The 50260-nt window shown below is 53.7% G+C and carries 42 protein-coding genes; 27 read left to right on the forward strand and 15 right to left on the reverse strand.

Annotated elements, in window-relative coordinates:
• The first annotated feature begins 27 nt into the window (after positions 1 to 27).
• The 5 genes from pseG to QGH09_09385 all read left to right on the forward strand — a co-directional run bounded on the left by pseG (position 28) and on the right by QGH09_09385 (position 5145).
• Entirely contained in the window at positions 28 to 2115 is a 2088-nt protein-coding gene (gene pseG / locus QGH09_09365; protein ID HJO18391.1) for a UDP-2,4-diacetamido-2,4,6-trideoxy-beta-L-altropyranose hydrolase, read from the forward strand.
• A gap of 19 nt (positions 2116 to 2134) precedes the next feature.
• On the forward strand, positions 2135 to 2971 hold the full coding sequence (locus tag QGH09_09370; GenBank protein HJO18392.1) for an inositol monophosphatase family protein: 837 nt from the start codon (positions 2135 to 2137) through the stop codon (positions 2969 to 2971).
• 11 nt (positions 2972 to 2982) lie between these two features.
• Positions 2983 to 3822: a class I SAM-dependent methyltransferase gene (locus QGH09_09375; GenBank protein HJO18393.1), complete on the forward strand. Its 840-nt coding sequence runs from the start codon at positions 2983 to 2985 to the stop codon at positions 3820 to 3822.
• A 65-nt stretch (positions 3823 to 3887) separates the two neighbouring features.
• Positions 3888 to 4133: a glycosyltransferase gene (locus tag QGH09_09380; protein ID HJO18394.1), complete on the forward strand. Its 246-nt coding sequence runs from the start codon at positions 3888 to 3890 to the stop codon at positions 4131 to 4133.
• Positions 4134 to 4152: 19 nt separating this feature from the next.
• Complete coding sequence (locus QGH09_09385) at positions 4153 to 5145, forward strand: glycosyltransferase family 2 protein (GenBank protein ID HJO18395.1); 993 nt, start codon at positions 4153 to 4155, stop codon at positions 5143 to 5145.
• Here the strand turns inward: QGH09_09385 and QGH09_09390 are convergent.
• On the reverse strand, positions 5135 to 6097 hold the full coding sequence (locus tag QGH09_09390) for a hypothetical protein (GenBank protein ID HJO18396.1): 963 nt from the start codon (positions 6095 to 6097) through the stop codon (positions 5135 to 5137). The genes QGH09_09385 and QGH09_09390 overlap by 11 nt on opposite strands.
• Positions 6098 to 6493: 396 nt before the next feature.
• Between QGH09_09390 and QGH09_09395 the strand changes: the two genes are divergently transcribed.
• From QGH09_09395 to QGH09_09440, 10 genes are all read left to right on the forward strand, one after another.
• Entirely contained in the window at positions 6494 to 7453 is a 960-nt protein-coding gene (locus QGH09_09395) for a methyltransferase domain-containing protein (GenBank protein ID HJO18397.1), read from the forward strand.
• A 56-nt stretch (positions 7454 to 7509) separates the two neighbouring features.
• Positions 7510 to 8058, forward strand: a complete 549-nt coding sequence (locus QGH09_09400) for a GNAT family N-acetyltransferase (protein HJO18398.1) — start codon at positions 7510 to 7512, stop codon at positions 8056 to 8058.
• 6 nt (positions 8059 to 8064) lie between these two features.
• Positions 8065 to 9825: an asparagine synthase (glutamine-hydrolyzing) gene (gene asnB / locus QGH09_09405; GenBank protein HJO18399.1), complete on the forward strand. Its 1761-nt coding sequence runs from the start codon at positions 8065 to 8067 to the stop codon at positions 9823 to 9825.
• Between the two features lie 28 nt (positions 9826 to 9853).
• A complete protein-coding gene (locus QGH09_09410) occupies positions 9854 to 11161 on the forward strand; it encodes a glycosyltransferase family 39 protein (protein ID HJO18400.1) in 1308 nt (435 codons plus the stop codon).
• A 38-nt stretch (positions 11162 to 11199) separates the two neighbouring features.
• Positions 11200 to 12396 carry a glycosyltransferase family 4 protein gene (locus QGH09_09415; GenBank protein HJO18401.1) on the forward strand — a complete coding sequence of 399 codons (1197 nt, stop codon included), beginning with the start codon at positions 11200 to 11202 and terminating at the stop codon, positions 12394 to 12396.
• Positions 12384 to 14336 carry an asparagine synthase (glutamine-hydrolyzing) gene (gene asnB, locus QGH09_09420; GenBank protein ID HJO18402.1) on the forward strand — a complete coding sequence of 651 codons (1953 nt, stop codon included), beginning with the start codon at positions 12384 to 12386 and terminating at the stop codon, positions 14334 to 14336. Before QGH09_09415 ends, asnB (QGH09_09420) begins: the two co-directional genes overlap by 13 nt.
• A 134-nt stretch (positions 14337 to 14470) precedes the next feature.
• Complete coding sequence (locus QGH09_09425; protein HJO18403.1) at positions 14471 to 16237, forward strand: ElyC/SanA/YdcF family protein; 1767 nt, start codon at positions 14471 to 14473, stop codon at positions 16235 to 16237.
• A gap of 136 nt (positions 16238 to 16373) precedes the next feature.
• Positions 16374 to 17516, forward strand: coding sequence for a glycosyltransferase family 4 protein (locus QGH09_09430; GenBank protein ID HJO18404.1), 1143 nt, complete (start codon positions 16374 to 16376; stop codon positions 17514 to 17516).
• A complete protein-coding gene (locus QGH09_09435; protein ID HJO18405.1) occupies positions 17513 to 19363 on the forward strand; it encodes a thiamine pyrophosphate-binding protein in 1851 nt (616 codons plus the stop codon). Before QGH09_09430 ends, QGH09_09435 begins: the two co-directional genes overlap by 4 nt.
• Before the next feature lie 270 nt (positions 19364 to 19633).
• Positions 19634 to 21475 (forward strand): hypothetical protein, encoded by a 1842-nt coding sequence (locus QGH09_09440; GenBank protein HJO18406.1) that lies wholly within the window; start codon positions 19634 to 19636, stop codon positions 21473 to 21475.
• Between the two features lie 35 nt (positions 21476 to 21510).
• Here QGH09_09440 and QGH09_09445 read toward each other — a convergent pair whose 3' ends face one another.
• The 5 genes from QGH09_09445 to thiS (QGH09_09465) all read right to left on the reverse strand — a co-directional run bounded on the left by QGH09_09445 (position 21511) and on the right by thiS (QGH09_09465) (position 26654).
• A complete protein-coding gene (locus tag QGH09_09445) occupies positions 21511 to 23751 on the reverse strand; it encodes an O-antigen ligase family protein (GenBank protein ID HJO18407.1) in 2241 nt (746 codons plus the stop codon).
• Between the two features lie 50 nt (positions 23752 to 23801).
• Entirely contained in the window at positions 23802 to 24596 is a 795-nt protein-coding gene (locus QGH09_09450) for a 2OG-Fe(II) oxygenase (GenBank protein HJO18408.1), read from the reverse strand.
• Positions 24583 to 25578, reverse strand: coding sequence for an NAD(P)-dependent oxidoreductase (locus tag QGH09_09455; GenBank protein ID HJO18409.1), 996 nt, complete (start codon positions 25576 to 25578; stop codon positions 24583 to 24585). The genes QGH09_09450 and QGH09_09455 overlap by 14 nt, the downstream gene beginning before the upstream one ends.
• A 69-nt stretch (positions 25579 to 25647) precedes the next feature.
• The gene (locus QGH09_09460; protein HJO18410.1) at positions 25648 to 26427 is read right to left on the reverse strand and encodes a thiazole synthase; all 780 of its coding nucleotides are present in this window, start codon (positions 26425 to 26427) and stop codon (positions 25648 to 25650) included.
• Complete coding sequence (gene thiS / locus QGH09_09465; GenBank protein ID HJO18411.1) at positions 26424 to 26654, reverse strand: sulfur carrier protein ThiS; 231 nt, start codon at positions 26652 to 26654, stop codon at positions 26424 to 26426. The genes QGH09_09460 and thiS (QGH09_09465) overlap by 4 nt, the downstream gene beginning before the upstream one ends.
• A gap of 356 nt (positions 26655 to 27010) precedes the next feature.
• On the opposite strand from thiS (QGH09_09465), the gene QGH09_09470 reads away from it, so the two are divergent.
• The 4 genes from QGH09_09470 to QGH09_09485 all read left to right on the forward strand — a co-directional run bounded on the left by QGH09_09470 (position 27011) and on the right by QGH09_09485 (position 30826).
• Positions 27011 to 27304, forward strand: coding sequence for a hypothetical protein (locus QGH09_09470; protein HJO18412.1), 294 nt, complete (start codon positions 27011 to 27013; stop codon positions 27302 to 27304).
• A gap of 162 nt (positions 27305 to 27466) precedes the next feature.
• Positions 27467 to 28513, forward strand: coding sequence for a glycosyltransferase family 4 protein (locus QGH09_09475; GenBank protein HJO18413.1), 1047 nt, complete (start codon positions 27467 to 27469; stop codon positions 28511 to 28513).
• 109 nt (positions 28514 to 28622) lie between these two features.
• Positions 28623 to 30164, forward strand: a complete 1542-nt coding sequence (locus QGH09_09480) for a radical SAM protein (protein HJO18414.1) — start codon at positions 28623 to 28625, stop codon at positions 30162 to 30164.
• A gap of 269 nt (positions 30165 to 30433) precedes the next feature.
• A complete protein-coding gene (locus tag QGH09_09485) occupies positions 30434 to 30826 on the forward strand; it encodes a tetratricopeptide repeat protein (protein HJO18415.1) in 393 nt (130 codons plus the stop codon).
• Here QGH09_09485 and thiS (QGH09_09490) read toward each other — a convergent pair.
• The 4 genes from thiS (QGH09_09490) to QGH09_09505 form a co-directional block, all read right to left on the reverse strand.
• The gene (gene thiS / locus QGH09_09490; GenBank protein ID HJO18416.1) at positions 30771 to 31001 is read right to left on the reverse strand and encodes a sulfur carrier protein ThiS; all 231 of its coding nucleotides are present in this window, start codon (positions 30999 to 31001) and stop codon (positions 30771 to 30773) included. The genes QGH09_09485 and thiS (QGH09_09490) overlap by 56 nt on opposite strands.
• A gap of 187 nt (positions 31002 to 31188) precedes the next feature.
• Entirely contained in the window at positions 31189 to 32199 is a 1011-nt protein-coding gene (locus tag QGH09_09495; protein HJO18417.1) for a hypothetical protein, read from the reverse strand.
• An 11-nt stretch (positions 32200 to 32210) separates the two neighbouring features.
• Positions 32211 to 33047, reverse strand: coding sequence for a class I SAM-dependent methyltransferase (locus QGH09_09500; GenBank protein HJO18418.1), 837 nt, complete (start codon positions 33045 to 33047; stop codon positions 32211 to 32213).
• 28 nt (positions 33048 to 33075) lie between these two features.
• The gene (locus QGH09_09505) at positions 33076 to 34578 is read right to left on the reverse strand and encodes an oligosaccharide flippase family protein (GenBank protein ID HJO18419.1); all 1503 of its coding nucleotides are present in this window, start codon (positions 34576 to 34578) and stop codon (positions 33076 to 33078) included.
• A 190-nt stretch (positions 34579 to 34768) separates the two neighbouring features.
• Between QGH09_09505 and QGH09_09510 the strand changes: the two genes are divergently transcribed.
• Complete coding sequence (locus QGH09_09510) at positions 34769 to 35914, forward strand: glycosyltransferase (protein ID HJO18420.1); 1146 nt, start codon at positions 34769 to 34771, stop codon at positions 35912 to 35914.
• Positions 35915 to 35919: 5 nt separating this feature from the next.
• Here the strand turns inward: QGH09_09510 and QGH09_09515 are convergent, their stop codons facing one another.
• Positions 35920 to 37290: a hypothetical protein gene (locus QGH09_09515; GenBank protein ID HJO18421.1), complete on the reverse strand. Its 1371-nt coding sequence runs from the start codon at positions 37288 to 37290 to the stop codon at positions 35920 to 35922.
• A gap of 205 nt (positions 37291 to 37495) precedes the next feature.
• Here QGH09_09515 and QGH09_09520 point away from each other — a divergent pair, with 205 nt between their 5' ends.
• Positions 37496 to 39025 (forward strand): hypothetical protein, encoded by a 1530-nt coding sequence (locus QGH09_09520; GenBank protein HJO18422.1) that lies wholly within the window; start codon positions 37496 to 37498, stop codon positions 39023 to 39025.
• Entirely contained in the window at positions 39022 to 40545 is a 1524-nt protein-coding gene (locus QGH09_09525) for a hypothetical protein (protein ID HJO18423.1), read from the forward strand. Before QGH09_09520 ends, QGH09_09525 begins: the two co-directional genes overlap by 4 nt.
• An 89-nt stretch (positions 40546 to 40634) precedes the next feature.
• On the opposite strand, the gene QGH09_09530 is transcribed toward QGH09_09525, so the two are convergent.
• From QGH09_09530 to QGH09_09545, 4 genes are read right to left on the reverse strand one after another with little or no spacing between them, the layout of a single operon-like run.
• Positions 40635 to 41762: a DegT/DnrJ/EryC1/StrS family aminotransferase gene (locus QGH09_09530; protein ID HJO18424.1), complete on the reverse strand. Its 1128-nt coding sequence runs from the start codon at positions 41760 to 41762 to the stop codon at positions 40635 to 40637.
• On the reverse strand, positions 41752 to 42762 hold the full coding sequence (locus QGH09_09535; protein ID HJO18425.1) for an NAD-dependent epimerase/dehydratase family protein: 1011 nt from the start codon (positions 42760 to 42762) through the stop codon (positions 41752 to 41754). Before QGH09_09535 ends, QGH09_09530 begins: the two co-directional genes overlap by 11 nt.
• Positions 42759 to 43547, reverse strand: coding sequence for a glycosyltransferase family 2 protein (locus QGH09_09540; protein ID HJO18426.1), 789 nt, complete (start codon positions 43545 to 43547; stop codon positions 42759 to 42761). The genes QGH09_09535 and QGH09_09540 overlap by 4 nt, the downstream gene beginning before the upstream one ends.
• A complete protein-coding gene (locus QGH09_09545; protein ID HJO18427.1) occupies positions 43544 to 44296 on the reverse strand; it encodes a class I SAM-dependent methyltransferase in 753 nt (250 codons plus the stop codon). The genes QGH09_09540 and QGH09_09545 overlap by 4 nt, the downstream gene beginning before the upstream one ends.
• A gap of 84 nt (positions 44297 to 44380) precedes the next feature.
• Here QGH09_09545 and QGH09_09550 point away from each other — a divergent pair, with 84 nt between their 5' ends.
• From QGH09_09550 to QGH09_09570, 5 genes are all read left to right on the forward strand, one after another.
• Complete coding sequence (locus QGH09_09550; protein HJO18428.1) at positions 44381 to 45823, forward strand: hypothetical protein; 1443 nt, start codon at positions 44381 to 44383, stop codon at positions 45821 to 45823.
• Positions 45824 to 45873: 50 nt separating this feature from the next.
• The gene (locus QGH09_09555) at positions 45874 to 47094 is read left to right on the forward strand and encodes a glycosyltransferase family 4 protein (protein HJO18429.1); all 1221 of its coding nucleotides are present in this window, start codon (positions 45874 to 45876) and stop codon (positions 47092 to 47094) included.
• 128 nt (positions 47095 to 47222) lie between these two features.
• Positions 47223 to 48173: a methyltransferase domain-containing protein gene (locus QGH09_09560; protein HJO18430.1), complete on the forward strand. Its 951-nt coding sequence runs from the start codon at positions 47223 to 47225 to the stop codon at positions 48171 to 48173.
• A complete protein-coding gene (locus QGH09_09565) occupies positions 48173 to 49312 on the forward strand; it encodes a glycosyltransferase family 4 protein (protein ID HJO18431.1) in 1140 nt (379 codons plus the stop codon). The genes QGH09_09560 and QGH09_09565 overlap by 1 nt, the downstream gene beginning before the upstream one ends.
• A gap of 145 nt (positions 49313 to 49457) precedes the next feature.
• Positions 49458 to 50260 (forward strand): tetratricopeptide repeat protein (locus QGH09_09570; GenBank protein ID HJO18432.1); only part of this gene is annotated, 803 nt, incomplete at its 3' end.

Below are 50260 nucleotides of genomic sequence, written 5' to 3' on the forward strand. Positions count from 1 at the left end.
CCTGCAAGTTCAAGAGAAATATCGAGCATGACTGAGTCAACGGTCATTGTTCGGACCGACGCTTCTCTCACAGTCGGAACCGGCCATGTAATGCGCTGCTTGACACTGGCAAGTGCTTTACGAAAGCACGGTGCGGCAGTGTCGTTTATTTGTCGTGATCACGACGGCCACCTTTGCAACCTCATTGAGAAACGTGGCTTCAGTGTTAGTCGGCTGCCCACGCCCAACGCAGTTGCTGACACTAGATACAAGTCTTCTGGCCTGGACCGCCACGTATCTTCTTGGCGGGAGGATGCGACCCAAACCATTGCTGCCATTGACGCTCTAGGGTTAGAGCCCGACTGGCTTATCGTCGATCACTACAACGTCGATGAGAAATGGGAAACCGTTTTGCGCACATCGGTCGACCGCATCATGGTCATTGATGACCTGGCCGACCGGAGGCACGACTGTGACCTACTGCTGGACCAGAACCTGGTGGGGCAGATATCTACCCGCTATGTCAATAAGGTGCCGGAAACGTGTAACGTCTTGCTCGGGCCCAAGTACGCTCTACTACAACCAGTTTATGGGGAAATATGTGAGCGGGTTCCTGCCCGGAGCGGCTCGATACAGCGCATCCTCATTTCTGTGGGCGGCACCGACCCCGATAACCTAACAGGCCGGATTCTCGCTGCCTGCTTGTGTCTTGACAGACCGGATATCGGTGTTGATGTGGTTCTTCCCACCGCTAGTCCTTATGCGAAGAAGCTTCGCGAGCAGGCAGCCAGCCTTGCGCACGTCCATTTGCATCGTAACTTACCAACATTGGCTCCCCTAATGGCCCAGTCTGACTTGGCGATCGGCGCCGCTGGAGCGACCAGTTGGGAACGCCTGTGTCTAGGTCTTCCGGCACTTGTTGTTACCGTGGCAGACCATCAACGTCCTATTGCTGACGAGCAACAGCGGCGTGGGCTTATTCGCTGGCTTGGCCATAAGGATCAGGTAACCGAGTCGAACGTTAAGCAAGCTTTGGAACAATTGTTACTCCAGGGACTGGATGCGGCGTGGTCAAATCGCTGCCGTGCAATGGTTGATGGCCTTGGGGTACAGCGAGTCTGTGAGTCCCTAACTGGTATTACTGAGACCGCCGAGGGATCGATACGGCCAACTCGTAGCCGGAGCAATCAAGTCAGAAAACGACTGTTGTTTACTGGTGGCGGTGGGGCAGGTTCGGAGGCACTCTACCGATTCCTATCCGGCCGGTACGATGTTCATTTTGCTGATGGTGATCCTGAGGCTAAGCCTCACTCTGTGCCGTCTCGCTCTTGGCATCCTATCCCATTGGCATCGGTCCCTACCTTCGTCAAGGAATTGGATCGTCTTTGTCAGGCTCTTGACGTGGACCTTCTGGTTCCAGGAGTTGACGAGGAACTCCTGTCCATCTCGCAGGCTCGGAATACCATGGAATGTGAAGTCTTACTACCGCCAACCGAATTTATCGAGGCCCATCTAGACAAGTTGGCCTCACAATCCTTGCTGAGAACCTTTGGATTGTCGACGCCTGAAACTGAACCGCTCCGAGAGCGCCAAAACGTAGCCTTCCCTTGTATCGTGAAACCGCGTCGGGGCCGGGGATCGCGTGATGTGGCCGTCGTTCACTCAGAGCAAGAATTGCAAGCACATGTCTTGCTTTCTCGCCGCCAACCGGATGACTTCATCGTACAAGCTTTCCTTCAAGGACAAGAATACACAGTCACGGTAGTGGCAGACCGAACGAGTGATCTGGGTGCGATTGTTCCAGTGAAAGTGACTGTGAAGAAGGGAATTACGTTGCGTGCGGAAACCGATTGCGACGAAGAGGTGATCGCTGCTTGCGTGAAGATACATGAAGCACAGCCTGTTGCTGGATGCTTCAACGTTCAGTTAGTGAAGACCCTTGAGGGTGTCGCGAAGCCGTTCGAAATCAATCCACGAATTTCAACCACAACGTGTCTGGCTTTGGCTGCCGGTGTCAATTTTGTCGATGTATATCTGGGTGAAGGAAAGGCAATGACTTCAACAACGGCGGGCCTGCTCCCTTTCCGCGATCATCTTCAGTTGAAAAGATCGTGGCGTAACGAGTTCTTTATTTGATGACACGAGGTATCTGGTTGTGACCGCGCCACACGATCTCGATCCAGGGCACACGATGATCATGGAGGCTGTAGTCAAACTGGTTCAAAGTGTCGGATGTTCGCTTCAGTCTTGGAAAGCATCGGGTGGAGCTGAGGGCACCTGGGAAGGTTCGCAGTTTCACGCCAAGGCGGATCAATGGGCACATCAACTGATCGGTGAAGGCCTTTCAAACCTGAAGACAGAGCTTCCGGTCGTCAGTGAAGAAGATCTATTGCCTGCAACGACCACCGACGTAACCCGATATTGGTTAGTTGACCCCATCGATGGAACGGCCAGTTACGCAGAAGGATTCGCTGGCTATGTAACCCAGGTAGCTTTGATGGAGCGAGAGCATCCAGTGTTGGCCGTCGTGTTCGCCCCGCACTACCAAGAATTGTTTTCGGCGGTGAAGGGAGGGGGAGCGTACCGCAATGGAATCCGTCTCCCTCTGGAATCGTCATCTTCGTTGACCTTAATCGATAACTATCCCTCGCCTCGTGGCGTTGCGGAGGATTTGTACAACGAAATGTCCTTCAGACGTTATACGGAATGTGGCAGTATCGGGCTCAAGATCTGTCGCGTAGCGGAAGGGGCGGCCGATGTATTTTTTAAACCAGGACAGGTTCGAGACTGGGATTTGGCAGCACCCCATTTGATTCTTCAAGAAGCAGGCGGTCACCTACTCGACGCAACTGGCAATGAAATTTCTTACGGAGCTTCACGGAGACATCAAGGTTTGGTCGCAGCGAGAGAAGACGAGCTGGTGCATCACGTAGCGTCTTGGTACCACGATCGCATCTTGGGCAACCAAACGGTCATCAAAGGCCGATGTTGACCGAAGCAGAGATGAAGAACACTAGCCGCCTGTTTGCACGTAGCTTGGATTTCTTGCGTGCAATATTTAGAAAGTGTTCCCGGGGGAAGTACGGTTACGCACCGTTGTGTGAAACTCCACTTGCCCAGCCCTCTGAGTATTATCGGCTGTGGCACGAGGCGAAAAGTCGTACGTATCCATCCGTTGATCGCTACGAACAGGATTGCGAGGCCGCGATTGAGCCAGACTGGTTTCACCAACTCGCGTTGCTGACACAGGTGGTTATCAAGCGGTCAGAACTCTGCTATCAGCACGGACGTCTGTTGTACTCGACTCTCGTCCGTTACGTACGAACGCAAGGTCGTGACCACCTGACTGTTGTTGATACCGGCACCGCAAGGGGCTTTTCTGCTTTATGTTTGGCCAAGGCACTACACGATATGGGCGCAACAGGTAAGGTCGTGACCTTCGACGTGCTTCCTCATGACGTGAAGATTTTTTGGAACTGTGTTCGTGACGCTGACGGTCCTAGGACCAGGGAGTCCTTGCTCAAAGATTACTCTGGACTGATCAAGCGTTACCTCATTTTTCAGAGGGGCGATACGTATCAGGAACTGGCCAAGATGAGCTTTCCACGGGTAAACTTCGCGTTTCTTGACAGCGTGCATTCGTACGATCACGTCATGGCCGAGTTCTCGTCCATCCGTGACCTTCAGAAAACTGGTGACATTATCCTTTTCGATGATTACACACTTGGAGTTTATCCAGGAGTGGTGCGTGCTGCAGATGAAATCTGTTTGACTCATGGATATCTTAAGAACGTTGTAACCGCTAATACCCAGAGACGGTACCTGGTCGCCGAGAAACGGTAGGCTCGGCAGTTAAAAGTTGGAAGACGAGTTATGGGCACTGGGCGTGCTGGCTACTTTACGAGGCGATGGCCTGTGGACTACCGATCATTGGAACTCGCGTTCCAGGGATTCAGCAAGCGCTTATTCACGAGGAAACTGGTTTTCTCTGCGGGACGACACCGTCAGACATCAGGGCCGCTCTACATGAGGTGCTCGAGCGTTCTGAGCTCCGGGAACGCGTGTCGTGTCGTGCTCTGGCATACGCCCAAGAGCGCTTCTCACTTACGCGGATTGCACAGCAGGAACTAGCTGTGTTGACCACTTTGTCCTAAGCCGAGCACGGTCTGTGTGATGGGTCATCCACTAGTCAGCGTCATCATGGCCGTCCACAATGCGGAAGATACGCTGAAGGAATCGCTGGCTAGTGTATTGGGTCAAACATTTGGCAACTTTGAGGTGATCATTGTTAATGATGGTTCAGGTGATCGCACCGGCGACATTCTTCAACTGGCGGCCGCACAGGATTCACGCGTCAATGTATTTACCCAGGGACAGCGCGGACTCACCAACTCACTGAACCGGGCAATTTCTGTCTCCCAAGGCCAGTACCTGGCACGGCAGGACGGTGACGATTTATCGATGCCGGAGCGTTTTGAACAACAAGTGCGTAAGCTCGACGGGGATGAGGGTCTTGCTGCAGTAGGGACGGCCACGGTCATTATTGACAAGCAGGGCAAACCGATGGGCCGCTTTCCAACTGCACACGGGGCCGCTGCTGTCAGAGATGGACTACGTGCACTCAGAACGACACCCGTCCACGGTTCGATGATGCTGCGAAAAAAACATTTTGATGCCGTGGGTGGCTACCGTGAAGCCTTTTCAGCTTCGCAAGACTTTGACCTATGGCTACGGCTGACCGAGCAATTCACCATCGACAATCTTACCCAGCCGTTGTATCAGTGGCGTATCACTCCTGATTCGGTCACGGCAAACCGCCGCCAGCTTCAGCTTCAGTACGGTGGGATAGCTCTTGCCTTTGCACACGAGCGGAGGAAATATGGTGCCGATTCTTATTCCTTATTAGAGCGCTGTGCCGGTGACCTTGAACACTTTGCCGCACAGTACCGTTTTCGCGGTCGTGTGTACGGATCCTGGGGCGACTCGCTATTTCGGGCACTCAATGATCCCCGCACGGCGCGTCTTTATCTCGGCCAGGCGATTCGATGTGGTTCCTTACATCCCTGGACCGTTGGCCTGTTCGCTTGGAGTCTTCTGGGATTGCGCTGGCCGGGACGGAAGCCCCTGCCCAATTCTCCGGCCGGAACGGATCAGTCTACCGAGTAAGGAACTCTTGGAACGAAATCGTGCGAAATCCATCAACTGATGGAGCAGACCACTTGAACGGATCATGAACCCTCGTAAAACTGAGATCAGGGTGAATCGGTAGCCTTTTAATATCGTCGAATTCGTATGGTGGTCTCAGATAGTAAGGTTTGTTTCGGATGTAGTTCGCATTGAAGGCGCGATTTGTCTTCGAAAAATATCTCCGAAAATGCCACATTGTCTTGAAGCTGTAGGGAGCGGCGTATTCAAACGACCCTAGCATCGACATGTCCATGCCGAAGAAAAACACTTCTTTGAAGCCCATGTAGTGCAACAAGGGATAGAGGTTAATCGCCGCCGAGTTAATAAAAGGCATACTCCGAAGTGTCAGGAGGCCGCGCGAGTCATCGGGATGATAATAGCGTTCTGAGTTGAACTCTTCTTGTTCGTGTGACTGTGCAAACAGATGTAAGTTATCGTGCTCAAGCCCTGCTGGGAAGTGTCTCTCGAGCAACTCTTTGTTGGCAATGATCTTGACTTCTTTTCCTAAGCGATGCACGAGATCATACGGGGAGTCTTTAAGAAATGCTCCAGGTTTCCATCGAAACCTCTTGTGTGGTCCTCGATGTGGGCGCCATGATTCGAAGTAGCGGTCAAAATTCGTTTTCATGTCTTGCAGGATTGGTAGATGTATACGCTTTAGCAACCAACGGGACTCGATATCAGCCAGGAAGCCTCGGAAAATGAAATTGTGCAGAGAGTTCCCCTGGCACTTTTCCGGGAACTGCATTAAGTAGTAATCGGGCTTCACCCCACTCGCCAAGAACCATGGTGTTAGTGCCTGTGCTTCAAGAAAGATGACCAATTGTTTGTCCCAAAGTTTCTGGAAGTTGAATTCCTGTTCAAATAGCGAAGGACCTCCAAAAACGATGCCAGCTCGTTCACCTTGGTGAACATTCTTAAGATTCTTCATTGATTGGTCGCCGCGTTTCTTGTGTAGATCACCTCGGATGAGACCTCGGTTGTGGTAGCTGAGCACAATAGCACAGCATCCACCTGACATTGACGCTTAGTGCAGTTCAAATATAGTCTCGACCGCATTTCGAATCTACCATGTTGAGTAAAGGTAAGAGTTACTAAATGTAGTGCACCGATCAATTTGGATGAGCTGGGCGTACAAAGGAGGCGCCTCCAGTAGATCGAAATGAAGCCGCATATCCTTCAATATTTTCGTTGTCCTGAGTGTCTAGCACCACTGAGGCTCGACACGAACGCCATCAACATTGTAGAGCGCGATTCGGCTGCCAGACTAGTTCCGTGCTCTGGGCTGTGTTCCTCTTCAGGCCATGGGCAACATCATCATGGCTGCATGGAATGCACGCAGATCGAAGTGATGAGTGGCACCTTGGCGTGTACTTCCTGTAGTAACCGCTATCCAATCGACCACGGTATTCCCAAGCTTTTGATACGGGATTCCTCGGCCGATGATGTTGTAAAAGCAAGAACTGCTCGTAGTTTTGGTTACCTCTGGGGCCGTGTCGGACCGATCGCTCATGTGACTTCTCGTCCGTATCATTTTGAAAAGATGTCTTCTGCACTTTCCCTGCCAACTTTGACAGGGTTTGTGTTGGATGCGGGGTGCGGAGAGGGCATCGACCTCGCCAATCAGGCAAGAGACCCTGGCGTGGAAGTTGTTGGCGTGGAGCTGAGTGATGGTGGGTGTCATACGAGTTTTGCACGTGTGGAGCAGTTAGTCGGCGCTCACGTCGTTCAGGCTGACCTCTGTCGCTTGCCGTTCGATGAGGCTACGTTTGATGCGATCTACTCTTACGGCGTTCTCCACCACGTCCCCACACCGTTTCGAGCTACAGCCGAGGTTGCGCGTGTTGGTAAAGGCGGTGCACAAGTAGCGGTTTACGTCTATGAAGACTTCAGTGAGCGGTTCGTTGGTTGGCGTTGGTTGCTCCATGCCGTTAACTCCATCCGCGGTCTTACAACGAAGCTGCCGCCACGTCTTTTATTTTGGTTTTGTCGGCTTGCGTCGCCTCTTATTTATTTTCTGTTTACCGTGCCCTACATTGTGTTCAGTCGAGTTCCAGGTTTACGCGCTGTTGCGTTGAGTTTTCCGTTCCGACATGCACGAGGACCGTTCAGTCTCGCAGGCGATCTCTACGACCGTTTCTCAGCTCCGGTGGAGTACCGGTATAGCCGCACAAGTGCAATGGCATTATTGCGCCAGGCGAAGTTGTCTGTAACCGGCGTGGCGTACGACCGTGGCTGGATGGTAAGGGCTACTAGAGACGAACCAGCAAGGAGTGCCAATGGATAAGGTGTCCGAGCACCTGTCGGTGCTGCCGCTGCCTCGGTTGGCGTGAGTGACGACTAGTGACTGAGATTTCGAGAGCTTTGGCTGTTACCAGAGACTACCTTCGCTTAAAGGGCTATCAGGTGAGTTTAGGCGAGGAATTGCGGTTTGATCTTCTGGGGCCGGAACATACTGAATTAATCTTGAAATGGCGAAACGACAAGGAAATTGTTGGTGCATTTGCAACTACAGATGGCCTGAGTCGTGAAGCTCATGAACAGTTTCTCGCTACTTACGAGGTGCAGGACCGAATTGACCTTGTGTTGGTTGATGAGTCCACGAACACGCCCATCGGAATGTTCTATTTGACAGGTGTGTCGTCGACGAATCCGCAGATTGGTAAGTTTATCGGTGAAAAGCACTACCGGGGAAAAGGTCTTGCGAAACTGGCCACACAAGCATTAATTCGATTTGCCTTCGACCATTTACAGCTAGTTGAACTCTACGCTCACACTAGAAAAGACAACCGGAACAACATCCGTCTCAATCAGGCTTTGGGTTTTCACAGTGAGTCGGTAGAGGCAAGAAGTGCTGGGATATTCGTTATTATGAAGTTGCAGAGAAGCTGACCTAATATGTGCGGAATTTTTGGAATCGTCGGGGACAGAGCCAGTCGCCACGCGGGGTCCTCTGGGCGTCGTGCTGTTGAGCATCGGGGTCCTGATGCAGAGGGTCTCTGGACTGATGGCAGGGTGGTCTTCGCGCACTCTCGGTTGAGCATCCTAGATTTGAGTGCGGACGCAAATCAGCCTTTTTTTCAAAATGAGCAGCAGGTAGTTACCTATAACGGCGAGATCTTCAACTTTGAAGAATTACGTCGTGAGTTAACTACAGATTTTCAGTTCAAAACATCGTCTGATACGGAGGTGTTATATCGCTTACTGGAGAAATGGGGGCGCCAGGGCCTCAGGCGTCTGAATGGGATGTTTGCATTCGGATACTACGACCGAACGCAAAAGAAATTACTACTGGTCCGTGATCGGTTCGGCATAAAACCACTTTATTTCTTTCATGATCATAGAGGCCTCATTTTTTCCTCTGAGCAAAAAGCGATTTATCCGTTCATTGAAGAAGGGGTTGATGAGCGGGCGTTAGCCGAGTACCTATCGTTCAAGTGCGTATCGGGGCAGAGGACGTTGGTGCGTGGTGTGTCTGAACTCAATCCTGGGCACTGGCTGGAACTGGACGTGGTAACGAACCGAATGTCGATTGAGCGGTGGTATGAAATGCCTCGTGAGAGAGATCAAGTGACTCCTGATTTAATGGAATCAACTGAATGTCTCCTAGAGGACGCTGTTCGTTTGCGGCTGATCAGCGATGTGCCAGTGGGACTTCAACTTAGCGGCGGAGTGGATTCCTCGATTATCGCTTACCTCGTGTCCACTAAAGCTGGTAAGAAACTGAATTCGTACTCGATCGGATTTCCCGGCGATGCGCAGGACGAATCCAAGTACGCGGAAAAGATATCGGCTCAACTGGGGCTGAATCATCACCCCATTGAGTTCACAGTGCGTGATTTTATGGAGTTATGGGAGCAGGCGACTTATCACAATGATGAACCCATCAACCATCCGCACTCTTTGCCAATCTTCAAACTCAGCCAAGTGGCACGACAGGACGTGAAGGTGCTGCTTTCTGGAGAGGGTGCAGATGAGACCTTCCTCGGATATGAACATCATAGGCGTTACCTGAGTTTGGCCTCGTTGAAGGAAGCGTGTGCCTTTCATCAATTTCTTCCGTTAAAGGTAGTGCAAGAGATGTTGGGGAACTTGGTCCTTACGTTCACCGATCAATTAGGTGGACGTCGGGACTGTGTAAAAGGCTCCGCGACTAAAAGTGGCAACGCTAAGCATATGGTGGAGTTCAGTCTTCATTTGAACTCTTTACTTAATCGAATTGACAAGATGTCCATGGCTCACGCTATGGAAATAAGGACGCCGTTTTTGGATTACAGGATTGTTGAACGAGGTTTAAGGGAAAAGGTGGCCAACCTTGTTGGAGAGGACGGGGATGAAAGAAAGCGCCCCTTGATGAAGTTGTACGAGAAGTTCTTCGGTGACGGTCTGTCGCTGAGAAAGAAAGTAGGTTTCCGAGTCCCATTTGATGAGTGGTTATGTGAGGACTCCAAGTTTCGTGAATATGTTATTCAGAAGATTCTCTTGTCGGAGGGTGCTGATTTATTCGCCTCGGGGTACGTCGAAGGTCTTGTCGGTCGCCTGCACCGAGCAGAGTTTGTGCCATCCACTTTTCGAGAGGCGTGGGTTGTTGCTAATTTCGCCATATGGAACAAGGTGTTCAACGAAGTACGCCATGCGTCTCCATCTCTAACAGAATAGCTGAGACATTAGTGACCGTTACAGCGAGATGATGTCCACTACCTCGGTCGACAGAGGCCGACCGTTCCACTGGTGTTCAGACTGGCTAGGACTAGTTCTACTTGCCTTCGGTCTTCGCCTTGCCGCGGCACTTGTGACCGACTCATTCCATCATCCGCAAGTCTATGAGTATGAGAACCTCGCACGAGCCATGTTGGACGGACGAGGTTTCACCTTCCGTCACCTAGGGATCACGTATCACTCCTATGCGCCACCCCTTTATGCGTGGTTGTGCGCGATGATCTATTCAGCCGGCGGGACTGTAGTGGCGGTGCTAGTTGTTCAGATGTTAGTAAGCGTCGGTCACGTCGTCTTGGTTCAAGTACTTGCCGAGCGTCTTTTCCAGCGACGCGGTGCAGGGCTTATTGCCGGCTTGCTGATGGCCCTGCACCCGGGACTGATTATCTACGCCAGCACGAAGGCACACCCGCTCACTTTTGATGCGTTGTTCTTCACTCTCGTATTGTGGCAGTTTTGGCGGCTCCGCGATCAACCCAGTTTCGGACGAGCCGCAGTAACGGGCGCCGTGATAGGGCTCGGAGTGCTATCGCGGGCGACCATCGGAGTCCTCTTGCCCCTTGGCTGTTTGTGGCTGCTTGCTACTTCAGCGCGACAGGATTGGCCGAAATTATTTGCACGCTGCGTTGCAGTTGGGGTGTGCGCTGTCGCCATTGTTGCGCCGTGGACGATTCGGAATACGCTGATTCATCGCCAGTTTGTGCCGATGGTTACAGTGGACAGCGAGGTATTCTGGCGCGGTAACAACCCGGCGGCGACTGGGCATTCCTATATCGATTCCGGTCGTTTGGTAATCGACGCGATGTCGGCAGAGTCAAGGGCCGAGTTGCGTCAGTTGCCCAATGAGATGGAGCAGTCTAGGTGGTTTCGACGGAGAGCGTTGGAGTTTATTGAAGCTGACCCGGGTGCGTTCGTGCGCCTAACGATACGAAAGCTATTTTATTTCTGGTGGTTCTCGCCACAAACAGGTGTGCTCTATCCAAGGCTGTGGCTATATGGCTATCAGGGCTACTACCTGCTGGTTCTGTTTCTGTCTGGATTCGGCTTATGGAGCATTGCCAGGCAGAGCCGCCGTATGTGCGCGCAACATGGGGCCCTGCTTATCGTCGCATTTCTCGTAGGGCTCTCGGGCTTGCAGAGCTTTTACTATGTCGAGGGCCGGCACCGATGGGCGATCGAGCCGCTGATCATTGTGCTTGCCGGGGGTAGCGTGGCGGGATTGTCCCGTGCCGTTACGACTCGATGGCGTAACCGAGTGGCAGCTAGCAACATCTGTTGAATAAAGTCAGGGTTGCAAGAGACTGTTTCACGGAGAAAATGGAAAAGCCAACACCGAGCGTATTAATGGTCACGGGCGCCTACTTTCCCGAGGTCAGTGGTGCGGGTCTGCAGTGTCGTGAGTTAGTAAAGCAGCTTCATAGGTCGGTTCGGCTTACCATTCTCACGACTACCGCCGACCCAACCGCTCGAATGATTGACACGCAGGATGGTGTGCCGGTGCATCGTGTGTTCATCGACCCTTCAAACCGATGGTCGAAGGTTGTTGGCGCAGTTCGTTTGACTGTGGCAGTATTTCGAAATCGTCATCGCTTCTCAATCCTTCATCTCCATGGTTTTTCCCAAAAGTCCATCTTGCTGAGTTGCTTTGCCGTACTGAGGCGGTGGCCGATTGTCATTAAGATGACGTCGGTAGGGCACGATGACCCCGTGTCGATGAAAGCCCGTGGCGGGCTAGCGTATCGGTGCTACTTGCGTGCCGCACTGCATGTCGGTGTAAGTTCACGGATGACAGTTCTGTATGAGCGCGCTGGACTACCGCTGAAGCGATACCGGATAATTCCGAACGGGGTAGACCTCGTCAGATTCCGACCGTCGGATGAAGCCGAACGCCAAACACTTCGACACCAGTTGAAACTTCCTGCCACAGGCCATGCGGTGCTGTTCGTGGGGTTCTTTTCAGCGGAGAAATGTCCAGACCGCCTGTTTGACGCTTGGGCCAGCCTCGCCCTTGGGTGCCCCGAGATCGGGCCGCTTGTGTTCGTAGGGGCCACGCACTCGAAATACTATGAAGTAGACCCACGGATCGCCGAGAGCATCAAGCTTAGGGCGAACGAGTTAGGTCTCGGAGCTCGTGTGGTTTTTGTTGAGCACACATCGCACATTGAGCAGTACTATCGTGCCGCCGACATTTTTGTCTTGCCGTCACAGAGAGAAGGGCTACCGAATGTGTTATTGGAAGCAATGGCGAGCGGTGTTGCTTGTATCGCCTCTCACCTTGACGGGGTGACCGATGATTTAATCGAGGACGGTGTAAATGGACTACTCGTATCACCCGGTGAAGTGGCTGAATTGAAAACAGCGTTACGGGTCTTCGTTGATTATCCAGAGCGGCTGAGCCTACTGGGTCGTCAAGCGCGTCAGACAATCGAAACACACTTTGCAATCGAGCAGACAGCACAAGAGTATCTCAACGTTTATCGTTCGTTAATGGAGCGACCGGCATGTGCGGCATAGCTGGCATCGTCGATTTTGATGGAGGCGTTGTTGATGAGTCCCTCCTTGGTCGGATGTGTGAAGCCATTAGGCACCGTGGTCCGGATGACAACGGTATCGTTCGACTGGGAGGTAAGACGCTCGACCAGGGAGACGCCTCAGTGGGTCTAGGGAGTCGGCGATTAAGCATTATCGACATCGCCCAGGGCCAACAGCCAATGACCAACGAGAACCGAACTGTGTGGGTCGTGTTCAATGGTGAAATTTATAATTTTGCCGAGCTACGGCAAGTCCTCGAACAGGCCGGCCATACCTTTTCGACTCACTCGGATACTGAAGTTATTGTCCATGCATACGAAGAGTACGGTGATGCTTTTCCCGCTGTGCTTGATGGAATGTTTGGATTTGCTGTGTGGGATGTAAGACGTCAGCGCCTTCTACTCGGTCGGGACCGCTTCGGAAAGAAACCTTTAGTGTATGCAGAGCTCGGGTCGCGCGTCCTGTTTGCATCGGAGTTGCAGTCCCTCTTATCAGCACCTGAAGTCCCTCGCGAGATCGATTTCGAAGCAATGGGCGCCTACCTGGCCTACATGGCGATCCCAGCGCCTCTCACGATTTATCGCCATGTTCGAAAGGTGCCGCCTGGACATGTCCTAATTCACGACCGGCAGGGCACCCGTATAGAACGATATTGGTCCTTGGATTTCCACTCGAAAACGACCGATGATCCACGTGACGCGGTGCAGCGCGTGCGAGAGCTTTTCACTGATGCCGTGCGAAAACGGTTAGTTAGTGAGGTGCCCTTGGGTGCTTTTCTGAGTGGGGGTGTCGATTCCAGTGCGGTCGTGGCCACGATGGCGAACCTTTCTGACACCCCGGTTAAGACATTTTCAATCGGATTTGACGAGCCAGGATACGACGAACTTCCGCATGCTCGTCGAGTTGCCCAGGCGTTTGGGTGTGAGCACCACGAGCTCGTTGTTCGAGCGGACGCGATTGAGATGCTTCCATCATTGGTGCGGCATTTCGGTGAACCCTTTGCCGATTCATCAGCAATTCCAACTTCATACCTTGCAGCTCTTACTCGGGAGCATGTGACCGTGGCCCTTAACGGTGATGGCGGTGACGAACTGTTCGCCGGTTACGGCCGCCACATGGCGAGTAGATGGGTTGAGACCTGGCAGCGTGTGCCAGTGCCGCTTTGGGGATGGCTTGCGAAAGTGGCTGATAGGATGGCTGGTCAAGCGGCCGATGCCCGCCGGCCTTTGGCACGGTTGGCACGCGTTATGCGAGGTGCCGCAGCTGAACGGTCGGTGCGCTACCGCCATTGGGTGGGGGTGTTTGACCCCGAGCTGCTGGCGTGTCTTGGCGGCGATTCGTTGCCTGACATAGACCCTGTGAAGGGCCAGTTTGCAGAGGTGACGGACCTAGATGCGGTGGACGCCATGCTGGCCGTTGACACGGCGTACTATTTGCCGACCGATTTACTGGCGAAGGTGGACATTGCATCTATGATGCACTCACTTGAGGCGCGGTCACCGTTTCTGGACCATAAGTTAGCGGAATACGTGGCCAGTCTACCAAGCAATCTGAAGATTAGAGGATTTTTGTCCAAAGCTATACTCAAGGATGCCCTAAAGGGGCTTGTACCAGCGGAAAATCTGAAGCGCAAAAAACGCGGCTTCGCAGTGCCTGTGGCTCGATGGTTCAAGGCCGACCTGCGTGAGTTTCTCAACGACCATCTTCGACCATCTCGTTTGGCCAGTGCAGGGCTAGTTCGCCAATCAGTCATCGATGAGTTGATCACGAAGCATCAGTCTGGTGCTGCCGACTATGGTCACCACCTATGGAGTTTGTTAATGCTTGAACTCTGGCATCGGGCCTTTATGGGTGGTGATTCTGTAAGGGATAATCAGCCCGGTATGTTCCCTGACACCATCAGGACACCTCAGGTAACATGAGGTTGTGGTGGATTAAACGTTTGTAACCACACAGATCCTGCGATTGGAGTAGCTTACTCTTGCTCACCGGTCACGACATTCTTTGCATTTCCTCAATAGACTGGCGGTTTATCTGGCAAGGTCACCAGGAAATTATGTCGACCTTAGCAGCCAACGGGAATCGTGTGCTCTTTATCGAGAACACCGGTATCCGTACACCTACCATTCGTGACCTGCCGCGCCTACGCCAAAGGTTCCGTAACTGGTGGCGGGGTACCAAAGGTTTCCAGCGGGAAGGGGAAAACCTTTTCATCTATTCTCCGCTTCTCCTACCATTTCCGTACTCATGGATTTCTCGACAGATCAATCGACGACTGGTTACACGTTCTCTGCACCGATGGATGCGGGCCACCGGTTTCCGGCGCCCGTTAGTTTGGACCTTCCTGCCGACGCCATTGGCTCGAGATATCATTCGTAACGTCGATCCTCTACTCACCATCTACTACTGTATCGATGACTTTGCCTCAAGCTCCTCAGGTGCGAGGCGGATCTGGCGTTGGGAGGAGCGGTTGTTTCGGGAGGCCGACCTTGTCTTTGTCACCTCGGCAAAACTGCTTGCTCGAGCGAATAGCTTCCGGAAACAGGTGCATCTGTTTCCGTTCGGTGTCAGCTACCAAAAATTTGCGCAGGTGCGAGATCATGCACCGAATGCCGAAAGTGCTCTTAAACATCTGCAGCGTCCGCTAATTGGTTATGTTGGTGGAATTCATCGATGGGTTGACACCAAACTGCTAAAGTCCCTCGCAGAAGCTATGCCCTATGCCAGCTTCGCACTAGTGGGTCCGGTACAGGCTGATGCTTCCGACCTCGAGGCATGCCCGAATGTGCATTTGCTTGGAGCCAAAGCGCACGAAGACATCCCAAGATATATTGCGAGTTTTGATGTCGGCATTGTGCCCTATCTCCGAAGTGACTACACCGATAACGTGTACCCAACGAAACTAAACGAATATCTCTCGATGGGCATCCCGGTGGTTGCGACTGACCTACCCGAGATTCGTCGATTTAATGCTGCCCATGGAGGCGTGGTTTTCGTAGCAGGGACCGCGAAGGAGTTCACTCAGGTTATCCGAGAAGCCCTAGGGGATACGGCACCAGATGCGGTCACCAGGCGAATCGCTGTTGCAAAGAAAAACAGTTGGGAGTCGCGTCTGGAGAAGATGTCGGATGTGATTGCTGAGGATGTCGAGGCTCGTCGAGTGACAGAAGAACGTTGGGATGAAAGTCTCCGACGGATGTATCGGTCTGCTAGACGGCGCGTTGTGCGAGTGACCGTGGTAGCGGCGGCGATTTATACACTGTTATTCCATACGGGTTTCATATGGTTTGTCGCCGAGCCTCTCAGAGTGGCCGTTCCGGCCAGGCCGGCTGACGCGATCGTAGTTTTTGCTGGCGGGGTGGGAGAATCTGGTCAGGCCGGTGGAGGCTATCAGGAGCGGGTTAAGGAGGCGATCGCCCTTTATAAAGCGGGGAGGGCGGCGCGGGTGATCTTTTCTTCGGGTTATCAGTTCGCCTTCAGAGAGGCTGAGATCATGAAGGACCTCGCCGTTGCCAACGGACTACCCGAATCGGTAATCCATCTGGAGACCCGAGCTTCGAATACTTTCGAGAATGTATCCTTCGTGGATGCAATTCTCAAACGTGAACAATGGCAAAGCGTGCTGCTTATTAGCTCACCCTACCATATGCGTCGTGCACTACTTACATGGAGCAGGGTGGCACCAGAAATAGCTGTGACCGCGACGCCGGTGCCGACAAGTCAGTTCTACACTCATGGCCGTGGGGCCAGCTTCGAGCAAATCAAAGGCATTGTCCACGAGTATGTTGCGATTGTCGTCTACTGGTGGAGAGGGTGGATTTGATCTACGACGCTCCGCCAAGACTAGGGCCGGTAGGTTTAAGGCCGGTTCCCGAATCTCAGTCTTAGCGATGCTCTCGGGTGTTTAACGTTCGTAATTCTGACACCATGTTGCAGTGAATCAGACACGCATCCTTCGAGTGATCGCGAGGCTTAACATTGGTGGGCCAGCCCGTCACGTAATTCTGCTTTCAGCTCGCATTGATCCTGCGCGCTACTCAACGCTGTTAGTGACCGGTCACGAGGCACCCTCGGAAGGGAACATGAGCTCACTCGCAAAGTCGGTGGCGGTTGAGCCGAGGGTTGTTGCGGGTCTGGGTCGAGAAATTTCTTTGTGGCGAGATTTGCTGGCCTGGTTCAGGCTGTACCGCCTGTGTGTTCGCTACCGTCCACACATCGTCCATACCCATACTGCAAAAGCCGGTGTGCTCGGTCGTCTAGCAGCCAGGGCTGCTAAGGTCCCAGTCATCGTCCACACTTATCACGGCCATGTTTTTCAGGGCTATTTCTCTCCTCTTAAGACGCGTCTCTTTCTTGCCATTGAGCGTTGGCTCGGCCGGAGCACGCAGCGGCTTATAGCGGTGAGTGAGGCCGTGTGTCAGGATTTGCTCCAGCTAGGTATTGGCACACCAGAAAGTCTTGTGGTGATTCCGTTAGGACTGAATCTTGATCCGTTTCTGAGGTGCGAGGACCTCCGTGGCCAGCTCAGAGCAGAGCTTGGCCTGCAACCTGACACGCCACTTGTGGGCATCGTGGCTAGGTTGGTTCCAATTAAGGCTCACGAGGTCTTCTTGAAAGCGGCTGCCAAGGTGTGCGCCCGCTTTCCTCAGAGCCGCTTTCTCCTCGTAGGTGACGGAGAACGATTAGCCGAACTCCAGTTGCTCGTCGAGCGTCTCGGTCTACGCGACCGAGTCCTGTTTCTTGGATGGAGACAGGACCTGGACCGTGTACTAGCCGACTTAGACCTGGTGGTCCTGACGTCGCGAAATGAGGGGTCACCAGTCTGTCTCATTGAAGCGATGGCCGCGGCACGACCGGTTGTGGCGACCCGTGTCGGCGGAGTCGCCGATGTTGTCGATGACGGTATTACCGGCTGTCTCGTTGACGCCGACAAGCCGGAAGACGTTGCAAACGCAATTGTAGAACTTCTGGGAGACGAGAATCGGCGCCGAGCAATGGGCGAAGCGGCTCGCCAACGTGTTCCGCGGTTCGGTATCGACCGCCTGGTGTCGGACATGGACCGCCTCTATGGAAATCTACTCACTGAGCGAGAAACACAATGAAACTAGCTGATTTCGTGATCGATTTCTTGGCAAACAAAGGAATAGATAAGGTTTTTGTGGTCTACGGATCTGCAAATGGTGATCTAGTTGACGCATTTACACGAACAGACAAGACCCAATACGTTGCGGTGATGCACGAACAAGCTGGTGGCTTTGCTGCTGAAGGCTACGCCAAAGTTAAAGGAATCCCTGGAGTTGCTTTAGCCACTAGCGGGCCTGGTGGCATGAACCTGGTAACTCCGATAGGTAACTGTTTCTATGATTCGGTTCCTTGTATTTTTATCACGGGTCAAGTGAATTCTAGATTTCTCCGACAGGATGACTCTCTCAGGCAAATTGGATTTCAGGAAACGGACATAGTGTCGATCGTGAAACCAATAACCAAGTACGCAACGATGGTTACCGATCCTAAGTTAATCAAGTTTGAATTGGAAAAAGCGTACCATCTGTGCACTTCGGGTCGCCCAGGTCCTGTCTTAATTGATTTTCCGATGGATGTTCAAAAAGCAGACATTGTGCCAGAGACATTAGACGGCTTTCCGATATCTGAGAGATCAGATTATAGAGAAGGCAATCTAAGGGTGGTCAAAGAGCAAGTAGACCGCTACGTAGACGACCTAGTCCAGTCGGAAAGACCAGTGCTCATGATTGGTGGGGGAGTCAGGATTGCAAATGCGATAGGGGAAGTTAGAGAGCTTGGCAGGCTTCTCAAGATTCCTTGCTTTCCTACATGGAATGCTCTGGACGTTATCACTTCTGATTTCGAGTACTACGGTGGAAGGATTGGTACGTATGGGGGGGCGGGCAGAAACTTCGGTATCCAGAATTCCGACTTACTGTTAGCCATCGGTAGCAGAATTTCAGGTCGTATCACCGGCGGTAACGTAAACTCGTTCGCCCGTGGGGCCAAGAAATACGTGGTCGATGTAGATCTAGGGCTTCTAGAGAAACAAAATCAACAAGTACCATTTGACGAGAATATTCACTGTGACGCTAGGGCATTCATTCGCATGCTGATTGGTAGAGTTAAGGAATTACAGGAACCGGCAGCCAACGATGCGTGGAACTTTAGTCAGTGGACTACTAAAGTTATGGCTTGGAAAGCCAAGTACGACCCGGTCAGGCCAGAATTCTTTGAACAGAAACAAAACGTACATCCATATGTTTTTTTGAGAATGTTATCTCGAGTCTTGGACAGCGACGCTGTCATAATCGGAGACTGTGGAGGCAACATTGTTGTTAGTAACCACTCCTTTGAAACAAAGCACGGTCAAAGATATTTGACCAACAACGGAAATTCGCCGATGGGATTCTCTCATGCAGCTTCCATGGGCTGCTACTTGGCAGATCCAGCTAGGCAGGTTATTTGTGTTATCGGAGATGGTGGATTTAATATGAATATTCAAGAATTACAAACATTCCTAAACTACGATATTAAGGTTAAGACCTTCATACTAAATAATCATATCTACGGTATTACTAAAGCGTACCAAGAAACCAATTTTGAGGGTCGATGCGAGGCTTGTGGACCCATCGGTTATGACCCGCCGGACTTTATAAGAATCTGTAAGGCTTATGATCATAAAACCTTTGTGATTAATTCACATAGCGGCCTAGAGGAAAACATTAAGCATGTGTTAGGACACGATGGGCCCGTTGTGTGTGACGTGAACTGCCACGAACATCATAGCTATGAGCCGAGAATAGTTGGCTGGAAAACGCCAATTGAAGATATGTATCCATACCTACCTCGTAGTGAGTTCAAAGACAATATGTTTATTGCACCCACAGAAACATGGGAGCATCCAGAGTACCCTGACGTGGAAGAAGTGACGGGTGAAGACTAGCCGAGTGGTCTTTTTCGGCACAGTTGAGTCGGCTGTTTCGGATTCGTATTATAACCACCACGAACGTTGATTGTTATAAATAGCCAATAGGTGTGAGCGCGCGCGGTGTTTGGCTCTCTGCCAAGCCGCCGGTGGTTTCGCCCCGAGGGTCCTTAATTCGGATCAGCGGGGTTTTTTTGTTTCTTGCTGAGTTGCAATCTCTTAATCCTCAGTGTTCGGGGTACAATCTATAGTCCGTCCTAGGTTGCACTTTTAGGCTTGAAGTTTCGCATGGCACAGTATTTCTTTCTCGCGCTGTTTTTGTCGCTAGCGTTGGTACCAGTTTGCCGATTCTTGGCGACTCGACGCGGGTTGGTTGCGCTACCACACCGCGATCGCTGGCATGACAAGCCAACAGCTCTCCTTGGGGGCGTTGCGATCGGAGTAGCGACCTTCGCGTCGGTACTGACCTATATTTTTTCGACATCAGGTGGTGAGTTCAGTGTTGGCCGAGGCTACCTGGTCGAACCTACTGGAGATCTTCGCCAAGTTGTTCTACTGGGTTGCGCAGCAGTCATCTTCATTGTTGGTCTAGTCGACGATTTACGTGACCTGAAACCCTTTAGCAAGTTCATCCTACAGATTGTCGTTGCCTCAGTACTTTTGTATTTCGATTACGGTCTAGCTTGGACGGGCCGGCTCACGATTGACAACCTCTTGACGATCGCATGGATCGTTGGCATTACCAACGCGTTTAACCTGCTCGACAACATGGATGGCTTGTGTGCAGGCGTGGCGCTCATCACAGGATTCAGTCTGCTGATTGGCATGGGGCCAGTTTCGGAACTCTCCCTTGAAGTGGTGTTTCTCCTGGCGCTACTCGGTGGAACGGCCGGGTTTCTCGTCTATAACTTTCATCCAGCATCGATCTTTATGGGGGATAGTGGCAGCCTACTCATCGGACTGAGTTTGGCCGTTCTATCCCTCGGTTCTGAGGGTTTGCCCGGGGGAAGCAGCAATCTCCTAACGGTGGTTGGCGCGCCGGTGCTTGTCCTGCTAATACCCATCTTTGATACGACACTTGTGACCCTCTCGCGCATAGTATCGGGTCGAAGTGCGGCGCAGGGTGGCCGCGACCACTCGTCCCATCGGTTAGTAGCAATTGGTCTCTCACAAAGAGCAGCCGTCGGTGTTCTATGGGCCTTGGCGGCCATGGGTAGTGTTGTTGGGATTACGTTGAGCACTCTGAGCCTTGAGTGGTCGGGGTTATTGGCATCAGTATTCATGCTCGGCATCGTGATTTTCGCGGCTTACCTCGCCCAGATCCGAGTCTACGACGATAACGCGGAGCCACTCATCCGTGCCGGAAAGATTACGCCATTCGTTGGCGACATCATTTACAAACGGCGTATTGCTGAAGTTGGGCTGGATGTTGTTCTTATCACGATAGCCTACTACGCGGCATACCAACTTCGTTTCGAAGGGCAAGAGCTCGCGAATTTCTTCGTGCTGTTCTACGAAACCTTGCCGTTTGTCGTAGCCGTTCAGATGATCACGCTGTTCGCTGTTGGTGCCTATCGCGGGGTGTGGCGATACTTTGGCTTAATGGACGCGATTACGTTTACGCAAGGGGTGTTCGCGGGCACGTTCATCACTGTAGGTCTCTTCGTGTATGTGTATCGTTTTGTGTGGTTTTCTCGAAGCGTGTTCCTGATCTACGCGGTGGTGCTTCTTCTACTACTCACTGGTTCGCGGGTGTCATTTCGCGTGATCAGTGAGTGGATTAAACGGGGGAGCCATGCCGGCGATCGGCTCATCATCTACGGCGCTGGAGATGGTGGTTGGGCAGCGGCTAGTGAGTTGTTAGATCGTCAGGACTATTCTTACAAGATGCTCGGTTTTGTCGACGACGATAAGGAGAAACGGCACGATCGGATCCAAGGCTATCCGGTGTTGGGTGATTACGACGCACTAGCATCGCTCATCAAGAAGGGTAAGGTTGATTGTGTCGTAGTGTCGACACAACGAATAGAGGTCGAGCACTTAGGCGAGTTAGAACAACTCTGCACAGAGTACAGGGTGCGATTATCTAGGTTGCAGTTCGACTTGAAACACTTGGTTACCGTTTCTTAATTTTTGCTTGTGTGTTGTTGGTACTCTGTCGAGGTTCATCTTAATGGAATCTCAAGCAGCGTTATTTCGCCCACCTGCACCCCAAGTTCGCGCATGTCCGTGCTTCCTGGTAACTCAGCACTGGGGCGCCAACTGGGGCTGACCACGAGGTCAACCCGTGGGTAATGAATACCATCAACCAGTTTCTTTGCAGTTCCTGTCTCCTTGGCTGTGGTGTGCCCGGAAATCGGTCCGAGCCATGACTCGCCGGGTCTAATAGCTGACTCCATAATGGTCGTGGCCGTGCCGACGGATGTATTGAGTTGGTCGCTTGGTGGAATGTCTAGCATCACGTCGTGCCAAGCCCCACTCTCCAAGGTTAGTCGCTGTGCCAATCGGTTATCCAGTCTGACATCCACTGTGAACACCCATGCTGGCGTGACCTGAACCGCTCGTAGCGGGATGCGAACCTGTCGAACATTCGATTGAACAAAAAACGTTGCATGTCGACCTGTCCATCTAAGTGGGCGCTCATTGCCCTCTAGTTCCCAATCGTAAAAGCCGTATGAAATTCTGGATAAGTTAATATTGCTTCGTTCGTGACCTGCTCGAATGGGAACTGAGCCAACCACTACGATTAGAGTAATCGGGACCAGCCAACGCGTCAGGGCTGAGTGACGAGCCCCATCTGCGGAAACATTATTTGGCGCTGCAATGCTCTCGCCTAGCGCAACAGCCAGTCCAAACACCAGCCAGAATGAATAGGCGACCTCAGCGTAGACGAGGGAATGATTTGCTACGAGGGTTACGCAACATGCAACTAGGCCAATGCCTGCGCCAGTGGCAATAGATTTCGCGCCAAAGGCCTGTACGCCCTGCCAGATGCGCCTTAGACTCGATATCAGCAACCAAGAAAACAGACCAAAACCAATGATTCCGAACTCCGCTACGATGAGAAGAAAATAGTTGTGGGGATTTTCAAGACGACTCGAGAAGGCATCAACCAACAGTTTCTGCAACTCTTGTGAGTTCAATAGCTCGGCTGCCGCACGGTATTGGCCTACCCCGATACCCAGCCAAGGAGAAGAGTTCAGCATGCGAAAGGTTGTTTCAACAAACAGCCAGCGAATTTGCAATGATTCAAGCGAGCTGCTGTCGGCGAAGGCGATAAGACGGTATCCGAGCACGAGGACAACGGAAGCGATTCCAACTGCAATGGCTCCTCGGCGTAATCCACGAAGCGCCGACACTTGTGGGCGAATGATTCCCAGTAACGCGACACCCGCAAGGAGTAGGACTAAGCTTGTAAGGAGTACGGCCCGTGACCCCGAGAGCCAAAGGGCTATACCAATGACTACGCTTGCTCCCAGCCACACTGCGCGGTGTTTGCTATCTGCTGCAAGGCCGAGGGCGATCGGGAGCACGAGAACGAAATAGGAACCAGCTGTATTGACCTTCGAAACAAACACTGCCCACCGTTGCTGTAGCAGTTCTGGCAACGTTACGCTCGGGTTGCCGGTTCCGATCGCAGTAGTGGAGAGTTCTACGATACTGAGTGCAGAGACACCAACGGCGCCTACCACGACCATCCTTCCAAGCCGCCGCGCCAGTCTTGAATCTCCTCGACAGAGCGTGATGACAGCCAGGAATAGTCCTATTCCTTCAAGAATTGTTGCTGCGGAAACGATGAATTCATAGCCTGACAGCGTACCGACCCAGGGCCTGAGATCGGCAATTGGCGCGGTAAGATAAGCCGTTGCTAGGTATTCTGCAAAAAAGTTTATAAATGGCCACGGGTTATCTTTCGAGATCTGCAAGGCAATCAGCTGCACTGCGCAGGAAGCGGCCACGGTCGTGCCAAACAACAACGCGGGTAGGCGAACCGTGGACGGTACTGTTGAGGTTGTTCGGATAAGCTGAAAGCGGCCGAGCAACCAGCCTGCAAGAAAGGCGAGAACGATCGCTTCGGTTGTGCGCGCCGGATACGCGTCCGTCAGGATTCTCGTCCCGAACATTCGCATAATCGGCGCCAGTCCAGCTACGATGAGCAGCGCGTCACTTGGCCGTGCATACGCGAGGCAGCCGACAGCGCCGACGCCAAGTTTTAGTACAAGCGGCACGTGATCAGCCCAAAAGAATGACTGTGCGACGGTAAAGACGAACAATGCCACTAAGGCCTGGCCGATTAGTCCAAGGGCCCACGCCGGACCAGTAGACCAGATATCTTGATTGCGTACACCGGTTGATCCCACTTGCGTGTGCATCGACTGAGTAGGTCTAGACGCGGCCGTGTCCATTTGCGCAATCCTGTGGCTGCTGATGGTCCGCCAGTATCAGGTGCCTTGCCTCACACGGGTACTCCCACGAGCCGTAGAGCCTTAGCAATCGGCCAGGTGTACGGGTAGAGCGGGTGGCTATAAAGCAGTCGTTTGGCGAAGCTTCGGGCTCGACTATCCCTTATGGCCCGGGCGCCTATGAGTACGCTCCACCGACCCTGGGCTGTTGAGATTCCCGGGCCTACTAGTTCAACGCGGTGTTCAAGTGTTTTATCGAACACAAATAAGTCACCTTTCGTTGCACCGATGTCGTCTGCGAGGCTCAAGGTCATGCCGCTTCGAGTGCGCAGGAGGAAATCGCCGCCAGTGTAATCCTGAGGGGTCCGAGATAGGAGCACGAGGCACTGGAGTAAGGGAAACGGAGCTGGCCCATCGTAGTCTCTGTGTGCCGGCAAACGGCCAGTGTCAGTGATGTACTTTGTTGCGATGATGTAGTTTTGCAGTTTCTGCTTTTCCTCGCGGTATTGAGGATTATCCATCCATGCCTGCTCGATATCGTCGCGCAAGCCGAGTGCCTTATTAAAGAATTTTGTCGTTTGTTCGCTGTGCTCGTTGTGCAAGTACTGATAAATGCGGTATGTGCGGCCGACTTTGTCGTGTGAGCGCGGATGCACGTAGTCCCGTACCAAATCTGTGTTGATGCGCGAGACGCAGACCGGCCCTGTTCTGAGAAAGCTTTGGCATTCGCTCCGATATCTATCAATCTCGGCTTCAGAGAAATAGTCTTTGAGGAGTACATACCCCTTGGTCGGATTCAAGAGTTCAGTGACATAGGAGGCACGATTAATCAGGCTATAGGTCGACATCGATTGCTCGCACTAGGGTCCTAAGCGCCCGGGCCACGTGTCGGTCGTGGGGCACGCGACCTGCTTCGCTCTCTGAAAGGTGTGGGGTAACGTACACATTTCGCATAAAACGAAAACGGTCCCAGAATGGCATAGGCTCACGCCAGAATACGTCGGCTCCATAGAAGGCGACTCGTTTTTTCTTCAGTGCCCGAAACAGTGCCCGTTTATTGATGACGGCCGCGCGACCGCAGTTAACGAGGACAAGATTCGACTTGGCCAATGTGAGTTCTTGGCTTCCGATCAAGCCTTGGGTAGTGGAAGTTAGTGGAAGCTGGACGAAAATGATGTCGCACTGGCGGAACATTGACGGAAGTTCCAGAAACTGCATGCCGAGGCGTTCTTCAATGATGTGGGAGAAGCGCCTGGTGTGATGGTAGAAGACCTGGGATCCGAACGCTTTGAGTTGGCGGTGGATTTGATGTCCGATTAGACCATAGCCGACAATTCCAACGCGTTTACGATAAGCCGTCAACGTGCTGGCACCAGTCCAATTATGGCCGCCTATGGTTTCACTCGCGAGTGGAGCCATGAGTTGCCGGTAGAACCGCTTTGGGGATCTTAGCGCGTGCCACCTCGACCGCTCGGTTAGTCGTTTTAATCCGATGAGCATCAGAAGTGTAGCGACCTCCGCCACATCCGTTCCGCGATCTGTATCTACGGCTTGAATCTTGATCGATGACTTATTGCGATCGAAGGTAGCCATCCAATCGTCTGTCGTATGGAGACAAATGCCGGCAAGATGAGGAAACTCGCCAAGGACTTTCGTTGATAGCTCGCGGGTCTTGTTGATGATGATCCGCACCCTCGGTGCCTCGGCAGGCAATAGCCTGTCCGTTACGACGTAGTTCGTTGAACCGAGGTCCGTCAGCAGGGCCCGATAATGGCGGCTTCGTCGCTTGGGATCGACGAAGTAATTCAAGAAAATGAGCGGCGGATCCATACCTATAATCCTACATACTCCACCCACCCTAGTCGTTTGCCCGCTACAATGGGTCGACCCAACTTGTTCTCACTTTCCGACTACACCCAGCATAGGACTACTTGCTGATGCGTAGCGTTTTCGTGGTATGCGGCCGGCTTGATACGCCAGTCTGCCTGACTGCACAGCCAGTTTCATCGCTTCAGCCATGGCGATTGGGTCGCTGGCTTGAGCAATGCCTGTGTTCATGAGAACGCCATCAACGCCAAGTTCCATCGCGTATGCGGCATCCGAGGCGGTGCCGACGCCGGCATCCACAATCACCGGCACGGTCGCGGCTTCTCGAATGATCTCGATGTTGTTGGGGTTCTGAATACCAAGACCGGAACCGATCGGTGCACCGAGCGGCATGACGGCCGCAGCACCAGCCTCCTCAAGCTTACGACAAGTCACCGGATCGTCATTGGTGTATGGCAATACAACGAACCCTTCCTTTACGAGTTCACGCGTTGCTGCAATAAGCGCCTCATTGTCAGGGAATAGGGTACGTTCGTCTCCGATCACTTCGAGTTTAATCCAATTGGATAGTCCCGCTTCCCGCCCAAGCCTTGCAGTACGAATTGCATCCTCTGCGGTATAGCAGCCAGCAGTATTCGGGAGTAGGCTGTATTTCGTTGTGTCGATATAGTCCAGTAACGATTCCTTACTGTGGTCGTTGACGTTGACCCGACGAACGGCGACGGTGATGATTTCAGCGCCGGATACCTCATGGGCGCGTACCATTACATCGTTGGAAGGGTACTTTCCCGTGCCGACAAGCAGGTGCGAGTGAAAAGACTTCCCGGCAATGACTAGTGGAGTATCGGTCATCGTGAACCTCCACCCACGAAATTGACGATTTCAATCTGGTCACCCGCATTGATTAGTGTGGAATCGAAGGCTGCACGTTTCACCACGGTAAGGTTATGCTCGACCGCGATACGCCGGGAATCAATATCGAGATAGTCGAGCATCTCCGTCACCGTCATGGGTGCATCGAGTTCAAGCGAGTCACCGTTGAGTGTGATAGTCAATCGCCACAGCCTACTCTTCGTCACGGGGCGAAGTCAAGGCTAACCTATTGGAAGAAATGAAGTTAGCGCTAGATTGCCATCATCGAAGAATGAGTGATCACGACGGATATTCTCGGTAGTAGCCGGAGGGACGTAGTCTATGCCATTCGTTGAAGGTCGGACCGGATGCATCGAGTTTCTTGTTTGGAAGCAGTGGTTCGGCTAGGGGCTTTCCGATTCGTCGTTCCGTCTCACTTGCTCAGGGTCTGTAGATAAGTAGGACTGAGCGAACGCAGTTAATGTGACGCCTTCAACGCCACGGTCGGTGAGATGGGAGAACGTACGTTTGAGCTGATGGAAGAGGTTGTTTACCGCCGCTGGTGTGGGATTGTCGGGGGAGCGTGTCGATTGAGGCGCTCGCCTGTGGTACCCTCGTTGTGGCCAGTAACACAGCTGGGTCGATGGAGGTCCAGTCATTTTTCCCGCATGACATGACGCTCTACGATGGAAGAAATCCGAATGCCTTGTGTACGGCGGTGCGATCCGCCATGGTGCGTGGTGCGCTGCGTACGGGCTCGGAGACCGCGCGGACCATTAAAGCGCGCTTCAGGCCGTCAAATTGCGTCGCTGCACATCACGAAATCTATGAACAAACACTTCGGGAGTCCTTCGACAGTCGCTCGAATTGGTCCTAAGATGCTCAGTCCAGGGAAAACGTTATTAGTTACTACCTTACTGGACAAGTAACTCTGGCCTGTTCTTCTAAATGTCATATGCGATCTCGTGAATCTCATTCAATTCATCTAGTGCTCTTCTTCTCCAGAAACGTATCGCTGCGGACATGGGCCGAAGTTGGAATGTTTGATAGGGAGGTGGCTCTTTACTTGAAACACCAGAAGGAAGGACTCAAAATCAGCTTCTTGACTTATGGTGATGAGAGCGAACTCGAATACTCCGAACGAATCCCCGGCATTGATATTTTGTACAATAAATGGGGGCTACCACTGCCTCTGTATTTCTTGCTGATTCCACTTCTTCATTCTGGGGCGTTGCGGCGTGCAAGCGTGTTGAAGACCAATCAACTTTCTGGTGGGCGTATAGCACTGTGGTCTTCAAGATTGTGGCGCAAGCCACTGATCGTGCGATGCGGAAATATCCCGTCCGATATGACTGCGCAAACTCATATAAAGAACCCTGTCCACATGCGGCGTCTACGTCGGTATGAAGCAAAGATGTTTCATGCAGCAACAGCGATCATTGTCGCTGCACCTGCGATGCGCGATTATATTACTCGCACCTACTCTGTATTAGATTCCCTCATTCACGTGGTATCAAATCATGTATTAACCGATCTGTTTCGCCCGAAGGTGGTCAGTTCATTGCCAAACCGACTCTGCTTTATGGGACGACTCGAAAAACAAAAAAATGTCGAAACTCTCGTAGAGGCATGCTCAGGCACAGGTTTAGATTTGGTATTAATTGGTAATGGTTCGTTACGCAACGACATTAAGGCTCTAGCGATGAACAGCGGCGTTAATGTTACCTTTATGGGAAATCTGCCACATGCGGAGCTGCCCTACCAATTATGCAAATCCCGTATCTACGTTCATGCGACACATTACGAAGGAAGCCCTCCCAAAGCTTTATTAGAAGCGATGAGTTGCGGGTTACCTGTAATCTGCTCGAATGTTCCTGGTATAGGCGAATTTATTATTCATGGAGTGACAGGTTGGTTATGTGGCACATCACGAGAAGAGATTCGAAATGCCATTGATATAGTATTGCGTGATGGCGATCTTCAAGAGCGCCTAGGCCGAAATGCGCGAGAGTTTATTGTTAAATCTTTCACTCTGGACGAGGCTGCACGGAATGAAGTAGCAATACTGAAGACTGTTGCACTTTAAGCTCTCTATTTGATGGGTCAACTTGGCTCGACAGAATTATTTCAGCAGTCATTGTTTTGTATTTCAGATTTGGGAAAGCTATTACAGAAGTCCTCGAAGCGGTGCTACCATGGACCGTGGGTGGTGTGTGAATAAGAACTCTGATCCGATAACTGACTTCGATAACCAGTCGACTAATCGATCGACTCGGGTTCTTTTCATAACTCAATCTAGCGCGTACCCACAATTAGGTGTGCTGTATCTTGTTGATGCCTTGCGACAAGCGGGCATCGAGTCACTAGTGGTATCGTGTGATCTTCCGGCTGAAAATCTCGACTCTATCCTCACAGACTATAGGCCGGCGGTGGTTGGCATGTCCGTGCTGACTGCTCCCCAGGTTGTGGACTTTAAAAGACATTCAATCCGGATAAAAAACGAGTATCCGGAAATCAGTATTGTGTGGGGGGGCGTACATCCTACGATTCTTTCGGAAGAGTGCATGGACTCATCTTACATAGACTTTGTTTTTATTGGACAAGGCGAGGATGTTTTTCCTGACCTAGTTCTTGACATTGTTAATGGAACAAATAAGTTTACCAAGAGAGTACAAGGGCGTTCGCCTCAGACACTCGATCGGTACAGTCCAGCTTGGGACAAAGTTAGCCTTAGTCAGTATCTTTTCTCTGAACGGCACTCGGTCCGCTCTCCGATAACTAAAGTCCAAACATCAGCAGCAAAGGTGTTTGACCAAATAAAAAGCGATATCCAGGCCATCGATCCCGGGCTGAGTTCCGACGTATCAATACACGTTCTTGAAGATATTAAGAAGTGGGATGTTGGCTTATATGAACTGGACAAGAGTATATTCTATTACCTAATTACCAGCAGGGGATGCCCGTACAGTTGTACTTTTTGCTCGGAACCTCTCCAGATTATGCATGGTAATGCCGCGGGAAAATTTACCTGGAATTCCCACGATCTCGACTGGGTGAAGTGTCAGATAGACGTGATTCGAGAGCGACTTGCTCGGGACGGAGAAGACCTTGAGGGTGTGGGTATCTGGGATGATATGTTCTGGGTGGATAAGAAGCGCGCTCGGAACATCCTCAGCTACTTAGCTAGTGAGGGCCTGACGTATTTGATTGAGGCACGTCCTGATCAACTCATTCGAGATGATTATTCGCTTTATAATTTCTTAGGCGAGACGAATTGTTCGCAAGTATTTATTGGCGCTGAATCGGCATCCCAGGAAACGCTTGACTACATAAAGAAACATACGGACATAGAGGACTACTATCGGCTAATGAAGCACGCAAGTATTGTCAAGGTTCCGTTACGCATGTCATTTATTGTTGGTTTCCCAGGCGAGACCGACGAAAGCGTTAATAAAACTCTGGATTTTTGTGAGACCGTTACGAACGGTGCTTACGGTCCTTGGGTTAACATTAGTGGTCCCAAGATCTTCACGCCCTATCCAGGCACTGTGGAGTATGACCGTGCGGTAGAGGCGGGTTTTGTAAAACCTGCCACACATGTTGATTGGAGAAAAATCCACAGATCAACTGAAGCCTACCTGGAGTGTTTTCCGTGGATGCGGAATTACCCTAGCGCTACTCTCGAGAGGCTCGAGCATTATTTTGGGCAAGGTTACAGCGCATTGACTACCCACTAGACGAGGACCGGAACGGACGCGCTCTCGGTTGTGCGCCTCGTGCCCTACAACGTTAGGCCAGTTGCTTGTCGCTTTACCCTCTGTTCCACCCGAATTGTCAGAAGACAACGCTCAGTCTTGTGACATCCGTGGTCACGGCTAGTCACAGCTTGTCTCTATTAACAAAAAGTGTCACAGCTAGTCACGGGTACGCACGTTTGATCCGTTTTTTGACACAAATTGACACACGCCTCAATCGCGTTGAACCCTCCACCAGCCAGCAGTAGGATGTGCGTCTATGGGTGGCAACAGTGGTTGATGCTGATCGTCTCCAACTTCGAGCGAAGGAGGGAGATGCCAAATCCCAGACCAGTCTCGGCGACTGTTACCTATGGGGCCTCGGTGTAACGCAGGACCTGCCGGAGGCGGTACGTTGGTATCGGAAATTGGCCGCGCAGGGCCACGCTGAGGGCCAAGGTATGCTCGGCTGGTGTTACCAATGGGGCCTCGGTGTAACGAAGGACCTATCGGAAGCGGTGCGCTTGTATCAGTTGGCGGCCGAGCAAGGCCTGGCTCAGGCGCAGTACAGCCTCGGACGCATGTACGGAAACGGCGAAGGCGTATCGCTCATCGCGCACCTCCGCCCACGAAATTTACGATCTCGATCTGATCCCCTTCGTTGACCATCGTTGAATCGAATGCTGCACGTTTCAGCACGGTAAAGTTGTGCTCGACTGCCACGCGCCGAGCGTCAATCTTGAGGTAGTCAAGTAGTTGCGTCACCTGCATGGGTGCGTCAAGTTCGAAAACATCACCGTTAAGTGTGATAGTCAACCGCCTCAGCCTACTCTTCGTCACAGTATGAAGTCAAGGCTAACCTATTGGTATGAATGAGTTTAGCGTCCACGCGTGGCTCCGACCGAACGAAATATTCGCGTATTCGCTCTCGGCGGTTAACTTGAGTCCGTGTTCGGTGCTATTCGGTGCACCTCCGTCCGAGTGGTATCGAAACCTCAGTCTCACAGAGGCGGTTCGATTTGCTGATCTACGACTTGACGTCGCGCATCGATCTTCCGCGGCCAGGTGAGTACGAACGCGCGAACTCGGTCAGGGTCATACCCTTGACTCCACGTGAGACGAGGTGCGTGAACGTTCTCTCAAGCCGATGGAACAGATCGTCGACGGCGGCTGACGTGCGGTTATAGGGCGAGCCGCCCGGCATGAGCTCAGACGAATGCAGCATCATCTCGATGGCTGGCAGGCCGAGCGCGTCGGCGGTCTCGTAGACGGTAATCAGGCGCTTCGCGGACATTCCCGGATACGGGCGAAACCACTGAGGTGCAAGTCGAAGGAATCTATTAGCCGCCCGCATGGGGATCGATTGTCGATGGCGACGGAACATTGAGCGGGCCAGGCGTGATCGCCGCATGAGCACGCTGGTATGCAGGATAGTGACTGGCACTTCCAGGAGTCCAGAGTTCCCGGCTTCGCACACATCCCTCTGTGAGAGACCGTAGGGGGCGAGCGGTGCTTTACGGAAGTCCGGCCCGCCTTCGCGCAGGCCGAGGTCACCAACCCACGACACTAATGGCGTGATTGAGCAGTCCACCAGGTACCCGAGCCTGACCATTGGTGCCACTTGTGCGGCCGAGAAGCCCCATCGGCCGGCGCGGTAGCTCGTCGGCGCCTGACCGAGCCGATCGCTAAGCGTCGCCGTCAGGGTGCGTAGCTTCGATTGAAACAGTTCGGTGGGTAGTTCGGATGGGTAGGGGTGACCCCGGTCGGCATCGTCCCACACGGCGTCGAACGGCGGGGTCGACCAGGGGTGCAAATGCGCACCGATCTCAGCGTGGCCATTGCGGGCTGGTTGTCCCAGCGTCCCATCAAACACGGCACTCGTGACGACTTCGTATGTGCAAAGGTAGGTCGGCGGAAATTCGAAGTGCTCACAGAGCGCTTGGAACCTCGGCACGTAACCGAGATTGTCGGTCGTCAATTCTGCCCCGACGTCCCATTGATTATCTGCTTCGGTATCGACAGTGAGGATTAGTTTCATAGCTCTGTTACTCAATAGCCCAGCACGTATTCCATGTTCGTGATTAGGATGTCGCGGCCGATCGGGATGTGGGGGATTCTCTTGACGAGCCATTTTGGCAAGGTACGCTGCGCCAGCTTGCTGATCTCCAGGTCCTCGCGAATTAGCGTGAATCCGGCTTCGGTGATGTGCTGACGCAAGTTTTTGAGCGTGACGAGATAATGGAGGTCGTCGATTATCGTTTCGCCTTGTTGGGCTTGTGTGAGGAACAAATCACTGTACACCGGCTCGCGGAAAGTTCCCGGTGCATGGCGTGCGAGCCACCAGCTCAGTTCAAAGGCGAGCCGACGTCCTAGCATCAGATGCGGCGGAATTGGGAACCGTAACCGCGGAAGGTGAACTCCGCTCGGCGACAGATAAGGCGCCGTTTCGAGAAACATACGCCCACCCGGCCTAAGGACTCGGCGTGCTTCGCGCAGATAGGCGCTAGGGTCCCTGACGTGCTCAATGACGGCATGGGAAATGACCAGGTCGAAGCTTGCGTCACGAAACGGCAGCGCCGTACCATCTGCTCTTGAAAATCTTGGCTTAGAGCCGCCCTGTTCCTCGGCGAGTCGTGTACCCGCGCCCCGGAATCGGTCCGCGAGATCGATGGCAACGACCGATACAGCCTCTTCAGCAAACGAGACACTCATGCCGCCGCCTCCGCAGCCATCATCGAGCACGCTACCGAGGTGCGTGATGTTGGCTCTTGTCAAATAGCGAAGCAGCTTGGCTGAGCGCCAGTATTCAAACTTAGCGTAGTGAAACTCCGACCGAAACCGCTCGGCGCCATGCCGTTCAATAGCCTCCTGATCGACGATCCGCATCGTTATAATCGTGAAATGTGTCTATCCTTCACTTCTCGGATTCATCAGGGGTGGAGGATGCCCGCTTCTCTGCAACCATGGTGCCTCGCAAGCTGGCCAGTAACTGTCGGATCTCTCGGAGTTCTTGCGCCTTAAAGAACCCGAGCACGACCAGGGCGACCGGATACGTCGCCACCAGTGCGAGCCCAACACTGAGCGCCGTAGCTATAGACGCCGGCGCTACTATAGCCATTATCCCATAGAGCGCGATGGCCACTCCTGCAGTCATCGCGAGTCGTCCCCATTCGTAGCGGATGGCGTAATACCGTTGGGCGAAGTAGCTCAACGTTGCAACGAATACGATCTGTCCAGCGACGACCGAAGCCGCTGCGCCAAAGAGCCCCCATTGTGGGATCAGTAGAAAATACCCGCCGAGGCTTACAGACCCGCCGACCGCGGTCGCGATCGGATAGGCGTGAGTCCGTTTAGCGACGTTGATTGATGTTGACAATAGCGTGGATGTTGATTGGATTGCCATGCCAAGGGCCAGCAACGGTACGACCTGGGCCGCGGCATGGAATGTCTTAGGAGTCATCAGCTCGACGACTGGTTGCGCGAAGCAGGCCAGCGCCAAAGTCAGGAAGCTCAAGACAGCGAAAGCGTAGCTAGAGAGACGACCAAACAACCATGGAGCATCTGCGCGGCGCATCGAATCAAAAGCAAATGGCATCCAGGCTGTGGTGAATGCTACGGGGTAAAGCTTAACCACCGAGGCGATGCTGACACCGATCAAGTACACGCCCACTTGGGCGAGGGGAAGATACAGTGTGAGGAAAAACCGGTCGCTCATCGCCATGCCCTGATGCAGGATGCCCTGGGATGCCCGTGGAAGGCCGAATTGCAGCATCTCCCGTGCTATCGAACGGGAGAATCGCCAGGTCGTCATTGTGTTAATGCTCCGGCTAAGACCGGCGACCATCAATGTCGATATCATGACGTCGGCCAGGACAATGCCGGTGACGTTCCATCGCAAACCGACAACGAATACCAGACGAAGGACAATCGTCCCGAGGGACCGGACGAAGGTAAGCGTGGCGTAGGTGCGAGATTTTTCTTGGATTTGCAGGCGTGTCAGTGGGAGAAAAATAAAGCTACCTATGAAGCTGTTCGTGAACAACAGGGAGAGTGTCGTCACGTGGTGCTGACCGCTAAACAGTGCGCCATTGATTGTAGGTGCGAGACCTAAGAGCAGGAGCGTCAGTGCGCCGTTTGCTCCGATTAGAAAAAGGATGATAGTGCCGGCGAGCCGACGGCGTTCCTCGTCGGTTCGACAATCGTAATGGAGTCGCAGGAACGAGGTATCCAGGCCCCATCGGTACACGGGCTTAAGTACCGCTTCGAGTACAAGGACCAGCGCCAGCACTCCATAATCTGAAGGGGACAGGACGCGGGTGTAGACCGGCAGCAGTAGAAATGTAGTCGCCAGGATCGCGACGTCTGCCGAGCCGTAAACCAGCAGGTGGCCGAATATTCGACGAACATTGTCGAACATGCAGGCGGATTATAGTGGTAAGCCGTATCTTCTCTGAAACCTACCTTGGTTGGGGGTCAGGGGATGCCTAGCGGCATTGTGGTAGTGGTTGGGTGATAATGCGGTGTCCCACAGCTGACACCAAATGGTCACGTAGCTCGACTAGAGCAGGATTGAATTATTTATAAAGGCCTTTCTCATGCGTATATGCATGGTCAGTCCGGTGGCGCCGCCGGTACAGGCTGCCAACTCGCTGCTTCCGGAGTTGCTGGTTCACGAACTCCGGGAACGTGGAGTCGACGCCTCCTTCGTGTCTCATCCTACCGCTGGCGCAGTAAGCGCTGGTGGAACATTGAACACTTATGTTCCGCGCCGTGGTAGTAGCCTGCTTCACCGCAGCCGTGCGGGAGCAGTATTGGCTGGCGCGCGAATCGCGATGGGACTACGTGCAGCGCTGCGCGTCGCGGATCTCGCCCACCTCCACGGTAATGGGCTCATCGTCGAGGTCGCATCGCTGCTGGCGCGGTGGCGCACGACTCCTGGCATCATCACACTCTATGGCACTGATATCTGGCACCATGACCCGGTGATGCACCGAAGGTTCGCCGAGGTGGTCACAGGAGCTGCGCATCGCATCTTTTACAGTCGCGCGTTGCTGGTACATGCACGCTCGCTCGGGCTGGCGGTCGACCCATCGACCGTCATCCACGCCCCAGTGGCGGAGGTGTTTCGCGCCGTGCCGAATGAGGAGCGCCACCAGATTCGTCGCGAGCTTGGTGTTGGTCCTGGCCCGTTGTTGCTGACGGTCAAGCGGCTTCACGAGGTCGCCGGGTATCCGGACCTACTCTCGATGATGCCGTCCATCATCGCCGGCAGCCCTCAGACGACACTGTGGATCGTCGGAGAAGGAGAGCTCCGAGCGGAGCTCGAACGTCAGGTCGCAGAGCTCCAGTTAACCCGGTCCGTCCAATTTCTCGGACAGATCGACAATGCTCGGCTTTGGCAGTACTACGTGGCCGCTGACCTCTTCGTGCTGCCGTCCCGTCTGGAGTCGTGGGGGAGCGTGTCGATTGAGGCGCTCGCCTGTGGTACCCCCGTTGTGGCGAGCAACACGGCTGGGTCGACGGAGGTCCAGTCATTTTTCCCGCATCACATGACGCTCTACGATGGAAGGAATCCGAACGCCTTGTGTGCGGCGGTGCGATCCGCCATGGCGCGTGGTGCGCCGCGTACGGGTTCGGAGACCGCGCGGACCATTGAAACGCGTTTCAGGCCGTCAATTTGCGCCGCCGCATATTACGAAATCTATGAACAAACACTTCGGGAGGCGTTCGACCGTCGCTCGAATCGGTTCTAAGATGCTCAGTCTTGTGCTTGGTGATTAAGAAGGCGCCAGGGGAGTTCGAACCGCTCAAGGAGCACCTGTCGCGCCGAAACCGGATACTCAATGATTGTCCCACCACTCCGCAGAGCGATCTGATATTGGGTGAGAAAGAGTAGGTTTGAGACAATTACGCAGACGGCGATGATTCTGAAGGTCCCGGACCACTGAGTCCACCGCCAGGAGGACACGAGTGCTCCAAGGCCGATGGTGAAGAATACGGTATAGCTAACGAAGCGACGCGCACCGAACGCTTCACCGCCCCACCAGTCGACGACAGCGGCGTTGACATATATAGCTGTGAGCAAGACGGCCAACGTTCCCCATCCCAGCAGGCGATCTCGTTTTATCAGCCAGAAGAGCCCGCCAACGGCTAGTATGATCGCTGGCGTCCAGGAAAAAAGCCCGTGATTCCAGGAAAAGAGCACTGCAAGGACTTGTGGTTCAGTCCATCGCATAAAGTTCTCTCCTTGGGGAGTGAGGATGAAGTGCCCATAGATTTGGCGCCATGCTAGAGCCTGCGGCGTGAACGCGACAATGAGCACACTTCCCATGAGTGCCAGTCGGCCAGCTATAGCTCTCAATGTGGAGGTGCGATGGGCGACTGCCAAGCACGCCTCTCCCAAAGGCAACAATAGAATGATTGCGTCTTGCCAACGGACTACAGCTGCCAGTCCCGCAAGTGCTCCCAAGAGGGCATAGCGTGCTGGCCGCCAATCGCCTCGTGTCCGCAACCAGACGTGAACAAAGAGTGCGATTGTGAACAGAGAGACCGCATGCGAGTACGCGGGAGAGACGACCGAATAGTAGATCGCGGGTGAGCCCAGCCACGCTACGAGCGTGGCCCAGAGCGCCGGTGCTGGCCTAAAGACACTTGCGCAGACCCGATAGGACAGAAAAGCGCCCGCAGTTGCGTAAGCGATTCCAGACAACGCGACCGCGAACTGGAATGGAGCAGCGATGCCGTCCAACGGAATCGGCATACCGGCCATGCTCCCCAGCACCATGACACCGAAAATCAAAAGGTATACCGGTAGCCATAGGAGAGCAGGACCGATCGACATCAGGTTGACGGCATGCCCCGTAGTCGTCCGGGTCGAGGTCCAGACATTGGCGGGATTCTCAGGCCGGTAAAGAAGTTGATAATCGTTGATGAAGTTGACGTCCTGGTCGAACACGAGTGACCGCAGGTAGGCGTAGTATTGGATGCCGTCGCCGTCAATGATGCGGCCATGGGCACGTGGAAACATTGTCATCGCGATCACATAGGCGATCGCGAAAACAACGCCGATGCCAATGATGGTGCGACCGGGATGACGCTCGAAACGGTCCAAGCCCAGCGTGAGATGCACGAGCACGTATCCTCGGAACGAACCGCAATTATAGCGTGCGACGGGGCGAAAAAATTAGGGTTGCTTCACCAAATGCGACGGCCACAGTAGGGACGGTAGAGCATGCTATTCTGGTTAACCAATTCAGGGATATCTGACTTCAGCCGTGCCACTAGGCGATGCGCCATCTCGAGTAAGTCACCCATTCAAGAGTCGACGTGCGGTAATGGTTAAACCATCCAGGCGCACCGCATACAACATTTTCGGAATCGTCTTCTGCGTCTATATCATGACGACCGGTGGAAGCTTTGCCACCGATCTCGCAAGCTATGAGGTAACCAAGAATCTGGCACAGCAGGGTTCGGTCGCCATGTCATACAACGTGCTTGCAACCGCTGCCGAACGCGGCGTGGATGGTCGGTATTACGCACCCGTCGGTCTTGGACACCCGGTGTTCGGGGTTCCGTTTTATTTCGCCTCGCGCGTTATACAGCGGGGGCTAGATGTGAGGGTCGGTAAGCCAGAAACGCTGGACAAGGCCGCCGTCGTTCTGGGCAGTGCAGTAGCAGCCGCACTATGCGCTCCGGTGGCGTTTTTGTTTGCGTGGCGCCTCAGCGGCTCTGTTGTAGGGTCTCTGGTGGCAGCCTTCGGTCTGGCGTTTGGTACGATTCTTTGGCCGTATTCGAAATTTGGCTTTAATGCCCCACTGGCAGCGTTCTTCTTGCTTGCTGCCACTTACTGTACTTGGCTAGGGGTACGGTCCGCCCGCACTTCCGTTCTGGCTCTTGGTGGGATGTGGCTCGGCTGTGCACTCCTAACCCGCCATGAGATGACGCTTATGGCCATCCCGCTCGGTGTGTGGATTGTGGTCGAGTCAATGACGGACCGACCCCAGTTATTGCGCCGATGCATGACGTTTGGGGCGCCGGTGGCCGTCGCTGTTGGGGTTTGGATGTGTTACAACTTCGTCAGGTTTGGCCATCCGTTTGATACCGGATTGCTCCGGGACCCGAACGTCCAATTTGATACGCCGTTACTGGTTGGGTTATACGGGCTGTTGGCAAGTCCAGGGCGGTCCTTGTTTCTGTATGTCCCGATTGCTGGCGCGGGGATGCTCGCGCTGAAAGTGCTTGCCGGTCGTGATCGGTCGACGGCAATGCTTTTTGGTGGGCAGGTCGTCATGCTGTTGTTTGTGGTCGCCAAGTTGCATCAGTGGGATGGCGGCGAGAGCTATGGTCCGCGCTACCTAGTACCCGTGCTGCCATTCCTCACGATTCCCATTGCCGCTTGTTTCCCGCTTGACTTTCGACCGCGCTGGCGACGGTTTTTACCCATCACCATTGCGGTCAGTATTCTTGTGCAATTGCCAGGTATTCTTGTTGACTATTCGAAGGTACAGCAGGCATTTGCTAGGCGGACCGACCAGTATTCGATTCAGATGAGTCGCTACACCTGGCCGGCAGCGCCGCTCACGTTAAACACGCGCGCGGCGCTCCAGGGAGTGCCCCGGAACATAGCCTATCTGTTGGGTATCTCGTCTCCACCTGATGTTAGCACCACCGGGCAGGAATCTCAGCGTGATTTTTCTCAACAGTTCTCATTTAGTCTCGATTTCTGGTGGCTTTACCTTTTCTATTTGGGTGCGCTACCGGCTGGCGTGGCTCTCATCCTAGGGTTGCTCCCGCTGCTTATCGCGCTGCGATTGGTTCGATCGTTGTATCGCTCGGTGCACAGTTACGAGGTCTCACCTGCATGAGCCTGCCAAAGGGACTATACCGAGGTTCGGCTCCAGCGGTGGTCAGACGAGCGGCCCGGCTTGTCTTCCTGTTCAGTTTGTGCCTGTACGGTGCCACGACCGGCGGCAGCATGGCAACTGACATTATGGCGTACGAGGTCACGAAGGGAATCGTCGAGCGTGGCTCAGTTGCCATGTCTTACAACTTGTTTGAAATGGAAGCCCATCGCGGCATTGATGGACGCTACTACTCCCCCTATGGCCTCGGGCACGCGCTTTACTCAGTACCGTTTTATCTACTGGGACGAACCGCTGAGCGCTTCGGCGGCGGGGGTATTGGTCGCTCCGAGTCTCTCCGGAAAGGAGCGATGACAGTCGGCAGCGCCGTCGCCGCTGGGGCATCTGTGTGGCTGACATTCTGGTTTAGCTGGGCCCTTGTGGGACAGCGTAGGCCTGCCGTGATGGCCGCCTTGGCGCTCGGTTGCGCCACGGCGATGTGGCCCTACGCGAAATTCGGGTTCAATGCTCCTCTCGCGACACTGTGCGTTCTAACGGCCGTGTATGGGGCCTGGATTGGCGCTAGATTTCATCGGTTGTGGATGCTTGTACTCAGCGGTGCTGGTATTGGAGCTGCGCTCCTTGTCCGCCACGAACTGGTGTTAGTGGCGTTGCCGATCGTGCTATGGCTCATACTGGAATCATGGCCAGACATCCGTCGCGCCGTTCGAACCATCTCCGTGGTAGCTATACCGGCAGTTGTTGCTGTCATGATTACCGCCTACTACAACTGGATTCGATTCGGTAATCTGTTCGACACCGGTTATCTACGAGACCAAACGGCTGTATTCGGTTCGTTTTGGCAAGGCGTTGTTGGGCTCACCGTGAGTCCTGGCGGGTCATTGTTTCTCTATTCTCCGCTGCTTCTCTTGGGGATTGCTGCTCTGAACGAACTCCGCAAAGAGGACCGGCACACAGCGTTTCTACTGACTGGCGTAACTTTGATGCTGTTCTGCTTCTACGCGTCGCTCGGGCACTGGGACGCGGATCGATCGTATGGGCCCCGGTATTTGTTACCGTTGACGCCGTTCCTCTGCATACCGCTTGCCCGATGGTTTGATACTGGCGCTACGGGCGTCCGGCAGAAGATCGTCATGGTTGGGTTGGTGGTGAGCATATTGGTTCAACTCCCGGGCGTCTTGGTTGATTTCTCGAAGGTCGGCCATACCCCTGAAATCGGATATCAAACGCGTAACGTCCGCCGGTGGGAATGGCAGTATTCGGCGCTGGTTCTCAACGCACGTGCTGCGGTCAGCACTGTTCCTCAAAACATTCGATACCTAACGGGTGTTGCTCAGAGGCCTTCAACGGCTCCCGCAATGGGCCTTGCTCGAAACTTTTCCGCTCAATTTGCCTACAGTCTCGATTTTTGGTGGGTCTACTTGTATTTCTTGGGAGTCATACCCGCCGAGGTCAGTATCATCTTGGGATTATTGTCCTTCGGAATCACCGGCGCAGTCCTGATACGGCTCTGGAAAACTTAAGGCCGTTGAACCCCGTCTCGGTAAGTTTGCCGGGTCAGGATCACTTTGGCTGGTCCGTCTGTGTGACTGGGCGCCTAGGGCGACGTTCGTTAGTCCGGGCATGATGGCTTGAATTGATTGACCGCATCGCAGACGCGGTTGACCGATTCATCCGTGAGGCTAGGATGGAGCGGGAGTGAGAGGAGTTGGTGGCAGGCCGCATCGGCGACCGGGCATTCAGAGGGTGTGAACCGAGAAAAAGCTGGTTGCCGGGGCACCGGTGTTGGGTAATGCACGAGCGTGCCAATGCCGAGGTTCCGCAGATAGGTCCGAAGGGTGTCGCGCCGAGTCGACAGTACTGGAAACAGGTGGTAGACGTGTCCGGCATCGAGTTCAGGTGGAATGGCGACGGATGCTTCTATGAGACCGTGTCGATAAGCGGTCGCGATAACTCGCCGGCGTTCCGTTCGTTCGGCCAAGTGTGGTAGACGAGTTCGAAGGATAGCGGCCTGGAGTTCATCAAGCCGCGAATTGACACCGGTCTCGGTGTGCAGGTACTTAGCAGTCTGGCCACCATCTCTTAGGGCTGCCACGCGGTTCGCGAGTGGACTGCTGTTCGTACACATGGCGCCGCCGTCACCCAGTGCACCGAGATTCTTTGTTGGGTAAAAGCTGAACGCTGCTGCTTCCCCGAATGTGCCAACCGGCTGACCACCACAGGTGGCCATGTGTGCTTGGCAGCAGTCCTCAACGACCACTAGATCATGACGCGCCGCAACCGCCATTAATGCTGGCATGTCGGCACTCTGACCATAGAGATGCACCGGTACAATCGCGGCGGTTTTCGAACTGACTGCGTCGGCCACCGCCGAGGGTGACAGAGTCATGCGGTCTGCATCGATGTCAGCGAAGACCGGTTTTGCTCCGGTCATTACGATCGCCAGTGCTGTGAATGCCGCTGTCAGCGGTGTCGTAATAACCTCGTCGCCAGGCCCAACGCCGAGGCCCCTCAAGGCTAAGGCCAGTGCGTCTGTTCCACTGCCGACGCCGACGCAATGAGTACTGCCTGTCGCGCCGGCAAATTCCGTTTCGAAAGCTTCCATCTCTTGGCCTAATTCAAAGATACCGCGGTGCAGAACACGATCGATCGCAACGCGCACCGCACCGATGTCGTCGGGAACTAGTTGGAGAAAAGGAAGCTCCGGCAGTACGTTGACGCTGGACGATTTATGAGACATCGCTTACGTAGTGTGCCAGATGATTTTGATAGAACGCCACGGTTCTGGCCAATCCCACGTCTAGGGAGGTCATTGGCCGCCATCCCACCGTCCGTGTAAGTTTTGAGCAATCCGCGTAGAAATCTCCTATATCGATCGCTTTCTTCTTTAGCGGCCATTCCACATGTCGCACCCGTCCGGTTCCTGCCACTTCTAGGAGCTTCGTTGCGAGATCTCGAAGATTGATTGCTTCGGAACCACCGACATTGTAAACGCCGCCGTTACACTCTTCGGACGTTCCTGCTCGGAGAAAGGCATCGACCGCATCATCGACAAACACGAAATCTCTGATTTGCGATCCGTCACCATAGATCTCGATTTCACGATCTTCAACTGCCAATCGAATAAACCAGCCGATGAAGCCCTGACGATTGTGCTTTATCAGTTGCCGCGGCCCGTATACGTTCGTCAATCGCAGTGAGCAACTTCGAACACCGAAAACGTCGTTGTAGACGAGATGGTAATACTCACCGGCTGCCTTATTAATGCCGTTCACGTCCACTGGTCGCACGAGATGGTCTTCTGTGACCGGTAAGCTATCGGGCTGACCGTAAACTTGGCGTGTTCCAGCGAAGACGATCTTTGCGGCGGGATTATGTTTCCGGCACGCTTCTAACAACGACAGTTGACTTCGGCAATTAATTTCGAGATCGGTGTAAGGGTCATTCATGCTGTCGATATGACTCACCTGTCCGGCAAGGTTGAAGATCACATCTTTGTCGAGGACCAATTTGTCGATGGCACTGTTATCTCTGACATCCGACCTGTTCACGGCCACGCGATCTTCGATACCGAAGATATTAAAAAGATTGCCTCCATAGTCGGGAATAAGAGAATCGATGATGGAAACATCGGCGCCAAGGTCGACGAGTCGTCTTGCGAGATTACTCCCAATGAATCCGAGCCCACCCGTGATCAACACGCGACAATCACGATAGGACTCTCCATGGACCCGTGTCATTCTGGATCCTTTACGCGTGAGGAGAGGGGAGTTGAAGACCTCGAGGCTACGATTTGTTCACGCCGCCAGACGAGTGCGAGCCAGAGTTTAAAGACATCCGTAACAGTGCGGAGAATCCGCCGGACGTTAAAGAATTGCGAGCGTCCGTACGCGCGGTGGTAGTGATGCACAGGAACCTCAGTTACTAGTACACCGACATCTTTTACCTTCTTCATGAGCTCGAGGCAGATGACACCGCTGTTCTTTTCAAGTGTGATCTGATCAAAGATACGGCGACGCATCAACCGGAAGTCACAATCAACGTCTCTGAGGCGAAGCCCGAACAGGGTCTTTACAAGATAGTGATACAGACGTCCAATGATGATCCGATGCAAGGGATCGGATCGGCTAATCTTGTAGCCGTTAACGAAGTCGACCTCCGGTGTGAGATGCTGCCAAAGCCTTGTCATTTCTCGGGGATCGTATTGCGCGTCCCCGTCGGTATAGAAGATGACATCCTTGGTGGCGGATGCGAAGCCTGTGCGTAGTGCGGCACCGTATCCTCCGTTTCGCGGATGGTGGATCACGCGAAGCCTAGGATAAAGCTGTTCCAGCTCCTCGAGGACGTCTCGGGTCGAGTCAGTACTGCCGTCGTTTACAACGATGATTTCGTAGTCCGTTGTTAGTTTTTGCGCCGTGGCAACGGCGGCTATGACCATGCTTCCGATGGTGCCACCGTCGTTGTACGCGGGAAAGAAAACGCTGAGACTGGCCTGTGGTTCAGACGGCTGAGGATGGGGCGTCATTCGGCGGCTGGCTTCCTAGCCAGACAGAGTATCGAACTTCCTATAGGAAGATCTATCAGACGCAATATTCCCGCTTCAGCCATGAGGATCAGCGAAAGCAATCCATTCAATGGTGCAGGCGGCATTCGAAAGTCGCTTTGCGTTCCTGACTTCGTTGCCAGACTGCGTACGCGCTGCAACAGTCTAACTACGAGCATTGGTAATAAGATCGAAGCGTTCGTGTGGGTGATTCTCTCGACCCGAAAGCCCGCCCGCTCAAGTCCTGAACCAAGGCGATTACGTGAGTACCGGCGACGCTCTCCGACGAAGCGCGAATGATTCCCTGTGAGCATGCTCATGGCCGGAACATTGACAATTATTGCACCTCCCGGGCGCACGAGACGATACATCTCATTAATGGCAGCCTGCTCCCTTCCATCTTCAAGGCAGTACAAGACGTCGAAGGAGGTTGCCACATCGAAGCTATCATCGGGGAAAGGTGCTTGTGTGGCTGAGGCGCACGCGACTCGGTTGTGCCCCGCTTCTAGAGCGAAAGTGATGCCGGTCCAAGTAAGATCGAAGCCGAACGTAAGGCCATATTCTCGAAGGATCGTCAAATTTGCACCCGTACCGCAACCACAGTCGAGAATACGAGGCCGGGAAACGCCTTTTGTAGCTTCTGTAAGGAAGGGCTTAACAAACAGACGAAAGCCGCGATACCAGAAATGCCTTCGCTCCGCCTGGTGTGTCGCTCTTAGTAAATCGTCCACCTCATAGAGATTCTAGCCTTTCTTGTGCCCTCGTAGCCGATGTGGGATCGGATGGATTTGGTATAGTGCGGCCGATCGATTGCGATGGAGATAACGCGCCGCCTACGGCTTCTGAACGATGAGTTGACGAGTCGAGTGGGAGTAGGCCTTCTTCTCATTCTGGTCTTCCTGCTCTCGTTGCCAGCTGTTACCACCCGCCTCTACTCGGCCGATGAGATCGAGTATTTTGCCTTTCTTCGCTCTTTGTGGTTTGACCAAGACCTGTCGTTTGAAAACGAGTATCAGTATTTCTATGACCGAGGGATCGCCCACGCGTACGGCTTTCACGAAACCTTCCTTGAACTCCGCACCGAAACTGGCCTTCGGTATAACTTCGGCACGATCGGCTGTGCCATTCTATGGGCCCCAGCCTATGCAGTTGGGCATATGGTGGCGCTTACAATGCGGTGGCTTGGGTCTGAGGTGTTAGCCGACGGGTTTTCCCAGCCCTACTTGTCGGCAGTGGCATACGGTTCGGCCGTCTACGCCTTCCTTGCGGTTGTTATTTCCGTGGCAGTAGCACGACGTTTGGTGGGCGGCGGCATTACCACTGGGCTCTTGATGTGGTTGGGCACACCTTTATTGTTCTACACATACATCGCGCCGGGGATGTCGCATGCATGCTCAGCGTTTATGGTGGCGGTGTTCGTTCTGGTTTGGCTGCGCGTCCGACGAGCTTGGTCCCTGCAGGGGCTCGCAGTACTTGGTGCTGTGACGGCACTCATGGCGATGGTTCGAGAGCAAGATTTGCTACTGGTGATTGGGCCGATTGCAGATTTCATTTGGACCGCCATCACCAGAATTCGCATTTCTAGTGATCGAATCAGATCGGCGCAACAGTGGTTTACCGCTTCCATCGTTGGCAGTTTCGTGTTTGCGATCGTCTACAGTCCGCAGGTGATCAGTTACATCGTATTAAATGGCCGGCTTGGTCCTTCAAATGTGACTACCGGAAAAATGAATTGGTTGGCGCCCCACGCACTGCAGGTACTGTTCTCTCTGGAGCACGGCTTGTTCTTGTGGACACCTCTCTTGTTCGTAGCGTCTGGTGGCCTGCTTTGGCTGGCGTGGTCAGGATGCGGTGGGTCAGCCGACCGAGCCGACATGCGGCGGATTGGATTGCTTCTGTGTCTGATGGTGCTGACTCAAGTCTACGTGACAGGCAGCGTTGAGTCATGGACGTCAGCCGGTGCGTTCGGTCAGCGTCGCTTTGTCGGACTAACCGTTGTGTGGGTCTTGGGACTGGCAACACTGTTCAAGGTCACACGTGCTGGGACTCGTCGCCTCCTGTGGGGTGTTTGTGCACTGAGCGTGTGGTGGAATCTCGGTCTGATAGCGCAGTTTGGTGCTGGCATAATGGATCGGCAGCGGCTGGAGTTAGCTCGGAATGCTCACGGAACCTTTATCGAGGTTCCCCGTCGGTTACCGGAGCTCGCGTATCGTTACGCCTTTGATCGGCAATCGTTCTACGCTCCCAAGACGCCGTGAAGAGGTGCGCTCGCGATGTAGGTCGGCTTCGCTAGGATTCTGGGATTAGTGTGCGGTTACTGTATCTCTCGGACATCCGTTTTCCACTTGAGCGCGCGAATGGCGTCCAGACGATGGAGACCTGTGCTGCGATGGCTCGTCGTGGACACAAGATCAACCTGGGGGTGAGACCGGACACGAAGAGTCCTCCCCGTGACCCATTTGCTTATTACGGGTTTCCACCACTTTCTGGCCTCAAAATTCGACGAGCACCGGCTCTTGGCACGATGTGGCTTAGACGAGTTCAATATCTTGTACAAGTTCTTGTCTGGATTAGTGAGTTCAGAAGGGGTGGTGTGGTCTTCACTCGCGACCTCGGCGTTGCCTCACTAATATTGCAGTTCTCCCGGAAGCTTCGCCCGCCGTTAATTTACGAGTCGCATTGCTTTGCACCCACTGAGGCTGCCCAGCGATCACAAGCACTATCGACAGCACGGGTCGTGTCTCCGAGGAAGCAGAGACGCCTCATGCGGCGGGAAGGACGTGTGTGGTGTGGTGCTGACGGATACATTGTAACTACGACCGGGAATCTAGCTGAGCTTGAAAGACGATTCGGAAAAAGGTTGCGGGTGGCGGTGATTCCAAACGGAACACGCCTTCAACCGGACCGGAAATTTGAAACTCTTCATCCTATACCGCCGCTCTGTGTGGTCTACGCTGGACATCTCTACCCTTGGAAGGGTGTGGACGTGCTGCTGCAGGCACTTGTCAAACTCGAGGGCGTGAACGCAACAATAATTGGAGGCGATGCAGCCGAGCCGGACTTTCAACGCCTCCAGGATACCAGTCGAAGTATTGGGCTTGGCTCACGAGTGGAGTTTGTGGGCATGGTTGAGCCTTCGAGGGTGAGTGGATTGCTAGCCAAGGGTGATGTTCTGGTCTTGCCGAACGTAGGCGCTGAACCTACTGTTAACCATACCTCCCCACTCAAATTGTTCGAGTATATGGCTGCTGGCAAACCGATTGTTGCATCGAATTTACCCTCCATTCGTGAAGTGTTGCGAGATGGTGAGAATGCTGTACTCGTTGAACCAGGTAGCCCAACGGCGCTTACCAGCGGACTTCGCCGGGTGCTTGAGGATCGGAAGTTGGCAGAGCGGATTGGAAGGCGGGCTTTTGATGAGGTTGCTGAATACAGCTGGGATTGTCGAGCGGAGCGTGTAGAGGCTCTGCTGAATGAAGTTATGAGTGGTGTTCAGTTAGACGATTCTCAACGGGCGAGTCCGATGTGATTTCCAGGAACTTGCTCTCTCTTGTACGATGTCCGGACTGCCGAGGCTCTCTTTTCGGACAATCTGAGAATCTTCTGTGTTCTAGCTGTGGGCGCGCATTTCCGAGCGCGTCACCGGACTTTCTTGACTTGAGGCCGACCCGAGAGTTCGCGGACACCACGGTATACCAAGACGAGGCGCTACACGCTGATGCTCGCTATGACATTGCTAGTACACCGGTACTGTCAGCAAGACTTCGCCAGGATCTTTTACGAAAGTTTCTTAAGATCACGCCGCGCGACCGTCTGATCGATCTCGGGTGTGGAAATGGACGGTCGCTCTTGTGGAATCGAGAATTGGGCGCGTGGAGTGTAGGTGTTGATGTGAGTTCATTTTTTTCATCGGAGGTTCGTCAAGTCGCGGATCTAGTAGTCAGTGATCTCAGATGTTTGCCACTAGCGAATGCTAGCTTCACGAAAGCGGTTTCGTTAGATGTGTTAGAGCATCTTTCACGAGACGATCTATCGCTGATGCTTAGTGAAACCGCACGCGTATTATCGGTCGGAGGACAGTTCTTTGTATACAGTCACGTAATGACCAATTCATCCTTAGCATTTGGTTTGCGTGTCATCAATACGTTCGCGCGTTTTCTTGAGCGGGTGGGCGTGCTCGACCTAGCTCACGAACGCCTTCGCAAATCCGACCATCGCAATCCCCTTGCAGATCTCGACGACTTACATCGAATGCTTCGTAAGCACCGGTTACACGTCATTAAGATTCGTTACTACACGCCCCTCATCGGTGCGTTCATCGAAAACATATTGGTTCGGGTTGGTGAACAGTTCTTGCGTCGAAGAGCAAAACGTCGGTCGGACGGTCAAGACACAGCTCGACCGGGAGAGTTGGATCGTGTTGTTCGGACTGAGGCGAGGGCTTGGATTGAGAAGCGTGGTGTGATCTACCACAGCTTGCGGTTGGTGACTTGGTTGATGAAGCTTGATCTCCTGTTGTTTGGCCGTATCAAGAGCGGTCCTTTCTTTGCACTGATCGAACGAATGCCTGATCCCAATCCTAGTTCGCCAGGGATTCTCGCTGAGTGATGCGCATCCTGTATCTAGCGATTGATCAGAGAGTTCCGGGGACAACTGGCGGTCCTGTTCACGTTGCCCAGGTGGTGACTGGGCTTGCAGCACTCGGGCACGAAGTGCATGTCGCGATTACCCCGGGAAAGGAGACGCTTCCGGACAGTCCAGTGCATTGGCATTTCATACGGCCTCCGTTGGGCTGGCGTCAGCTTCGATGGATGCGGCTTCGGCGTGTTGAGGCCCTTGCACGAAAGCTTAGGGCTGACGTTGTTATCGAACGGTATTACAACTTCGGTGGGGAAGGTGTATGGGCAGCCGCACGAACAGGTGCTCTGGCTGTATTGGAGGTCAACGCGCCCATTATTGATCATCCTGGATCCCTTAAACGGTGGATCGATCGTGCTCTCGTCTTTGAGCCAATGCGGCGATGGCGAGAATGGCAGTGTCGTCACACTAATCTATTTGTCACGCCTAGTACCAGTATCCTGCCCCAATGGGTTGAGCCGCACCGGGTAATCAGGCTTGAATGGGGTGCCGATACCGCCCGATTCACTCCTGAAGCCCGGGGCGATGTACCGTTTCAGCGTGAGACTGGAGACACGGTCGTCATCTTTGCTGGGGCCTTTCGACCTTGGCATGGCGCTATTCACCTTGTGCGTGCGATTTCGCGTCTGCGCAGTCGTGGAAGGAATGACATCAAGGCGATTTTCGTCGGCGATGGCCCAGAGCTTGGGCGTGTGCGCCGCGCCGCGCGCCGCGTTGAGGGCATAGTGTTTGTGGGTCGATTGTCGCACGGTCGGATGCCGGCTTGCCTTGCCGCCGCCGACATCGGCGTTGCTCCGTTTGATGTTGAGGCCCATGGACCGTTACAGCTGGATTTCTACTGGTCACCATTGAAGGTGTTTGAGTACATGGCTGCAGGACTGCCGGTCATTGTGCCGAATATCGAGCGCCTGAGTAAATTGTGCCGAGATGGTCGTGAAGGTTTCACCTACGCTGCGAACGATGCTGACGGCCTAGCGAATGCAATCGAGCGACTGGCGGATGCGTCAAATCGCGATGAACTCGGCCGCGCCGCTAGAAAGCGTGTGGTCGAAGAGTATGGGTGGGATGTGCACTGCCGGCGGTTGTCAGAGGCACTCTATGAGCGTTAGCCAAGGGTGTCGGCATGCCTTCGTGGCTCTGCTGAGATTGTCCTTAACATAAACATATCGGTTCATGGTTCTAGATACGCCAAGCGGAGTAACAAAGTAGAATTTTATTGGTGAACTACTTCATCGTGGTCGCTGAATGGACGCTATGGCCAGTCGCTACACGTATCTCATCACTATTTTTGTAATCGCTTCTGCGGTGCTGGGCGCAACCTCGTGCGCGCGTGATACGCAATTCAAGGGCACGCGGTCGCAAGGTTCTAGACTGCCGGACCCAGAGCCAGTAGAACTCGCTGAGGCCGATCAAGGAATTACTGATCTGCGAGCACGTGCTGAACAAGGCAACGCGGAAGCACAGCTTGGGCTTGGGGGGATGTATTTTTCCGGGCGGGGGGTGCCGGAAGATGCGGCCGAAGGGGTGCGGTGGTGGCGCCTTGCGGCGGAGCAAGGGCATCTGCCGGCGCAGACCGGACTCGGGGGGCGGTATTACAACGGGCGAGGCGTCGTGCGAGACGAGGCCGAAGCGATACGGTGGTATCGGCTGGCGGCCGAGCAAGGCGATGCGGAGGTGCTGGCCTGGCTCCTCATGACGGCGGAGCAAGGCTCGGCTGAAGCACAAGTGAATCTTGCGGAGATGTATGCCGACGGTCGGGGCGTCATGCCGGACGTCGCCGAAGCGCTGCGGTGGTATTTGCAGGCGGCGGAGCAAGGTGATGCCGCGGCCGCGGCGTGGGTCCACCGGATAGCGGAGCAAGGCAATGTTGAAGCGCAGCTTGGGCTTGGCGGGATGTATTTTTCCGGGCGGGGGGTACCGGAAGATGCGGCCGAGGGGGTCCGGTGGTGGCGCCTTGCGGCGGAGCAAGGCCATCTGCCGGCGCAGACCGGCCTTGGCGGCAGGTACTTTAATGGGCGGGGTGTGGAGCAGGATGTGGCCGAGGCTTTCCGGTGGTA

The sequence above is a fragment of the Vicinamibacterales bacterium genome, assembly GCA_036012125.1.
GTDB lineage: Bacteria > Acidobacteriota > Vicinamibacteria > Vicinamibacterales > UBA823 > UBA11600.

What these genes read in the sequence shown, in the direction of transcription:
- pseG (HJO18391.1), top strand. Translation starts at nt 28, where the DNA reads ATGACTGAGTCAACGGTCATTGTTCGGACCGACGCTTCTCTCACAGTC.
- QGH09_09375 (HJO18393.1), top strand. Translation starts at nt 2,983, where the DNA reads ATGAAGAACACTAGCCGCCTGTTTGCACGTAGCTTGGATTTCTTGCGT.
- QGH09_09380 (HJO18394.1), top strand. Translation starts at nt 3,888, where the DNA reads ATGGCCTGTGGACTACCGATCATTGGAACTCGCGTTCCAGGGATTCAG.
- QGH09_09385 (HJO18395.1), top strand. Translation starts at nt 4,153, where the DNA reads ATGGGTCATCCACTAGTCAGCGTCATCATGGCCGTCCACAATGCGGAA.
- QGH09_09390 (HJO18396.1), bottom strand. Translation starts at nt 6,097, where the DNA reads ATGAAGAATCTTAAGAATGTTCACCAAGGTGAACGAGCTGGCATCGTT.
- QGH09_09395 (HJO18397.1), top strand. Translation starts at nt 6,494, where the DNA reads ATGGAATGCACGCAGATCGAAGTGATGAGTGGCACCTTGGCGTGTACT.
- asnB (HJO18399.1), top strand. Translation starts at nt 8,065, where the DNA reads ATGTGCGGAATTTTTGGAATCGTCGGGGACAGAGCCAGTCGCCACGCG.
- QGH09_09410 (HJO18400.1), top strand. Translation starts at nt 9,854, where the DNA reads ATGATGTCCACTACCTCGGTCGACAGAGGCCGACCGTTCCACTGGTGT.
- QGH09_09415 (HJO18401.1), top strand. Translation starts at nt 11,200, where the DNA reads ATGGAAAAGCCAACACCGAGCGTATTAATGGTCACGGGCGCCTACTTT.
- asnB (HJO18402.1), top strand. Translation starts at nt 12,384, where the DNA reads ATGTGCGGCATAGCTGGCATCGTCGATTTTGATGGAGGCGTTGTTGAT.
- QGH09_09425 (HJO18403.1), top strand. Translation starts at nt 14,471, where the DNA reads ATGTCGACCTTAGCAGCCAACGGGAATCGTGTGCTCTTTATCGAGAAC.
- QGH09_09435 (HJO18405.1), top strand. Translation starts at nt 17,513, where the DNA reads ATGAAACTAGCTGATTTCGTGATCGATTTCTTGGCAAACAAAGGAATA.
- QGH09_09440 (HJO18406.1), top strand. Translation starts at nt 19,634, where the DNA reads ATGGCACAGTATTTCTTTCTCGCGCTGTTTTTGTCGCTAGCGTTGGTA.
- QGH09_09445 (HJO18407.1), bottom strand. Translation starts at nt 23,751, where the DNA reads ATGGACACGGCCGCGTCTAGACCTACTCAGTCGATGCACACGCAAGTG.
- QGH09_09450 (HJO18408.1), bottom strand. Translation starts at nt 24,596, where the DNA reads ATGTCGACCTATAGCCTGATTAATCGTGCCTCCTATGTCACTGAACTC.
- QGH09_09455 (HJO18409.1), bottom strand. Translation starts at nt 25,578, where the DNA reads ATGGATCCGCCGCTCATTTTCTTGAATTACTTCGTCGATCCCAAGCGA.
- QGH09_09460 (HJO18410.1), bottom strand. Translation starts at nt 26,427, where the DNA reads ATGACCGATACTCCACTAGTCATTGCCGGGAAGTCTTTTCACTCGCAC.
- QGH09_09475 (HJO18413.1), top strand. Translation starts at nt 27,467, where the DNA reads ATGTTTGATAGGGAGGTGGCTCTTTACTTGAAACACCAGAAGGAAGGA.
- QGH09_09480 (HJO18414.1), top strand. Translation starts at nt 28,623, where the DNA reads ATGGACCGTGGGTGGTGTGTGAATAAGAACTCTGATCCGATAACTGAC.
- QGH09_09495 (HJO18417.1), bottom strand. Translation starts at nt 32,199, where the DNA reads ATGAAACTAATCCTCACTGTCGATACCGAAGCAGATAATCAATGGGAC.
- QGH09_09500 (HJO18418.1), bottom strand. Translation starts at nt 33,047, where the DNA reads ATGCGGATCGTCGATCAGGAGGCTATTGAACGGCATGGCGCCGAGCGG.
- QGH09_09505 (HJO18419.1), bottom strand. Translation starts at nt 34,578, where the DNA reads ATGTTCGACAATGTTCGTCGAATATTCGGCCACCTGCTGGTTTACGGC.
- QGH09_09510 (HJO18420.1), top strand. Translation starts at nt 34,769, where the DNA reads ATGGTCAGTCCGGTGGCGCCGCCGGTACAGGCTGCCAACTCGCTGCTT.
- QGH09_09520 (HJO18422.1), top strand. Translation starts at nt 37,496, where the DNA reads ATGGTTAAACCATCCAGGCGCACCGCATACAACATTTTCGGAATCGTC.
- QGH09_09525 (HJO18423.1), top strand. Translation starts at nt 39,022, where the DNA reads ATGAGCCTGCCAAAGGGACTATACCGAGGTTCGGCTCCAGCGGTGGTC.
- QGH09_09530 (HJO18424.1), bottom strand. Translation starts at nt 41,762, where the DNA reads ATGTCTCATAAATCGTCCAGCGTCAACGTACTGCCGGAGCTTCCTTTT.
- QGH09_09535 (HJO18425.1), bottom strand. Translation starts at nt 42,762, where the DNA reads ATGACACGGGTCCATGGAGAGTCCTATCGTGATTGTCGCGTGTTGATC.
- QGH09_09540 (HJO18426.1), bottom strand. Translation starts at nt 43,547, where the DNA reads ATGACGCCCCATCCTCAGCCGTCTGAACCACAGGCCAGTCTCAGCGTT.
- QGH09_09550 (HJO18428.1), top strand. Translation starts at nt 44,381, where the DNA reads ATGGAGATAACGCGCCGCCTACGGCTTCTGAACGATGAGTTGACGAGT.
- QGH09_09565 (HJO18431.1), top strand. Translation starts at nt 48,173, where the DNA reads ATGCGCATCCTGTATCTAGCGATTGATCAGAGAGTTCCGGGGACAACT.